At 74.0% G+C, this 57,671-nt stretch carries 50 protein-coding genes and 2 pseudogenes (1 of these 52 running past the window's edge); 29 read left to right on the forward strand and 23 right to left on the reverse strand.

The genetic code is table 11. The annotated features are described in order from the left end of the window. Positions 1-850: 4'-phosphopantetheinyl transferase superfamily protein (locus IF55_RS16360; RefSeq protein WP_048832051.1), on the forward strand; the 850-nt coding region annotated here is incomplete at its 5' end. A gap of 1 nt (position 851) precedes the next feature. Here the strand turns inward: IF55_RS16360 and IF55_RS37265 are convergent. Continuing rightward, on the reverse strand, positions 852-1,199 hold the full coding sequence (locus IF55_RS37265) for a DUF6193 family natural product biosynthesis protein (RefSeq protein WP_078644502.1): 348 nt from the start codon (positions 1,197-1,199) through the stop codon (positions 852-854). Between the two features lie 228 nt (positions 1,200-1,427). Here IF55_RS37265 and IF55_RS16365 point away from each other — a divergent pair, with 228 nt between their 5' ends. From IF55_RS16365 to IF55_RS40640, 5 genes are all read left to right on the forward strand, one after another. Next, on the forward strand, positions 1,428-1,718 hold the full coding sequence (locus IF55_RS16365) for an acyl carrier protein (RefSeq protein ID WP_030877461.1): 291 nt from the start codon (positions 1,428-1,430) through the stop codon (positions 1,716-1,718). A gap of 416 nt (positions 1,719-2,134) precedes the next feature. Beyond that, a complete protein-coding gene (locus IF55_RS41200; RefSeq protein ID WP_030877458.1) occupies positions 2,135-2,863 on the forward strand; it encodes a TetR/AcrR family transcriptional regulator in 729 nt (242 codons plus the stop codon). After that, positions 2,847-3,608, forward strand: coding sequence for a TetR family transcriptional regulator (locus tag IF55_RS16375; RefSeq protein ID WP_048832052.1), 762 nt, complete (start codon positions 2,847-2,849; stop codon positions 3,606-3,608). The genes IF55_RS41200 and IF55_RS16375 overlap by 17 nt, the downstream gene beginning before the upstream one ends. A gap of 432 nt (positions 3,609-4,040) precedes the next feature. Then, entirely contained in the window at positions 4,041-4,742 is a 702-nt protein-coding gene (locus IF55_RS16380) for a thioesterase II family protein (RefSeq protein WP_048832053.1), read from the forward strand. 34 nt (positions 4,743-4,776) lie between these two features. Beyond that, positions 4,777-5,373 carry a hypothetical protein gene (locus IF55_RS40640; protein WP_245661226.1) on the forward strand — a complete coding sequence of 199 codons (597 nt, stop codon included), beginning with the start codon at positions 4,777-4,779 and terminating at the stop codon, positions 5,371-5,373. 181 nt (positions 5,374-5,554) lie between these two features. On the opposite strand, the pseudogene IF55_RS41205 reads toward IF55_RS40640, so the two are convergent. After that, a pseudogene (locus IF55_RS41205) lies at positions 5,555-5,722 on the reverse strand (SDR family NAD(P)-dependent oxidoreductase); the annotation flags it as partial. A gap of 81 nt (positions 5,723-5,803) precedes the next feature. Next, the gene (locus IF55_RS16390; RefSeq protein ID WP_030877448.1) at positions 5,804-6,643 is read right to left on the reverse strand and encodes an SDR family oxidoreductase; all 840 of its coding nucleotides are present in this window, start codon (positions 6,641-6,643) and stop codon (positions 5,804-5,806) included. A gap of 176 nt (positions 6,644-6,819) precedes the next feature. Between IF55_RS16390 and IF55_RS16395 the strand changes: the two genes are divergently transcribed. Beyond that, positions 6,820-7,725 (forward strand): helix-turn-helix transcriptional regulator, encoded by a 906-nt coding sequence (locus tag IF55_RS16395; protein ID WP_030877445.1) that lies wholly within the window; start codon positions 6,820-6,822, stop codon positions 7,723-7,725. A 118-nt stretch (positions 7,726-7,843) separates the two neighbouring features. On the opposite strand, the pseudogene IF55_RS40650 reads toward IF55_RS16395, so the two are convergent. Together IF55_RS40650 and IF55_RS16405 are read right to left on the reverse strand one after the other, a co-directional pair. After that, positions 7,844-8,817 (reverse strand): annotated as a pseudogene (locus IF55_RS40650) (tyrosine-type recombinase/integrase). A 687-nt stretch (positions 8,818-9,504) separates the two neighbouring features. Beyond that, a complete protein-coding gene (locus IF55_RS16405) occupies positions 9,505-10,092 on the reverse strand; it encodes a D-glycero-alpha-D-manno-heptose-1,7-bisphosphate 7-phosphatase (RefSeq protein ID WP_048832054.1) in 588 nt (195 codons plus the stop codon). A 495-nt stretch (positions 10,093-10,587) separates the two neighbouring features. Between IF55_RS16405 and IF55_RS16410 the strand changes: the two genes are divergently transcribed. The 5 genes from IF55_RS16410 (at position 10,588) to IF55_RS16430 (ending at position 20,323) form a co-directional block, all read left to right on the forward strand. Further along, complete coding sequence (locus IF55_RS16410) at positions 10,588-12,387, forward strand: carbamoyltransferase family protein (protein ID WP_048832055.1); 1,800 nt, start codon at positions 10,588-10,590, stop codon at positions 12,385-12,387. 325 nt (positions 12,388-12,712) lie between these two features. Beyond that, positions 12,713-15,553, forward strand: a complete 2,841-nt coding sequence (locus IF55_RS16415; protein WP_030877437.1) for a M4 family metallopeptidase — start codon at positions 12,713-12,715, stop codon at positions 15,551-15,553. 215 nt (positions 15,554-15,768) lie between these two features. Then, complete coding sequence (locus tag IF55_RS16420) at positions 15,769-17,406, forward strand: hydantoinase/oxoprolinase N-terminal domain-containing protein (RefSeq protein WP_078644507.1); 1,638 nt, start codon at positions 15,769-15,771, stop codon at positions 17,404-17,406. Continuing rightward, the gene (locus tag IF55_RS16425) at positions 17,399-18,508 is read left to right on the forward strand and encodes an S-methyl thiohydantoin desulfurase family protein (protein ID WP_048832056.1); all 1,110 of its coding nucleotides are present in this window, start codon (positions 17,399-17,401) and stop codon (positions 18,506-18,508) included. Before IF55_RS16420 ends, IF55_RS16425 begins: the two co-directional genes overlap by 8 nt. A gap of 219 nt (positions 18,509-18,727) precedes the next feature. Beyond that, positions 18,728-20,323: a GMC family oxidoreductase gene (locus IF55_RS16430; protein WP_078644510.1), complete on the forward strand. Its 1,596-nt coding sequence runs from the start codon at positions 18,728-18,730 to the stop codon at positions 20,321-20,323. Here the strand turns inward: IF55_RS16430 and IF55_RS16435 are convergent. Next, positions 20,274-21,359 (reverse strand): winged helix-turn-helix domain-containing protein, encoded by a 1,086-nt coding sequence (locus IF55_RS16435; protein WP_048832057.1) that lies wholly within the window; start codon positions 21,357-21,359, stop codon positions 20,274-20,276. The genes IF55_RS16430 and IF55_RS16435 overlap by 50 nt on opposite strands. A gap of 183 nt (positions 21,360-21,542) precedes the next feature. Here IF55_RS16435 and IF55_RS16440 point away from each other — a divergent pair, with 183 nt between their 5' ends. Then, positions 21,543-21,953, forward strand: coding sequence for a hypothetical protein (locus IF55_RS16440; protein WP_030877422.1), 411 nt, complete (start codon positions 21,543-21,545; stop codon positions 21,951-21,953). Positions 21,954-22,162: 209 nt separating this feature from the next. Here IF55_RS16440 and IF55_RS16445 read toward each other — a convergent pair whose 3' ends face one another. Continuing rightward, complete coding sequence (locus IF55_RS16445; RefSeq protein ID WP_030877419.1) at positions 22,163-23,317, reverse strand: baeRF2 domain-containing protein; 1,155 nt, start codon at positions 23,315-23,317, stop codon at positions 22,163-22,165. Between the two features lie 304 nt (positions 23,318-23,621). Here IF55_RS16445 and IF55_RS16450 point away from each other — a divergent pair, with 304 nt between their 5' ends. Next, entirely contained in the window at positions 23,622-24,056 is a 435-nt protein-coding gene (locus IF55_RS16450; protein WP_030877416.1) for a DUF2795 domain-containing protein, read from the forward strand. A 41-nt stretch (positions 24,057-24,097) separates the two neighbouring features. Here IF55_RS16450 and IF55_RS16455 read toward each other — a convergent pair whose 3' ends face one another. Both IF55_RS16455 and IF55_RS16460 read right to left on the reverse strand, forming a co-directional pair. Next, on the reverse strand, positions 24,098-25,282 hold the full coding sequence (locus tag IF55_RS16455; RefSeq protein WP_030877412.1) for an alcohol dehydrogenase catalytic domain-containing protein: 1,185 nt from the start codon (positions 25,280-25,282) through the stop codon (positions 24,098-24,100). 179 nt (positions 25,283-25,461) lie between these two features. After that, positions 25,462-25,650 (reverse strand): hypothetical protein, encoded by a 189-nt coding sequence (locus IF55_RS16460; protein ID WP_030877409.1) that lies wholly within the window; start codon positions 25,648-25,650, stop codon positions 25,462-25,464. 422 nt (positions 25,651-26,072) lie between these two features. Here IF55_RS16460 and IF55_RS16465 point away from each other — a divergent pair, with 422 nt between their 5' ends. From IF55_RS16465 to IF55_RS41210, 3 genes are all read left to right on the forward strand, one after another. Continuing rightward, a complete protein-coding gene (locus tag IF55_RS16465) occupies positions 26,073-26,726 on the forward strand; it encodes a hypothetical protein (RefSeq protein ID WP_030877407.1) in 654 nt (217 codons plus the stop codon). Between the two features lie 111 nt (positions 26,727-26,837). Further along, positions 26,838-27,164: a hypothetical protein gene (locus IF55_RS16470; protein ID WP_030877405.1), complete on the forward strand. Its 327-nt coding sequence runs from the start codon at positions 26,838-26,840 to the stop codon at positions 27,162-27,164. Between the two features lie 66 nt (positions 27,165-27,230). Next, a complete protein-coding gene (locus tag IF55_RS41210; protein ID WP_281180978.1) occupies positions 27,231-27,359 on the forward strand; it encodes an LPFR motif small protein in 129 nt (42 codons plus the stop codon). Between the two features lie 160 nt (positions 27,360-27,519). On the opposite strand, the gene IF55_RS16475 is transcribed toward IF55_RS41210, so the two are convergent. From IF55_RS16475 to IF55_RS16510, 8 genes are all read right to left on the reverse strand, one after another. Further along, entirely contained in the window at positions 27,520-28,227 is a 708-nt protein-coding gene (locus IF55_RS16475; protein ID WP_030877401.1) for a glycosyltransferase family 2 protein, read from the reverse strand. Next, positions 28,224-28,859, reverse strand: coding sequence for an SAM-dependent methyltransferase (locus tag IF55_RS16480; protein ID WP_030877399.1), 636 nt, complete (start codon positions 28,857-28,859; stop codon positions 28,224-28,226). Before IF55_RS16480 ends, IF55_RS16475 begins: the two co-directional genes overlap by 4 nt. Beyond that, positions 28,856-29,623, reverse strand: coding sequence for a PIG-L deacetylase family protein (locus IF55_RS16485; protein WP_030877396.1), 768 nt, complete (start codon positions 29,621-29,623; stop codon positions 28,856-28,858). The genes IF55_RS16480 and IF55_RS16485 overlap by 4 nt, the downstream gene beginning before the upstream one ends. Next, on the reverse strand, positions 29,620-30,663 hold the full coding sequence (locus tag IF55_RS16490) for an acyl-CoA dehydrogenase family protein (RefSeq protein ID WP_048832058.1): 1,044 nt from the start codon (positions 30,661-30,663) through the stop codon (positions 29,620-29,622). Before IF55_RS16490 ends, IF55_RS16485 begins: the two co-directional genes overlap by 4 nt. A 213-nt stretch (positions 30,664-30,876) precedes the next feature. Continuing rightward, positions 30,877-31,353: a hypothetical protein gene (locus tag IF55_RS16495; RefSeq protein ID WP_030877392.1), complete on the reverse strand. Its 477-nt coding sequence runs from the start codon at positions 31,351-31,353 to the stop codon at positions 30,877-30,879. 91 nt (positions 31,354-31,444) lie between these two features. Beyond that, entirely contained in the window at positions 31,445-32,374 is a 930-nt protein-coding gene (locus tag IF55_RS16500) for a PhzF family phenazine biosynthesis protein (protein ID WP_030877391.1), read from the reverse strand. Positions 32,375-32,536: 162 nt separating this feature from the next. Then, the gene (locus tag IF55_RS16505) at positions 32,537-33,190 is read right to left on the reverse strand and encodes a response regulator (RefSeq protein ID WP_030877389.1); all 654 of its coding nucleotides are present in this window, start codon (positions 33,188-33,190) and stop codon (positions 32,537-32,539) included. Positions 33,191-33,298: 108 nt separating this feature from the next. Continuing rightward, complete coding sequence (locus tag IF55_RS16510) at positions 33,299-35,053, reverse strand: sensor histidine kinase (protein ID WP_342668312.1); 1,755 nt, start codon at positions 35,051-35,053, stop codon at positions 33,299-33,301. 256 nt (positions 35,054-35,309) lie between these two features. On the opposite strand from IF55_RS16510, the gene IF55_RS16515 reads away from it, so the two are divergent. The 3 genes from IF55_RS16515 (at position 35,310) to IF55_RS16525 (ending at position 39,627) form a co-directional block, all read left to right on the forward strand. After that, a complete protein-coding gene (locus IF55_RS16515; protein WP_030877384.1) occupies positions 35,310-36,143 on the forward strand; it encodes a M55 family metallopeptidase in 834 nt (277 codons plus the stop codon). Beyond that, the gene (locus tag IF55_RS16520; protein WP_048832059.1) at positions 36,136-37,530 is read left to right on the forward strand and encodes a M20/M25/M40 family metallo-hydrolase; all 1,395 of its coding nucleotides are present in this window, start codon (positions 36,136-36,138) and stop codon (positions 37,528-37,530) included. The genes IF55_RS16515 and IF55_RS16520 overlap by 8 nt, the downstream gene beginning before the upstream one ends. A gap of 105 nt (positions 37,531-37,635) precedes the next feature. Continuing rightward, positions 37,636-39,627: a prolyl oligopeptidase family serine peptidase gene (locus IF55_RS16525; protein ID WP_030877378.1), complete on the forward strand. Its 1,992-nt coding sequence runs from the start codon at positions 37,636-37,638 to the stop codon at positions 39,625-39,627. A 33-nt stretch (positions 39,628-39,660) separates the two neighbouring features. On the opposite strand, the gene IF55_RS16530 is transcribed toward IF55_RS16525, so the two are convergent. The 6 genes from IF55_RS16530 to IF55_RS16555 form a co-directional block, all read right to left on the reverse strand. Then, positions 39,661-40,956, reverse strand: a complete 1,296-nt coding sequence (locus IF55_RS16530; protein WP_398244711.1) for an FtsW/RodA/SpoVE family cell cycle protein — start codon at positions 40,954-40,956, stop codon at positions 39,661-39,663. Between the two features lie 301 nt (positions 40,957-41,257). Then, positions 41,258-42,733, reverse strand: coding sequence for a sensor histidine kinase (locus IF55_RS16535; protein ID WP_048832060.1), 1,476 nt, complete (start codon positions 42,731-42,733; stop codon positions 41,258-41,260). Next, on the reverse strand, positions 42,723-43,400 hold the full coding sequence (locus tag IF55_RS16540; protein WP_030877368.1) for a response regulator transcription factor: 678 nt from the start codon (positions 43,398-43,400) through the stop codon (positions 42,723-42,725). Before IF55_RS16540 ends, IF55_RS16535 begins: the two co-directional genes overlap by 11 nt. Positions 43,401-43,409: 9 nt before the next feature. Next, positions 43,410-44,261, reverse strand: a complete 852-nt coding sequence (locus tag IF55_RS16545) for an ABC transporter ATP-binding protein (protein ID WP_398244620.1) — start codon at positions 44,259-44,261, stop codon at positions 43,410-43,412. Positions 44,262-44,263: 2 nt separating this feature from the next. After that, on the reverse strand, positions 44,264-45,391 hold the full coding sequence (locus IF55_RS16550; protein WP_048832062.1) for a FecCD family ABC transporter permease: 1,128 nt from the start codon (positions 45,389-45,391) through the stop codon (positions 44,264-44,266). Next, positions 45,388-46,491 carry a FecCD family ABC transporter permease gene (locus IF55_RS16555; protein WP_078644516.1) on the reverse strand — a complete coding sequence of 368 codons (1,104 nt, stop codon included), beginning with the start codon at positions 46,489-46,491 and terminating at the stop codon, positions 45,388-45,390. The genes IF55_RS16550 and IF55_RS16555 overlap by 4 nt, the downstream gene beginning before the upstream one ends. A 150-nt stretch (positions 46,492-46,641) precedes the next feature. Here IF55_RS16555 and IF55_RS16560 point away from each other — a divergent pair, with 150 nt between their 5' ends. The 9 genes from IF55_RS16560 to IF55_RS16600 form a co-directional block, all read left to right on the forward strand. Beyond that, positions 46,642-47,625, forward strand: coding sequence for an ABC transporter substrate-binding protein (locus IF55_RS16560; protein ID WP_030877357.1), 984 nt, complete (start codon positions 46,642-46,644; stop codon positions 47,623-47,625). 141 nt (positions 47,626-47,766) lie between these two features. Then, the gene (locus tag IF55_RS16565) at positions 47,767-48,546 is read left to right on the forward strand and encodes a 2,3-dihydro-2,3-dihydroxybenzoate dehydrogenase (protein WP_030877354.1); all 780 of its coding nucleotides are present in this window, start codon (positions 47,767-47,769) and stop codon (positions 48,544-48,546) included. A gap of 411 nt (positions 48,547-48,957) precedes the next feature. Continuing rightward, a complete protein-coding gene (gene dhbC, locus IF55_RS16570) occupies positions 48,958-50,124 on the forward strand; it encodes an isochorismate synthase DhbC (protein WP_037963232.1) in 1,167 nt (388 codons plus the stop codon). Between the two features lie 62 nt (positions 50,125-50,186). After that, on the forward strand, positions 50,187-51,851 hold the full coding sequence (locus tag IF55_RS16575) for a (2,3-dihydroxybenzoyl)adenylate synthase (RefSeq protein ID WP_048832063.1): 1,665 nt from the start codon (positions 50,187-50,189) through the stop codon (positions 51,849-51,851). 88 nt (positions 51,852-51,939) lie between these two features. Further along, on the forward strand, positions 51,940-52,572 hold the full coding sequence (locus IF55_RS16580; protein ID WP_030877346.1) for an isochorismatase family protein: 633 nt from the start codon (positions 51,940-51,942) through the stop codon (positions 52,570-52,572). A 5-nt stretch (positions 52,573-52,577) separates the two neighbouring features. Continuing rightward, positions 52,578-52,808, forward strand: coding sequence for a phosphopantetheine-binding protein (locus tag IF55_RS16585; RefSeq protein WP_030877343.1), 231 nt, complete (start codon positions 52,578-52,580; stop codon positions 52,806-52,808). Beyond that, entirely contained in the window at positions 52,805-56,941 is a 4,137-nt protein-coding gene (locus IF55_RS16590) for a non-ribosomal peptide synthetase (RefSeq protein WP_030877339.1), read from the forward strand. Before IF55_RS16585 ends, IF55_RS16590 begins: the two co-directional genes overlap by 4 nt. 201 nt (positions 56,942-57,142) lie before the next feature. Beyond that, complete coding sequence (locus IF55_RS16595) at positions 57,143-57,394, forward strand: DUF1049 domain-containing protein (RefSeq protein WP_030877338.1); 252 nt, start codon at positions 57,143-57,145, stop codon at positions 57,392-57,394. Positions 57,395-57,551: 157 nt separating this feature from the next. Beyond that, positions 57,552-57,671 carry the start of a CoA transferase gene (locus IF55_RS16600; protein WP_030877336.1) on the forward strand. It continues 1,275 nt past the right edge of the window, so the window shows 120 of its 1,395 coding nt (coding positions 1-120); the start codon lies at positions 57,552-57,554; its stop codon lies beyond the right edge, outside the window.

Here is a 57,671-nt window from a genome sequence, read left to right on the forward strand (position 1 = left end):
CGAGCGGCTGGGGGCGGGCCGGGCGGAGTGCCGGGAGGAAGGCTGGGCCGAGGGCCGGGAGGGAGGCTGGGCGAAGGATCGGGAGGAAGGCTGGGCCGAGGGCCGGGAGAAAGGCTGGGCCGAGGACTGGAGGGAAGGCTGGGCGGAGGGTCGGGAGGAGGACTGGGCGGAGGACTGGAAGGAAGGCGGGGCGGGGGACTGGGCGGAGGGTCGCGAGGAAGGCCGGGCGGACGGCTGGGCGGTGCTCTCGCCGGAGGAACGGCGGCGGGCGCGGCGCTTCATGCGCCCCGCCGAGGCCAGTCATTACGTGCACGCCCACGCCGGGGTTCGGCAGATCATGGCGGGGCTGCTGGACTGCCCGCCCCGCGCGATCCGGTTCGGCCGCGAGCCCTGCCCCGGCTGCGGCGACGCCGCGCACGGCCGCCCGAGCGTCATCGAGCCGACCACCACGCTCCGTTTCAACCACTCGCGCAGCGAGGCGGCTTGGCTGCTGGCCGTCGCACTAGACGGCCGACGCGTGGGCGCCGACATCGAACAGATCCAGCCACTCAACGCGTTCACCGGACTCCTTGACGGCTGCCTCACCCCCGCCGAGCGCGCGTACGTCGTCGACACCGCCGACCCCGTACGCCGCAGGCGTCGCTTCTACCGCTGTTGGGTACGGAAAGAGGCCGTACTGAAGGCCGTCGGCACCGGACTCGCGGGCGGCCTCACCCGCCTCGACGTACGGCCGTACGAGCCCGGCACCGCCCTCGTACGGGCGGACGGGCCCGGCGCCGGGTCATTTCTCGTCCACGACATTCCGCTGGGGCGCGGACTTGCCGCGGCCGTCGCGGAAGAATCCACCTGACTCACTCATCCAAGGCCGGGCTGTCTCTGTCTCCCGGCAGATGGGCCACTACAAGAGCGGCGGCTTCCTCTGGCGTCGTCACTTCGCCTAGCAGGGTGGTGTAGCCGGATGTGTAAACCTTATAGGGCGGCCCGCCAGAGACGATGAACGGCAAGTCATCGTGGTTCCCGGCCGATGACGGGGCAGATCGCAGGAACTTCAACGTGCCGTGGCTCGGCCACGGGTAGAGGCCGCGGAGTTTCGGCTGGGCGTGCGTGGCTTCGATGACCAGCGGATCGCCTTGCCGGGTTCCCGGAGTGCGTTCCAGCAGGTGACGCCAGGCAGTCGGGATGTCGGGAGCTTCAGGCATAAGCCCATTCTTCGAGGTCGCGGGGGTTCGGGCAAGTGGCAGAGGGGAGTTCGCCACATGCCTCTCTCCTGTCGGCGACTCATCAGAAAGGACGGTTCCCGAATTCATCAACGGAGCCGATGAGATGGCCGGGCGCGCTGGCTAGGGTGAGAAGTGCGGGCATCGCGGTCCGCGTGGCACATCAGCCTTTCATGTTCCTCATGGATCGGATTCCCGGAGGTCATACGCATGCCGGAGAGCACCATCCCTTACGGATACGACGAGGTCATCGCCGAGCTGACGGGTTATGTGGAGGCGCGCTTCCTCCCCGAAGGGGAAACCGGGCTCCAGCCCGGTTCGCCGCTTCTGGAGTGGGGGATTCTCACCTCGCTCACCACAGCGGAACTGATCTCTTTCATTCTCGACCGATATGGGATCTCCATTCCGCCGGAGCGGGTAGTCGGCGCGCACTTCAAGAATCTCGACGCGATATCGCGGTTGGTGGTATCGCTCCAGGGCGAGCCCGCGGCGCGTACCTGAGCGGGATCGGCGGCGCCCGGGCCGGACGGCGGTTGACGGCGGTCGATGGCGACCGGGCCGGGCGCGGGTCCGCCGTGGGCCGGCCGCGGGTCCGCCGCAGCTCGGCCGCGGGGGAGTCGCGTACGCCCGCAGGCGAGGGCCCGCGCGTGCGGGAGCCCGCACGTGTGGGGGTTCGTACGCGCGGGAGCCCGTACGTGTGGGGGCCCGTACGCCCGTAGGCGGGGAGCGCGCTGGACGGAGAGCGGCTGGGAACGGTCGGGGAACGGCCGAGAAGAGCGCGGGACCCGAGGGCTTTGGCCAAGACTCGTCGGCCCCGTCACCGCATCCTCGTCCCGAGGGTGTCCCGGATTCGAAGGATCACCTACTGTATTAACTCACTGACAGATGAATTACATCTCCCAGGGGGTGGGCGCCATATGACCGGTCGTCCGACCAGAGACCGCATCCTGGACGCCGCGCGCGAAGAACTGGCGGCCCACGGCTACAACGGCACCTCGACCCGTAACGTGGCCAAACGCGCACAGGTCGACATCCGGCTGCTCCACCACTACTTCGGCTCCCGGAGCCGGCTGCTGCACACGGCCCTCCAGCCCGGCCGCCGGCCCGCCCTGCCCCCGGGAGAACCGGATGAACAGGGAGCACAGGGACCACAGGGGCCACAGGGGGCACAGGGGCCACAGGGGGCACAGGGGGAACCCGAACCGGACGCCTCGGCGACCGGCGTCGCGGCACCCGATGCCGGCTCGGACGCGGCCTGGCTCACGGAGCGGCTGACCGCCCTGTGGGGGACCGACCCCCTCGCCCGGCGGGCCCTGATCGCCTCGGCCATGACCGACGGCCCGACCGGGTACCGGCTCGTCTCCTTCGTCACCACGCTGCTGCACGACCTGGAACCGGCCGAGGGCCCGTCGGACGACGGGCCGCCGGCGCCCGGCCGGCCGGGCTACGACGAGCTGAGCCGCGCCGTGGCCGCGGCCCAACTGCTCGGGCTGGCGGTGCTGTGCGAGTCCGGGGCGCTGGAGCGGCTGGCCCTGGCGAGCGGCGCGGGGGGTTGCCGGCTCCAGGAGTTCAGCCTGGAGTCCCAGCTCGCGGCCGTGCTCGCCGCCGTGTCCGCCGAAGGGGGACTCGATGCCGTACGGGGGTGAGGCCGCCAAGTGGCCCCGGCGACCGGGCCCCCACGCCACCGCCAGCAGCAGGCTGATCCTGCGCGCCGCGCGCGACGAACTCGCGGAGCACGGCTACGGCGGCAGCACCGTACGCGGCATCGCCGACCGGGCGGGCGTCAACACCAGCCTGGTCCACTACTACTTCGGCTCCCGCGAAGGGGTGCTCACCGCCGCGTTGCGCGAGGCCGCGCACCTGCTGACCTCGGGGTGGAGCGGCGCCGGAACGAGCCGTGGGGGCGGGGCGCGAGACGGCCGGTCCTGCGAGGGCCGGTCCTGCGACGGCCGGGGTTGCGATGGCCGGATCTGTGACGGCCGGGCTTGCGGCGACCGGACTTGCGGCGGCCGGGCTTGCGGGGGCCCGGCCTGCGACGGCGATCGGGTCCGCGGTGGGGCCGAGCTGCTCCGCCGCGAGTTGCCGCTGTGGGAGTCGCCGGAGTGGCGCAGCGCGGTACTCGCCCTGATCCGCAGCTCCGTGACGCACGAGGCGGCGGGACGCTACCTGGCCGATGTCGTACGCCGCGTCTCCCCGGAGGTAGCCGGCCCCTGCCCGCATACCGTCATGCTCGGCGCCCAACTCATCGGCCTGATGGTCGTGCGCCACATCACCCCCGTGGAACCGCTGGCCTCCGCGGACCTGGAGGGCCTCATCGCCCTCCTCGCCCCTGTGGCCGAACGCCTTCTCGCCGGTCACGGCGAAGCCCCGGCCCAGCAGTTGGGCCCGTGACGAGCGCCGAGCGCGGCGCGTGCTGGGCCGGGCCTATCGGTTGGCCGACTGCGGCGCCCCGAGTGCGGCCCCGCCTCGGGGCCGCGTTTCCCCTCTGTACGTTGCCGACTCACGTGCCGGGGCCGTGACGGGCGCCGGGGTCGGCTCGCCCGCCGGCCCTCGACTCGCAACGGGCATCACGCACCGAGCACCGAGTAGGGGACGGGCTCGGCCCACCGCCTTGGTCCCGGACCGGCGGGTGGCACGGGTGGCGACCAGTACAGCCAAGCGGAAGAGGCCGGCCTGATGACCGACCGCGGAACAGCGGGAACAGCGGGAACAGCCGGAACAGCCGGAACAGCCGGAACAGCCGGAACAGCGGGGACCGATGTGAACGATGCGGCGGATGGGGACTCTATGACGGGGGTGCGGAGTCGGGGTGGGAGGGCGCAGGTGTTCTGTCTGCCGCACGCGGGCGGCAGTGCCGCCGGGTTCGGGGCGTGGCGGCGGCGCTTCGCCGCGCACGTGCGCGTGTGCCCGGTCGAGCTGCCCGGCCGCGGCACCCGCTGGGGCGAGCCGCCGCCCGCCCGGTTCGCCGCCCTCGTGGCCGACCTCGCCGCGCGGATCAGGAGGGAAGCCGACGGCCCGTACCTGCTCTACGGCCACAGCTTCGGCGCGCTGCTCGCCTACGAGCTGGCCCACGCCCTGCGCCCCGCGCTCGGCGAACCCGCCGCGCTGCTCGTCTCCGGCCGCAACGGCCCCGGCGTCCCGCACCCGGCGCTGCCGCTGCACGCGCTGCCCAAGGAGCGGCTGATCGAACGGTTGTGGGCGCTCGACGGAGTGCCGGCGGCCCTGGTCGACAAGCCGGAGCTGATCGACCCGTTCCTGCCCGTCCTGCGCGCCGACGCCAGGCTCGCCGAGCTCTACCGGCGCGGCCGTCACCCGGTCCTGGGCTGTCCGGTCCGCGTGTTCGCCGGGGACCACGACCCGCTGGTCGACCCGGCGGGGCTGCGGCGGTGGGCGGAGGAGACCACCGCCGACTGCGAGGTCCAAACGGCCCCGGCTGGACACATGCTGACGAGCCACCCGGTCTTTCTGGCGTGGCTGGCCCGCAACGTGAGCGGTCTCGCGGCGGGAGCCGCCGCACCTCGCTGAGTCCCCTTCGGGCCCCGCGGGGGAGAATCGGCGCATGACGATGAGCAGAGCGAGACCCGGATTCCTCCTGGTGGCCACGGCGACGGCGGCGGTGGCCGTGCTCGCGGCGGGGTGCGGGACGGAGCGGGCCGGGGAGCAGGCCGCGCCCGCGCGGGGGGCGGCGACGCCGACCCGGCCGGCCGAGCCGACGAATTTTCCCTGCCCCGGGGAGAGCCGGACACCGTCTCCGACGGCGACCGCGAACGCGACCGCGCCCGCCTCCGGCGGGGGTGGGCCCCTGGCCGACCACTACGCCGAGAACCACGGTTTCAGGGAGCCCTTTCCGCTCTACGGCCAGCACCGCTGCGACGGGCTCGCGGCCGTTCAGCGCATCAAGGCCGCGCTCGAACCGCTGCGCCGGCGTGGGGACTTCGCCCCGGAGAGCATCCAGTCCGCCCTCACCCGGCTCGGCTACCCCGCCGACAAAGTGCGCTCGTACGAGGACGGCCCCGAAGCTGCCGGCTTCCTCGTAGAAGCCGCCCCCGACACCCTCTGCGTAGAAGGCCGCCTGAGCCCCCGCCCCACCGAAGCCACCGCCTTCGGCGGCTACCCCGACCACTCAGGCTGCGAAGCCCCCAGCGGCGGCCACTGATCCCCCCGCCCCACCGAAAGCCCCCCGGGCCCAGCCCCCCCGCACGCCAGGCCGCCCGCGACCGCGCCCCCACCCCGCCACACGGCCACCCCCGTGCGACCGACGCACCCGCACGCTGAAACCGCCCCCGGCCGGCCCGGTCCACTGCGGCGGGCCTGGTTGTGGGACGGCCCTCGGTGACATCGACGGACAGGGGTATGGCCTTTCCGCCGGCCGCGGTGATGTCGGCGGCGAGGGAGGCGAGCTTTCCCTGGCGGCGTGCGATGACGGTGACAGAGGCTCCCAGTTCGGCGAGTCGGCGGGCGGTGGCCGCCCCCATGCCGCTGGAGGCTCCGGTGACCACGGCCACACAGCCGTCCAACGGCCGGCTGGTAAGCAGGTACGTCAGGGTGAGAGATATTTCCTGTTGCTCGGGGTCGGTTCGGCGTGGTCAGGCAGCGTCGTCGCAGGCCGTGGCGGCGGACTTGTCCTGCCAGGCCGCGAGGTCGTCCTGAAGGCTGCGGATCTTGACTAGCTGGCGTTCGATCGCGTCACGCCCCAGGGCCAGGTGCCCAGGCAGCTTGTCCTGGCAGGTCACCTCATAGATCAGGGCGGCGCCCTTGACGGGATCGCCGAGCTGGGTGTGGTTGGCGGTGTCGGCCCAGTCCAGGGTGGCGTGGGCCGGCGTACCGTCGTAGGCGGGGATACGCTCGGCCGCGGTCGACAAGGAGCTGGCGTCGAGGAAGTCGGTGCGGAAGACCCCGGGCTCCACGACCATGCTCTGGATCCCGAACGGCTCCAACTCCACCGCGAGCGCCTCACTGATACCGGCCACGGCGAACTTCGACGCGCTGTACATGCTCACCCCGGGCTCGCCCTCGAAGCCGGAACGGGAGCCGATGTTCACGACCTTTCCGCCTCCGGCCGCCCTCATTCCCGGCAGGACCGCGCGGGTGACGTTGATCAGCCCGAAGACGTTGAGATCGAACAAGGACCGCGCCTCGGCGTCCGTGATCTCCTCCAGCGCCCCGAGCAGAGCACGCCCCGCGTTGTTGACGAGGACGTCGATCCTGCCGAAGCGCTCCACAGCCGTCTCGACCGCGGCGGTGATGTCCTCGCCGCGGGTGACGTCGAGGGCGACACCGAGGACGCGGTCGTGCCGGTACAGCTCGTCCGGCAGCTTCCGCGGGTCACGGGCGGCGACCACGACGTTGTCGCCGCCGTTCAGTGCCGCCCGTGCGATCTCCAGCCCCAGCCCGCGGGAGCCGCCGGTGATGAACCACGTTGCCATGAAGGTATCTCCATCCGTTCACTTCGCCCGGACACCCCTTGCGGTGGCGGGCTCCGGCATCCACTGAACCAACTCTGAGCAGGCAAAAGAGGCCTCAAAAGGGCCCGCCTGATCGGGGGACGAAATGGGCCACCCTCCGGCCGCCGAATCCTCAGAGAAAGCGCGACCCTGGATGTATGGATCGTGAGCACCCCACCAGCGCACCCATGGCGGAATTCCTCCGCTCCGCCCGCACCCGCCTCACCCCGCGGGAAGCCGGGCTCGACGCCCCGGGCCTGGGCCGACGCCGGGTATCCGGACTGCGCCGGGAGGAACTCGCCCGGCTGGCCGGGGTGAGCGTGGACTACTACACCCGCCTCGAACAAGGCCGCAGCCGCAGCGCCTCCACAGAGGTCCTCGACGCGCTCGCCACCGCCCTGCACCTGGACGACGCCGAGCGCAGCCACCTGCACACCCTCGCCCGGCCACGGTCCCGGCCAGCCCGCCGGCGTCCCCGCCCCCAGCGCGTCCACCCCGCCACCTGGGACCTGCTGGACACCCTCCAGCAGACCGGCCGCCCCGGCTTCATCCTCGGACGACGCCTCGACGTGCTGGCCCACAACCCACTCGCCGGACGCCTGATCACCGACTTCCGCGCCCTCCCCGCGGCCGAGCGGAACCAGGCCCGCTTCGTCTTCCTCGACCCGCACGCGCGCGAGCTGTACCGGGACTGGCCCCGCGTCGCCGCCGACACCGCCGCCATGCTCCGCCTCGACGCGGGCCGCCACCCCGACGACCCGGCCCTCAGTGCCCTGGTCGGTGACCTGTCCATACACAGCGAGGAATTCCGCCGCTTCTGGTCCGACAACAAAGTCCACCAGCGCACGACCGGCACCAAGGACTACCACCACCCGCTCGTCGGCGACCTCACCGTCACCTACCAGGCCCTCACCCCCGCAGACGACCCCGACCAGATCCTCTTCGTCTACGGCACCGAACCCGGCAGCCCGTCCGAGACCTCCCTGCGCCTGCTGGCCCAATGGAGCAGGGCGGCAGCCGATACCGGCAGCGTCACAGCGCGAGCCCCAGGAGCTCACGACTGATACGAGCCCGCTCCGGTCGTCAAGAAGCGCGAGACAGATCCGACGCAGACCGCTCTTCCCCCCCCACGACAACCGCTATCGCTCGCCCCGGGGCTTTGCGCTTTGGGACAGCGAGAGATCAGCGGCTGCTGCCGCCCGGGACGAGCAGGCCGGTCAGTTCGGAGATCGCCTCCGGGGAGGGCTTGAAGTAGCGGCGGACATTCTCCGGCTTCTTGTGCCGGGACTTCGCCATCAGCATCAGCAGCGAGGCGCCTTGGACACCGAGCGCGGTCAGCCCCGAATGGCGGTACTCGTGCAGGTCCCAGCCGGTCCCCGTCCCGCGTACGGCGGTGTGCTCATCGAGGAGGGCGCGGGCCTGCCCGTAGGAGAGGCGGGCAAGGCCGGTGTCCGGGCACACGTCGCGCGGGCTGACCACCTTCCCCGGGCCGGGCCGCCGGTGGGTGACGAACACCGGGCCCCGGGTACGGCCCTTGATCAGGCGGGGCAGGAGCCGGGCGGTATCCGCGTCCCAGTAGACGGTCTCCAGCACGAAGTCCTCACGGGCCTGCCCGCGGCGGCGGGCCTTGCTCCGGGCCCCCTTGGCCTTCACCGGGCAGCGCCGGGCGGCGAGGTCCAGGTTCTCGATGTTGACCCCGAGGATTTCCTCCGCGCGGGCGCAGGTCTCGTAGAGCACCCGCCACAGCGTCTTCTCCCGCAGAGGGACCTCGCGCCGGGCGACAAGCCGGTCCACGGCCATCTTCGAGCGGGCCGGGTCTCGGAGTCCGGCACCACCAGCCGTTTCGTCCAGGCCGGAACCGCCGGGCCGTCGTACCCGTACTCCTCGCACCAGCCCAGCCACGACAGCACTGACGCCCGGCGGGCGTTCCAGGTGTTGACCGCCGCAGTGCCCCACAGCAGCTCCCGGGCCTCGCCGGGCTCATCGTCCGCGACCGACCCGAGCGGGCGGGCCTCGCCGATCCGCTCAGCGGTCTTGCCGACGCCGGTCGAGTAGCTGCGGACCGTGTCCGGGTTGCCGAGCGAGTCGAGGCAGGCGTCCGCTGCCGCGCGGACGGTCAACGTCTTCCCGGCCGGCAGTTCCACGGCAGTCGGCACCACTTCCCCCCTTGCTGCGGATAACAGGGCCGCTTCACGTACGACCCGGAGAGCGTCACCGCAGGTGACAAAGCAAGCTCCCACAGGTAAATGGGCGTTATCCGTGGGAAGACTTCAGACGGGTCCGGTCGCCGACGCCCCGTCAGCCGCCTACCTGGGTCGACTCGGCCTAGCGCACGATCTGACATGGATGTTCCTCAACCCCCCATGCGGCCGGACGGCGCAGCAGGGTCCGCGCGGTGGGAGCGTTCGTCGGACGGTCGGCCCTCGACGGCGGGTGTGCCCCGTGCGGCGGCCCCGCCTGTGCGGCGGGCCCGCGCACGTACGCAGGTGCCCCCGGCGGGTGTGGCGCAGCGGCGGCCGTACGGTGGTCGCCGTCCAGGTGGTGGTGGCGCCGCTACCTCGGTTACGACTGGGCGGTCGGCGGGTTCGTGTGCGGCGGCTCCTGGGCGGGGCGCGGCCGTCGGGACGGTGCGGGTGCGGCGGTGCCTGCGTCTGTGTGGCTGGTGTGCGCGTAGAGCCGGGGCCGCGCTCCAACAGCAGGCTGCATTTGCTGCCCGAGCGGCGACGCCGCCGTCCTCGGCGCAGCCGCCCGGCGGCGGCGCCGCCTCGGCTCTCACATGCGGCGGCGAGGCTGCCCCGGCCTCACGCGCGGGGGCGAGGCCGCCACGGCCTCCGCGCCGCCCCTCACCGGCGGGGAGCGGCGGTGTGGGGGGCGGTTGAGCCCGACAGGAGGAGGGCGGCGGCGTGGAGGTTGGGGACGCTGCCTAGGCAGCCGGGTGGGGGGTGGGCGGGCAGGGGGCCGCGGCCGGAGCGTACGTGGAGGGAGTGGCAGCCGGCTGCGGCGGCGGCGCGGAGGTCGGACTCGTGGTCGCCGATGAGCACCGCCTCGTGCGGGGCGGCCCCGGTGAGCGTGAGGGCGCGCAGCACCATGCCGGGGCGCGGCTTGCGGCAGGCGCAGGCGGCTTCCGGGGTGTGGGGGCAGTACAGGACATGCGGGGGAGCGGCGCCGTCCGCGGTGAGGTCGGCCGTCATGCGCGCGTGGATCGCGTCGAGGTGACTGGACGTCATGAGGCCACGGCCTATGGCGCTCTGATTGGTGATCACCGCCAGTGGGAGCCCGGCCGCAGCCAGCAGCCCGTAGCCGGTGCGGGCGCCGGGCAGCCACTCCCAGTCGTCGGGCGAGCGCACGTACCCGGGCCGGTTGATGTTGAGGACGCCGTCCCGGTCGAGCAGTACGGCCCTCAGCGCGGGCGGGCTCGCAGGGTGCGCCACTAGTGGTCCCTCCGTCCCGGCCGGGCGGCGGCGCCGGTCGGCCGGGACGGGCACCGGGCGGCCCCCACGGGAAAGCGGCGGCGCGCCTTCCGTAATCCGCTGCGGAAATAAGACACCGAATTCTTCCCCGTGTTCTTCCCGTGTTCCCCCCCGTGGCGATTCGCGGCGGGGTGTCCGGACGAGCGGGATCGCGGAAATTTCCGTCCTTGACGCGGACCGGTGAACGGCTATGATCCGACGGTTGATTGCCGCTGATTGCTGTTGTTTACCGGTTGATTGCCGGCTGATTGCCGTGATCTTGAAACGTCAGGATCTTGAAACACCAGGATCTTGAATCGCTAGGATCTTGTAAACACCACGATCTTGAAATGTCGCGATCTTGAATTTCCGTGATCTTGACCGACGGTCAAAATAACAGTGGGCGATGTACCTGTCAATGGCAGGCAGGCGAACCGGCCAACCGCTGCGGGGCGCAATGCGAGGGAGCGGGAAGCTATGTACATACTCGGCGTCAATACCGGACCCCACGACTCCTCGGCCTGCCTGCTGAAGGACGGGGAACTGATCGTGATGGTGGAGCAGGAGCGGCTGAGCCGAAGAAAGCGGGCGTTCGGCGAGGCCCCGCGCGCGGCCGTCGCCGCCTGTCTGCGGGCCGCGGACATTTCCCTCGGCGATGTCGCCGAAACCGCGGTGGGCTGGGACGTTCCGCTGCTCAGCGAGGTGGAGGGGGCGCCCTTCGACGCCGCGCGGTTCCACGAGTGGCTGCTGCCGGACGGCGGCGGGGAACGCCGCCCGCCCACCCGGTTCGTACCGCACCACATGGCACACGCCGCAAGCGCGCTGTGGACGAGCGGATTCGAGGACGCGGCGATTCTCGTGCTCGACGGCCGCGGCGAGTGCCGGTCCACCACCCTGGCCCGCGGGTCCGCCGGAAAGATCGAGGTCATCCGGGACTGGGACACCAGCCTGTCGCTCGGCAACTTCTATTCCATCGCCGCCCAATGGGCCGGATTCACCATGTGGGACGCCGGGAAATTGATGGGGCTCGCCTCCTACGGACGCCCCGACCAGGCCGTACCGCTGATCGCCGCGGAGGACGACTACACCTTTCCCGGCGCCCCCGCACCGCGCCGCCGCCCGGCCCAGCACTACCTCCAACTGCATGACTTCTTGTACGAATACTTCGGCAGGAACAATTACCCCTATGCGCAAGGCGACCGGAACGAGCCGATGGCGCACGCGTCCTTCGCCGCGTCCGTGCAGGCGGCGCTGGAGGACGTGCTGCTGGAACTGGCCCGGTTCGCGCGCCGCCGCACCGGGGCCGACCGGCTGGTACTGGCCGGCGGTGTGGCGCTGAACTGCGCGGCGAACGGGCGGCTGGCGCGGTCCGGAATCTTCTCCGACATCTACGTGCCGCCCGTGCCGCACGACGCCGGCGTCGGGCTCGGCGCGGCCCTCCTCGCGGACCGGGAGCTGAGCGGCCGGGGCGACGGCGGCCCGGCCCACCGTATGCGCCACGCCTACTGGGGGCCCGGCATCACGGCGGAGGACATCGCCTCCGCGCTCCACGGCGCGGGCCTCGCGACCATGCACCTGTCGACCGAGGACGTCATCGGCCGGACCGCCGCCCACCTCGCGGCGGGCCGCCTCGTCGCCTGGTGCGCGGGGCGCGGCGAGGTGGGGCAGCGGGCGCTCGGCGCGCGCAGCATCCTCTGCGACCCGCGCCACCGGAGCGCGGTCGCCCGCCTCAACTCCGTGAAGGGCAGGGAGATCTGGCGGCCTCTCGCCCCGAGCGTGCTGGAGGAGTACTGGAGTGCCGTGTTCGAGGCCGCGCCCCTGTCCCTCTGCGAATTCATGCTCGCCGCCGTCCCGGTCCGCGCGTCCGCCCGGCGGATGCTGGCCGCCGCCGTGCACGTGGACGGCACGGCCCGCCCACACGTCGTCCGCCGCTCGGTGAACGAGCGGTTCTGGACGCTCATCGACGCGTTCCGCCGGCTGACGGGCGTGCCCGCCGTGCTCAACACCTCCTTCAACCTGGCCGGCGAGCCCGTGGTGTTCGGCCCGGACGACGCCATCGCCACGTTCGTACGCAGCGACATCGAGGTCCTCGTGCTGGGGGACTGCCTCCTGGAGAAGCCCTCGGTGTCCGAGCCCGTACGCGACCAGGGCGGGCGCCGGGCGGCGCGGCCCGCACGCGGCACCGGGGTCGCGCGGGGCACGCTGGACTCGGGGATGCCGTTCCTGCCGTGGCAGTCGGCCGCACCGTCCGAAGAGGAACCGGACGTCCAGCGGTAGCCCAGCCGTAGTCCACGGTAGTCCAGCGGTAGTCCGGTGGCCGGGACCGGGATCGGGGCCGCGCCCGCGGTCGCGGGCGCGCGGGGCGCGGCGCGCGGCCGGAAAGCGTCGCTCAATTTTCCTTTCTCATTGCCCAGTTGGGCCCGTCACCGCTTGCATTGCTCTCCCTATGGCTGGTGCCGCAGTCAGTCATGTGACGGAGGGGGACGCCGTGCGCGAAGCCGGACTACGTACCAAGAGACCGAACAGACACGACCGACGGAGACACGACAGACGGAGACACGACAGGCGGAGCGGGGTGGGCGCCCCCGGAGTGCGGGGCGCCATGGCCGGTGCGGTGGCGCTGATCAGCGCCACCGCACTCGTCGTCTCGGCCGCGCCCGCCGGCGCCGCGCCGGGCGCCACCCCGCCCGCCGGCCCGGCGGACCTGGTCCCCGGCAAGCGCACCGCGACCCCCGCGCTGGTCAGCGGCCTCCGGGAGCCCGCCCAGGCCGCGGGGAACGCCGCCGACGCGGCGCTCGGCCACCTCGCCGCCCACGAGAACCGCTACCGCATCCCCGCCCCGGGGCGCGACCTGCGGCCCGTACGGACGGTGGAGGCCGGGGGCGAGGAGACCGTACGGTTCCAGCAGCGGCACCAGGGCGTGGCGGTCCTGGGCGGCCAGTACCTGGTCCGGATGGAGCACAGGGGCGGCGAACGCGTCGTCACCGGGGCCTCCGGCGCGTACTTCACCGGCCTGAAGACCGGCACCGTCCCCGAGGTCGACGAGGAACTGGCCGTCGAACGCGCCGTGGACGCCGCGACGGACCAGCTCAAGGCCGCCCGCGCGGGCGGCGCGGCGTGGGACGAGGCGCGCCCGCTGACCGGCGCCGCGCGCGGACTGGCCGTCCTGCCCACCAGCGCGGGTCTGCTCACCTGGCACGTGACCGTACGCGGCGTACACCCCGGCACGGGCGAACCGGTGCTGCGGGAGGTCTACGTCGACGCGCGGGCCGGGTACCCGGTGCTCCAGTACAGCGGAATCAAGACGTTCGCGGCGGCCTCCGGCGCCCCTGCCGCGTCCACACCCGCCGCACACAAGATCCTCTCGCCCGCTCCCGCCGCGTCGAAGCCCGCCGCGCCCCGCCCGGACCGCCGCAAGGCCGCGCCGCCCGCCGAGGAGCAGGGGCCCGCCGAGGAGCAGGGGCCCACGGTCGTGGGCTCCGGCGTCAAGTACGACGGCAAGGCCGTCGGGTTGCAGCTCACCCGGGACGAAGCGCGCCAGGAATACGTGATGCGCGATCAGATCCGGATGCGGGACGGCAGCAAGAACCCGATCTCCACCTGGGACGCGCGCGGCAAGTCCGTCGGCGAGGTGTCGGGTCAATGGCCCTCCGACATCAAGGAGTTCGGGTCGCCCACCCTGGCCTTCGGCGGCGAGGCGACCGAGGCGGGCGCGGTCGACGCGCACTGGGCGGCCGGCAAGGTCTACGACTACTACCGGCAGGTGCACGGCCGGGACAGCCTCGACGGTCAGGGCGGCACCATCAACTCCCTGGTGGGAGTGGACGACTTCGGGCGTCCGTACAACAACGCGTTCTGGGACGGCACCAAGATGGTGTACGGCGGCGGTGACGCCGAGTACCGCGCGTTCTCGGCGGGCCTGGACGTCGTCGGCCACGAGATGACGCACGGCGTCGTCGAGAACTCGGCGAACCTCGTCTACGCGGGGCAGTCCGGCGCCATGAACGAGGCGATCGCCGACTACTTCGGCAACGCCATCAAGACCGACGCCTACGGCATCCCCATGGACAGCCCCGACGCCGGCCTGCTCGGCGAGTCGCTGTGCCGGACCAAGCCGCCGCGCGAGTGCGCGGCCCGCGACCTCAACGACGGGCGGACCACGGCCAAGTCCTTCCTCGGCGTGTCCCTCGTCACCGACAACGGCGGCGTCCACCTCAACTCCACCATCTTCTCCGGCGCGCTGTGGGACATGCGCGAGGACATCGGCCGCACCCTCGCCGACCGGATCGTCTACCGGGCGCTCACCGCCTACCTGACCCCGCTGGACGGGTTCACCGAGGGCCGCGCCGCGGTGCTCGCCGCCGCCCGTGACCTCAAGGTGTCCGGCAAGGAACTCAAGGCCGTCGAGCGGTCCTTCAACGCCCATGGCATCGTGCCGGGTTGGGAACTCGCCACGGGCGTCGACTCCGACCCGCTGATGGGCGACGTCAACACGGAAGGCGTCCGGGTGGGCGCCGGCGGCGGCTGGTGGACCACCTCCAAGTCCAACGAGAACGGCAGTGAGCCGTACTCCGTGTGGGCCGGCCGCGCCGACGGCACCGGCGCGCCGCAGCGGATCAGCCCCAACGACGGCCGGTACCACGTGCACCCCGCCACCGACGGGAAGACCGTGGTGTGGCTGGCGTACAACCGCAGGACCGTGGACCTCCTTGCGCGGCCCCTCGCGGGCGGGCCCGTCAAGAAGCTGTGGTCGGGCCGGCGCGTCGGGCCCGAGCTCCAGATCGAGGGCGACGTGGTCGTCGTGGAGTCGCGGCCCCGCGGGGCCCGGTCGCTCGTGCAGTACCTGCGGCTCAGCGACCCGACCCCGGTGGACGTGACCGGCGACCGGAACGTGAACTCCAGCCACCCGTCGCTCCGCGACGGCCGCATCGCGTACGCCACCATGGAGCGCTCCGAGGGGACCGTCACGTACGGGACCGAGGTGCTCGACCTCAGGACGGGCGTACGGACCCGGATGGGGCAGCTCGGCACCCTCAAGGACACCGGGCCGACCGCGATCAACGGCAGCCATGTGTTCTGGTTGGCCAACGAGGCGGAGGGGAGTCGGCTGACCGCCGTGCGCCGGGCCGATCTGGACGGCACCGGAGTCGTCGACATCAGCCCCGCCGGCGGCCCGGGCGCGATCGAGGGCATCGACCTCATCGCCTCGGACGACGCGGTGACCGCCGCCACCTGGACGCCCGCCCCCGAGTACCGCAACGAGGCGCTGCCCAAGCTGTGGCAGTTCTCGGCGGACGGGAAGCGGAAGGACCGGGTGTCCTGCAACCGCGGCGAGCAGATGTGGGCCGGCATGCCGGGCGGCCGGCAGGTGGTGTGGACCGACTCCACCACCGGGCACAGCGACGTGGTGACGCGTACGCGTCCGGCCGGCACCTGCGGATGAGCGGTTCGACGTCATGACCTGGCGACAAGACAGCCCGTACGGGGCCCCGGGCCCGGAGCGGGCGGCGTGTGCGCGAATGTCGATATGTGTCCAATGTGCTGTGAGTGCGTCATGTGGGTTAAATATGGGGTCGTGGCCATAGGTATGCCGACCGTGGGCCCATCCCCATCCGGACGGTCGTGGGCCCCACCCATATCCGAACGAAAGACACCACCATGCGCATCGGTATCGACGTCGGAGGCACCAACACCGACGCCGCCCTGCTCGGGGACGACGACCGGGTGCTCGCGGCGGCCAAGTCGCCGACGACGGCGGACATCACGTCCGGCGTCATCGCGGCCGTCCGCGCCCTCGACGCGCCCGTCGAGTCCGTCACCGCCGTGATGATCGGCACCACCCACTTCCTCAACGCCCTCATCGAGGGCGCCCGGCTCGCGCCCGTCGCGGCCGTACGGCTCGGCCTGCCCGCCACGGCCGCGCTGCCGCCCATGACCGACTGGCCCGAACGGCAGCGCGCGGCCGTCGGCGGGCACGGCTACCTGTGCCACGGCGGCCGGGAGTACGACGGCCGGCCGCTGTCGCCGCTGGACCCGGAGGAGCTGAGGCGGACCGCCGCCGACATCGCCGCCCGGGGGATCGGCTCCGTCGCGATCTCGGGCGTGTTCTCGCCCGTCGCCGAGGAGGACGAACGGCGCGCCGCGGACATCCTGCGCGCCGAACTCGGCGACGGCGTGCACTTCTCGCTCTCCCACGAGCTGGGCCGCGTCGGGCTGCTCGCCCGCGAGAACGCCACCATCGTCAACGCCGCCCTGCGCGACCTCGCCACCGTCATCGTCCGGTCCTTCGGCGAGGCCCTGGACACCCTGTCGATCACCGCGCCGTTCTTCCTGTCGCAGAACGACGGGACGCTGATGGACGTGGACTTCGCCCGTACGTACCCGGTGGCGACCTTCGCGTCCGGGCCCACCAACTCCATGCGCGGCGCGGCCTTCCTGTCCGGGCTCGGGGACTGCGCCGTCGTCGACGTGGGCGGCACCACGGCCGACGTCGGCATCCTCGCGGGCGGCTTCCCGCGCGAGGCGGCGGGCGAGAGCGAGGCCGCCGGCATCCGCACCAACTTCCGCATCCCCGACGTGCTCTCCCTCGGCATCGGCGGCGGCTCCCACGTCTCCGACGCCGCCGAGACCGGCCCCCGCTCCGTCGGCTACCGGCTCACCGAGGACGCCCTGGTCTTCGGCGGCGACGTGCTGACCGCCACCGACCTCGCGGTCGCCGCGGGCCGCGCCGACATCGGCGACCGCGGCCGGGTCGCCCACCTGAGCCCGGAGTTCACCGACCGTGCCCTCGCGCGGATCGCCGAGCGGCTGGCGGAGAGCGTCGACCGGATGCGCACCTCGGCCGCGCCGCTGCCGGTCGTCGCCGTGGGCGGCGGCTCGATCCTCGTGCCCGGCGCCCTGCCCGGCTTCGACGACGTGCGCCGCCCCGGCCACTTCGACGTGGCCAACGCGGTCGGCGCCGCCATCGCGCAGGTCGGCGGCGAGGTCGACCGGGTCTTCCAGGTGCCCGAGGGCCGCCGCGAGGCGGTGCTCGCCGAGGCCCGCGAGGAGGCCGCCGGCCGGGCCGAGGAGGCGGGCGCCCGGCCCGGCAGCGTACGGATCGTGGACATCGAGGAGGTGCCGCTCGCGTACCTGCCGGGCGGCGCGACGCGCATCCGCGTCAAGGCCGTCGGCGACCTCGACCTGGGCCGGCTCGGCGGCGCCCGATCCGGCCCCGAGCGACCCGACCCCGACCAGCCCGCCGCCCAACGGCCCGGCGGCGCCCAGCAGCACGACGGAGCGACCCCCCATGCGTGAGATCACCCTCGACGTCCTCGACGACATCGCCCGCGGCGCCGGCATCCTCGGCACCGGGGGCGGCGGCGACCCGTACATCGGCCAACTGCTCGCCCGCGAGGCCATCCGCGAACACGGCCCAGTACCCGTCGTCGCCATCGAGGACGTGCCCGCCGACGCGACCGTCGTGCCGGTCGCCGGCATGGGCGCCCCCACCGTGCTCCTGGAACGCGTCCCCAACGGCGGCGAGGAACTCACCGCCCTGCGCGCCCTGGAGAAGCACCTCGGCCGCCCCGCCACCCACATCACGCCCATCGAGATCGGCGGCGTCAACTCGATGCTGCCCATCGCCTGCGCCGCCGCCGCGGGACTGCCCATCGTCGACGGCGATGCGATGGGGCGCGCCTTCCCCGAACTCCAGATGGTGCTCCCCGGCCTCATCGGCGTCTCCAACTCGCCGATGGCGCTCGCCGACGACAAGGGCAACACCATCGTCGTCGAGGCCGTCGACAACCACGCCGCCGAGCGCATCGCCCGCGCCGTGTGCGTGGAACTCGGCTGCCAGATCTCCTGCGCGGACACGGTGCTCCGCGGCGACCAGCTCGCCGACGGCCTCGTACCGGCGACGCTCACGCTGGCCGGACGGCTCGGCGCGGCGGTCCGCGAGGCGCGCGCCGCGCACACCGACCCGGTGGCCGCCGCCCGCGCCATGCTGTCCGGCATCCCCCTGCTCACCGGCAAGGTCGTCGACGTCGTCCGGCGCACCGAGGGCGGCTTCGCGCGCGGCCGGGCCCGGCTGGAGGGCATCGGCGACGACGCGGGCCGGGTGCTCGAACTCGACTTCCAGAACGAGCACCTGCTCGCCACGCGGGACGGGGTGACCGTCGCGACGACCCCGGACCTGATCTGCGTCCTGGACAGCGAGACGGGCTCGCCCGTCACCACCGAGGGGCTCCGCTACGGCCTGCGCGTCAGCGTCCTCGCCGCTCGCTGCGACCCGCGCTGGATCTCGCCGGGCGGCCTCGCCCTCACCGGGCCGCGCTACTTCGGCTACGACGTGGACTACCTGCCGTTCGGGGAGGAGGCCCGTACGAGCTTCGGGGAGGAGGCCCGCACGAGCTGAGGCCGCGAGCCGGGTCCGAGCGCCGAGCCTGCGTACCGAGCCGGCGTACTGGGGCCGAGCGCCGGAGCGTCGGGCCAGGGCCGCCCGTCTCCGGCGCACTTCCGGCCAATTCCGCCGACTTCGCGCATTCCGGCGGACGGTACGGCCGTACTCCGCCACAATCGACGCGCTCCGTGCTGCGGACCGGCAGCCACGAGCATCGTGGACGGGGGCGCGCCGATGTCCGAGGAATACAAGGGACGCGAGGAATACAAGGGACGCGAGGAATCCAAGGGTCACGCGGAATCCAAGGGTCACGCGGAGTACGACTACATCGTCGTCGGCGCGGGGTCGGCCGGCTGCGTGATCGCCGCGCGGCTGACGGAGGACCCGGACCGTACGGTGCTGCTGATCGAGGCGGGGCCGCCGGACACCAAGCCGGAGCTGCTGGCGCCCACCGCCTGGCCCGCCCTCGGCGGCACCGAGGTCGACCACGGCTACGTCACCGTGGCGCAGCGGGGCATGGGCGGCGCGGCGCACCCGTACCCGCGCGGCCGGACGCTGGGCGGCTCCAGCGCCATCAACGCGATGGTGTTCCTGCGCGGGCACCGCGCGGACTACGACCGCTGGGCGGCGGCCGGCTGCACGGGCTGGGGGTACGACGCGGTGCTGCCCAGCTTCCGGCGCATGGAGACCGTGGCGGGCAAGGACCCCGCGTACCGCGGCGACAGCGGACCCATGCGGCCCGCGCCGTCGGAGGACGTTCACCCGCTGTCCCAGGTCTTCGTCGAGGCGGCGGTGGCCGCCGGCCACCCGGAGACCGACGACTTCAACGGCGCCCGCCAGGAAGGCGCGGGCCGCCACGACCTGACCATCGTCGACGGCCGGCGGCAGAGCGCGGCGAGCGGCTACCTCCATCCGGTAAGCGCCCGCCGGCCCGGCCTGACCGTGACGACCGACTCGCGCGCGTACCGCCTGCTGCTCGACCACGACCGGTGCACGGGCGTGGAGTTCGAACGCCGCGGCGAGACCGTTCGGGCGTACGCCCGCGCCGAGGTGATCGTGAGCGCCGGGGCCGTCGACTCGCCGCGGCTGCTCCTGCTGTCCGGCATCGGCCCCGCCGACGAGCTGCGCGCCACGCGCGTCCCCGTCCGCCACGACCTGCCCGGCGTCGGCCGCAACCTGAACGACCACCTCATGTGCGGCGTCGTGTACGAGACGGCCCGGCCGGTACCGGTTCCCCGCGCCAACCTCGCGGAGACCTCCCTGCTGTGGCGCAGCGACCCGGCCCTGCCGGGCCCCGACATGCAGTTGATGTTCATGCACGTGCCGATGGCCCCGCCGGAGCGGCCCGCCCCCGCGCGCGGCTTCACCGTCGGCGTCTCCACCACCGTCCCCGCGAGCCGCGGCTCGGTCCGCCTCGCCTCCGCCGACCCCGCCGCCCCGCCGCTCATCGACCCCGCCTATCTGGCGGCCGAACCGGACGTACGGCGCATGCTGCACGGCATCGCCATGGCCCGGGACATCGTCGCCCGCGCCCCCTTCGCCCCCTGGCGCGAGCGCGAGGTTTATCCCGGAGCGGACATCACCGACGAGCCGTCCCTGCGCGCCTTCCTGGCCGAGGCCGCCGGCCCGTACTTCCACGCCTCGGGCACCTGCGCCATGGGCATCGGCGCCGACGCCGTGGTCACCCCGGACCTGCGGGTACGCGGCCTCGCCGGGCTCCGGGTCGCCGACGCCTCCGTGATGCCGACGATCGTCTCCGTCAACACCAACGCCGCCGCCATCATGATCGGCGAGAAGGCGGCCGAACTGCTCCGCCGGGACGCGGGGTAGCGCCGGGGGCCCACCCCGGCGAGCGCCCGGGCACCGCGGTGGAGGCGTCGAGGAGGGACCGGCCCGCGGGCGTGAGGGTGTGCAGGGCGGTGTTGTGGTGGCGGGCCACGGCGGTCAGGCCCGCCGTGCGCAGGACGGTGGCGTGTTCGCTGGCGCTGGCCGGGGCCACGCCGGTGCGGACGGCCAGCTCGGTGGTGGTACAGCCGGGGTGGTCCGCGATGGCGGCCAGGACGTTGGCGCGGGTGCGCCCGAGCAGGGCGCTCAGGGAGTGCGGCACGCCCGAGAGCGCCGCGGCCGTACGGGCCGGGGACAGCGCGGGCCGGTCCCCGTCGTGCAGCGGGAACGTCAGCCAGGGCTGGGGCTCGGCCCAGGCGTTGACGACCGAGTGGGAGGGCCGGAACAGGGACGGGATCAGCAGCAGCCCCCGGCCGTCGAGCCGGATGTCGCCGCTGTGTCCGAGGGCGGAGGTGGCCTCCAAGACCGGTGCGCGCCACCGGAGGTGACGGGGGCTCAGTCGGCTCAGCAGCCCCTCCACGCCATGGTCGGCGAGATGGCGCAGCCGCACACCGCGGTCGGCGTGGGCCAGTTGCTCGATGTGCGGCCAGTAGGGCGCGATGACCTCGGCGTGCACATCCGCCAGGGTGTCGACCAGGCCCTGGAACAGCGCCGGCTCTTCGGCGATGCGGCTGGTCCAGGAAGGCACCCGGCGCTGGAGCCGCGCCCACCCCGCCAAGTCCTCGCGCAGATAGCCGGCCGGGGCGGCGCGTACCGCCTCCAGCGCGTCCTGCGGGGAGGCGGGCTCGACGGAGATGAAGATGTCCGGCGACCAGCCCGCCGCCGGGTTCAGTTCGAGGAGCCGGCGCGCCCGGGGGCCGAGCCGCGTGCGGGCGTGCCGACGCCAGGCGTCGAACCGCACGGGGTGGCTGGCGTCCTGTAGCGCCCGGAGCGCCAGAGCCAGTTCCACCAGCGGAGACGGGCCGGTCGCCAGCCGTGTGCGGGCTATGTCCTCGGCCGTGAAGTGAATGCGGTAGACCACGCTCTTCCAACCCCCGTTTTTCGCACAAACCAGAGGCGATTCTTCCGGGATGCCGTTCTTCGGGCCAGAGCGAAACAGGTCGAGTAGCGCCGTGCGTGGGACGGAGGATGAGCGCGAGACGGCCGGCGCGGCGGCGGTACGTTCGCCGACGCCGGCGGAAGCAAGGGAAGAAGGGGTTGAACCATGCGCAACAGGCTCAAGGTCGTATCGCTGACGTCGGCCGGACTGCTGTTCGCGAGCGGCATGACCGCCGTGACGATGGGCTCGGCGGCTGCCTCCGACACCTCCGTAGCACGCAAGTGCACGGTGTCCGCGCCGCGCTTCACGAGTTCCCCGGGGACCAGCAGCAAGGACCCCGCGTTCTGGCCCGCCCGCGGCACGTACGCCAAGACCACCACACGGTGTGCGGACATCAACGTGAAGCTGGACAAGACCCGCAATGTGCGGACCTGCTTCAAGAAGACGGGCTGCAGCCGCTACCGGAAGCTGACCGCCGGCAAGTGGGGGCTCGCCGCCGAGAATGTGAAGGACAACGTCCCGTTCTACTTGCAGTTCGAGGGAACGAGCAAGGCCACCGGATTGATCGACTACTGAGGGTCTGAGGGTCCGAGGGCCCGAGGCGTAGGGGCGGGGCCGGGCTCCCGTCTGCCGGACGGATGACGTCCGGCAGACGGGACGTACCGGACCGGACCGGGTTTGGGCTGGTACGGGCCGGACCGGGCTGGGCCGGGGCGATCCCAGTCCGTGGAGCGCCGCCCCGGTCCGTGGAGCCCCGCCGCAGCTCTGGAGGTCAGCCCTGGAGGTCAGCCCTGGAGGGCGGGTTCCGTCCAGCGCAGGACCGCTCCGAGGCCGCCCGCCGGGACGTCGGCGGGGTCGTTGACCACGACGGCGTCCGCGCCGCTCGCCACCGCCGCGCGTACCAGCGCGTCGTCGGCGCGCGCCGAGGCCGGGCTCACCTCGCCGAGGTACTGGAGGTCCGAGGAGCGCACACCCACCTGGTGGGGGTCCGGGCCGACCCAGACCTCGCGGGGCGCGTCCGAGCCGTGCGGGCCCAGGATCAGCGTCGCTATCCGGTGCTCCCGCGCGGCCTCGACCAGCGCCGGGACGCCCGCCGCCGCGTACGGGGCGGTGCCGCCCACGGGCTCCGCGCCCGCGTGGAAGCGGTCCATGGCCGCGGCGGCCCGCTCGGCCTCGAAACCGGCCAGGACCTGGGCGAGGTCCCGCTCCAGCAGCGCGTTGTGCGCGGACTCCGGCCCCCGGCCGCCGTGTTCGCTCTCGTAGGTCACCGCCCGCACCTGCTCGGGGAGCTTGTCGTGTACGGCCCTGCGCTCTCGGACGTCACCGGTCAGCAGCAGCACATCGGCGCCGCTCTCCTCGAACGCCTCGGCCGCCGCGTCGGCGATCTCGCCGGCGTTGTGCTCCCAGGTGTTCTCCACCCTGTTCTGGAAGTGGCGTTCGGACCAGTCGGCCGAGGCGGTGCGGTGGATCGGCCAGTCGGCGCCGCTGACCCCGCCGGCCTCGGCGCGCTCCCCGCCGCCGCTCCCGGCCGCGCGCAGCACGAAGTCCGCCCCCGTACGGTCCACCGAGACGACGAGGCAGACCGGCGCCTCGCCGACCGTCTCGACCAGCGGGGTGAGCCGGGGGAGCGGCCCCCACTCCGCGAACGGCGCGGACGGCGCGCCGGGGAGCGGCACATCGAGCACGACATCGCCGTCCGCCGCGAACAGGGCCCGGCCGGCCGATGCCGTCGTGCCCTCCTCGCCCGCCTCCGTCAGCCGGTCCTGGACCGCCCGCACCGTCGCGTCGTCCGCCCCCTGCTCCCGCAGTTCGGCGGCGGTGGCGCGGGCCGCCAGCTCCTGGCGCTTCTCCGCGTCCTCGGTGTTGTGCGTGGTGTCGACATAGACCGACGCCCAGGGGCCCGGCCGGTCGCCGAGCGGCTTGAGGAATGAGAGTTGCATGGCACTTCCTCCTCGATATTTCCGGATGCGTCTTCCAGCTCCCTCGACGCCTGTTCCAGCGCCGTCACGAGTTCCCTTTCTCGATCCACTGCAACACATGTGTGTGGGAATGCCCACAGATCCCGCCCCGCGCCCGCCGCCGCCCCGCGCGCACCGCCAGATGTTGAAAGTCTCCGGCGCGCCTGTTAAGCCGGAAGGGTGAGAAGCGGGGCCCCGGTTCCGTAACACGATGGGCCGGCGCCCCGGCGGAAGCCGAAGCCGACCGGTGTATCGGGCATATGCGCCCGCACCCCAGGAGGCGAGAATGGCCATGCAGCATGGCTCGGACAAGACCGGTCCCGTGCGGGACGACATGATGAAGAAGCAATTGCGCGGCGAATTGAACGCCGACAGGTGGCTGCGCACCGACGAGGAGCACGAACTCCAGCCCTCCGGCGAGGACCAGCCGGCCGTCGCCCGCGACCCCGCCGACGAATTCGAGGGCGGCGTCTCCGCCGATACGGGCGTACCCGACGGCATGACCGAACGCGATGTCGCGATCCGCTCCGACCTCGCCCGCCACCTCGGCCGCGGCATCTACCCGGCCGACCGCTCCGCCGTCCTGGCCTCCCTGCGCGAACACCACGCCCCGGACCGGCTGGTCGACCTCGCCGAACGGCTCCCCGAAAACGGGCGCTACGAGAATGTCCAGGCCATCGCCGCCTCCCTCGGCCTCGCCACCGAACACGGCCGCCCCTGACAAACGGCTGCGCCGGGCGGTGCACCCAAGAGGCGGCCGGCTCAGGGCCGCAGGATGGTTTTGATCATGCCGTCCTGTTTGGCCTGGAAGGTCTTGTACGCGGCGGGGGCGTCTTCCAGCGGCAGGGTGTGGGTGGCGAAGTCCTCGACGCCCAGGACGTCATCGTCGTCCAGGAGCGGGAGGATGGCGTCGACCCAGTGTTTGACGTTGGCCTGGCCCATGCGGAGCTGGAGCTGCTTGTCGAACATGGTCAGCATGGGGACGGGGTCGATGGCGCCGCCGTAGACGCCGATCAGCGAGACGGTGCCGCCGCGCCGCACGGCGTCGACGGCCGTGTTGAAGGCCGTCATGCTGTCCACGCCGAGCCGGCCCAGCACCTTCTCGCCCACCTTCTCCGGGAGCAGCCCGGCCACCTGCTGGGCCGCTTTGACGGCGGGCGCGCCGTGCGCCTCCATGCCGACGGCCTCGATGACGGCGTCCGTGCCGCGCCCGCCCGTCAGCGCGCGCACCTCGTCGCCGACGCCCTTGCGGTGCTCGGTGAGGTCGATGGTCCGTACGCCCCGGGAGCGCGCCCGGGCCAGCCGCTCGGGGACGAGGTCGACGCCGATCACCAGGCTCGCGCCCTGATGCAGGGCGATCCGGGCGGCCATTTCGCCGATGGGCCCGAGGCCCACGACCGTGACGGTGCCGCCCTTGGGGATATCGGCGTACGCGACGGACTGCCAGGCGGTGGGCAGCACGTCGGAGAGGTAGACGTACCGCTGGTCGGGCGGCCCGTGCTCCACCTTGATCGGCAGCGTGTCGCCGAACGGCACGCGCATCAGCTCCGCCTGCCCGCCGGGCACCTGACCGTAGAGCTTGGAGAAGCCGAACAGGGACGCGCCCGTGCCGCGCTCCGTCACCTGGGTGGTCTCGCACTGGGAGTGCAGGCCCTGCCCGCACATCCAGCACGTGCCGCAGGAGACGTTGAAGGGGATGACGACCCGGTCGCCCACGGACAGCGTGGTTACCTCCGGTCCGACCTCCTCGACCATCCCCATCGGCTCGTGGCCGAGGATGTCGCCGGGGTCCAGATACGGCCCGAGCACCTCGTAGAGGTGGAGGTCCGAGCCGCAGATGCCCGTCGAGGTGATGCGCACGACGATGTCGGTCGGGTCGATGATCCTCGGGTCGGGGACCGTCTCCACGCGTACGTCCCGCTTGCCCTGCCAGGTCACAGCCCTCATGCCGAACTCCTTGTGGGGTCTTCGCCGCGGCGGCCGGGCGCCCCGCGGGCCGTCCCGCCGAGAGCCGTCCGGCAGGCGGCGGGTTTCCCCCGTGCTCTTCGTGCTCCCCGTGCGGCCGGGGCGGCCGTTCCGCCGACGCGGGGCCCGGAGGCCGTCCGGTCGGCGCCGCTCAGCGCACGTCAGTTCACGCTGCGGATGATGTTCCAGTCCGGATCCGTACGGTCGTCCTGATGCGGATACGCGTCATGCGCCGCCGCGACCGCTTCCGAGGCCGCCGGCCCGCCGTCCTCGCGAGCCGCCGCGGTGGGCGCCTGGTGAGGTCGGTCGGGCGAGGCGCGGTGGTCACCGTTGGACTCTGAGGCGGACACTGCTGCTCCTCTCGTCTGCCGTGACGTCGTATGTCATGAAGTCGTGTGTCATGAAGACGTATGCCGTGACGTCGTGTGTCATGAAGACGTATGCCGTGACGTCGCGTGTCGCGACGTCGTAGGCCGAGTGCCCGCTCGGCTCACGGCGAAGCCTACGTACGCCCGGTCGGCCTCGCATGCGGAGCGTCGCGGCCTGGTCACCGCCGAGTGACCGGCGCGCCCGGCGCCGAGCCCGTGGCCCTCGCGGACCGCCTCGACATGCCGAGTCCCCCGCGGCCTGGTTGGCTGGAAACGCGGCCTGGTTGGCCGGGAAGAGGTGTCACGCCCGGTGTCCGGGGCACCCGGCACCCCGCGACGGTCCCGGCCCCGCCAGGCCGGCGCCCGGCGGGCCCGGCAGCACAGGCAGCGATCCCGGAGGTGTCATGGATCTTCGTCACAGCCCAGTGGTCCGAGCCTGGCGGCGCTGGCGGCGCCCGCCCGACCTGCCCGTACCACCGCACTCGCTGGACGTGGAGGACGTCAACCGCCGGTTTCTGATGTACGGAGTGGTGCCGCTCTGGTTCGTGCCCGCCGTGGCGGACTGGATCATGCACCGGCGCACCCGCATCGAGCACACCAGCGGCGTACGGGAATCCGCCCTGCACGCGCTGATGATGACGGAGGCGGGCATCCCGGTCGCCATGGGCCTGCTCGCCAAGATCAACCCGCTGGTCCTGTCGGCCATGGGCGGCGCGGCCGTGGTGCACGGCGCCACCGCCCTGTGGGACGTGAGCCTGGCGACGGGCGAGCGGGAAGTACGCCCGGTGGAGCAGCACATCCACAGCTTCCTGGAGGTACTGCCGCTGGCGGCGCTGGCGTTCACCTGCTGCCTCCACGCCGATCAGGTGCGCGCCACGCTGCGCGGCGGCCCGTACCGCGACGACTGGAAGTTGCTCCCCAAGGAACGCCCCCTTCCGGCCCGCTACCTCGGCGGCCTCGCCGTCGCCATCGGCGCCTGCATCGCGCTGCCGTACGGGGAGGAGATGCGCCGGTGCGTCAGGGCGGCCAGGGTGGAGAGGGCGGCCAGGAACATGTGAAAGCCCCCCGGAACCATTTCCCACAGTCCTTTCCCGTAGCCCGTCTTCCGTAGTTTCCCGAAGGCATTTCCCAGACCCCCGATACCAGCCCCCAGAGCTAGGAGCGACATCATGCCCGCAGGTGCGAACAAGAAGCGCGAGCGGCAGTACGAGCACATCAAGGAACAGGCCGAGGAGCGCGGCCGCTCCGAAGGGCGCGCGAAGGAAATCGCCTCGCGCACCGTGAACAAGGAACGCGCCCGTACCGGCGAGGCGAAAACGGCCAGCAAAACCTCGACGCGCGATCCGAAATCCGCCTCGGAGCGGGGCGGCGAACGCTCCCACAAGGGCCCCGTGAGCCCGACCAAGGACCAGCTCTACGCGGAAGCGAAAAAGAAGAACGTCGAAGGCCGCTCCACCATGAACAAGGAACAGCTCCGCAAAGCCGTCGGACGCTGAGCCGGCGGCCGAAGAAGCACTGGTACGACGCGGGGCACCACCGGTCGACCTACGAGAGGAACAGTCATGTTGAGGGCCATCGCGGACGTTCTGCGTGCCATCGGCGGGGCCATCGCCACCGTCGTCATCCTGCCCTTCCGCGCCCTCGCCCGCCTCTTCGGCGGCGCCTCCTCCAGCGCCCGCGGCCGCCACTGACAACGGGCCGCCGGCACTGACAATCGGCCGCCGGGACTGACAACGGGCCGTCGGGCCTGACAGCCGACCGCCGGCACGAACAGCCGGCCGCCGACGCGCCGCCGTACATCCGAAGCTCCGGCCGCCCCCGGCCGTACGGGGGCCGGCCGGAGCGCGCGGTTCAGGGGCGCGGCGCGAGGGCGGCGATGGCGTCGCCGAAGCCGCCGTGGGCGCGCGGCCGCAGCCGGCCCGAGGTGGCGACGGGGCAGTCGGAGGTCCGCAGGACGCGGTGGCCCCGGCGGTCGAGCGCGGCGACGAGAGCGTGGTCCTCGCCGAGCGGCAGCGGCGGGAAGCCCTCGGCGCGTACGTACGCCTCCGCGCTCACCCCCAGGTTGGCGCCGTGCACATGCGGGTGGTGCCACGGCCCGTACGGCGGCCTGGTGGCGTAGTACTGCCGCTGGTGGCGGTCCGCCGCGCCGCGCGCCGCCGGCGGCCAGGCGTCGACGGTCACGGTCCCGACCACCGCCTCCCACCCCTCCCGCCCGCGCGCCGTGTAGAAGGCCAGCCAGTCGGCGGGGACGGCGCTGTCGGCGTCGGTGGACGCCACCCAGACGCCCGCCGGCCCGCCCAAGACGTCCAGCGCGTACGCGACGGCGGCCGCGCGGGCCAGGCCGACGTTGCGGTAGTCCACGGGCAGGACGTGCGCCCCGGCGCGGCGCGCGAGCGCCGCGGTGGCGTCCCGGCACCGGTCGGCGGCCACCACGGTCAGCACCCGCACCCCGGCGAGGGAGGCGTGCCGGCGGGCGGCGCCGAGGGCGGCCAGGGCGCGCGGCAGCAGCGCCTCCTCGTCGTGCGCCGGTACGACGACGGCGATGGCGCGCGGTCTCACACCAGGCCCTCGCGGGCGGCGGGGGAGGGCGGGGCGGAGCCGTCCGGGAGCCGCCGGTTGAGCGTCTGGAGGACGAAGTCCTCCTCGAAGTGCTCGCCCGTCACGGCCAGGCTCGGTACGGACGCGAGGACGCTCGCCAGCTCGGCGCCGGTGCGTACGTGCTCGGGCACCCGGTGGTTCCAGTGGACGGCGACGACGGTGCCGCCCGGCTCCAGGGCATCGACGGTCCGGGTCAGCAGCCGGTCCAGGGTCTCGGTGTCGAAGTAGTAGAGCAGTTCGGACAGCACGATGAGGTCGAAGGCGCCCTCGGGCCACTCGTCGGGCACGGCGAGCCGGCGCACCTCCACCTGGGGGAGGTCCCGTGTGCGCCGGGACGCGCTCTCCACGGCCGATTCGATCCGGTCGCAGGCCAGCAGCGAGTCGCACCGCTGGGCCAGCCGCGAGGTCAACTCGCCGACGGAGCAGGCGGGTTCGAAGGCGCGGCGGTAGCGGCGCTGCGGCAGGGAGGCGACGGTCAGCTCGTACTTGCGGTGTTCGTACCAGCGCTCCGCCAGGTGCCAGGGGTCGGCCGCCTCCCGGTACAGGTCCTCGAAGTACGAGGCCGGGGTGGAGGGGGTGGACGGTGTGCTCACGGGAAAACGACCTCCACGTCACGCAGATGGTGTGCGATCTCCTCCGGCGGAAGGATCGCCGCCTCCTCCGGCGCGGGCCCGAGGGGCTCGGTCTGGCTGACGAACCGGGCGACCGCCGCCGCCTTGCGCCCGCGGGCCTCGGGCGGCAGGTCGATGCGGGCCGCCTCCTCCCACGGGACCCGTGGATCGCCGGGCCGCGCCCAGTGCCACAGCCACACGGGGTAGAGCAGGCAGCGCACGCCGGCGCGGGCCGCCGCCGCGCGGGCCGCGCGGCCCGTCGCCTCGTGGTCGCTGTGCACGTCGCCGGTCCACGGGGCGGCGAGCAGCGCGGCGCCCGGCAGCAGCGGCGCGAGCGCCCGGGCCACGGCCCGCTCGTGCCGGGCGACGCGGGTGTCGGGGACGCCGAGCCGGACGATCCCGGCGTCCGGCGCGCCGAGTTCGCGCAGCGCCGCCCGCCGCTCCTCGGCGCGGCGCCGGGCCATGGCGGCCGGGGTCACCGCGCGGGCGGCCGGGTGCGAGCCCTCGCCGTCGGTGACGGCGACGACCGTGAGGTCCGAGCCGGCCCCGGCCAGCAGGGAGATCGCCCCGCCGAAGCCGAGCACCTCGTCGTCCGGGTGGGCCGCCGCCACCACGACGCGGCCCCCGCGCGGCAGCCGCGCCTCGGGCAGCGCCGTCCAGCCCCGCCAGGCCCGCCACAGGCGCTCCTCGGTGCCGGGGGCCTGGAGCGGGTCGGCGTACCGGGTGCGGGTGTGCGGCGCGTTCACCGCTCCGCCTCCGGCCGGGCCAGCAGCGCGCCGAGCGCGGCGAGATCGCGTTCGCCGTGGTGCTGGCGGAGGTAGACGGCCAGGTCGGCCGCGGTACGGGCGTGCCTGGGGTCGTGGCACAGCGGCCCCGCGCCGGTGGCCCGCCCCACCCGGGTGAGGACATCGGCGCAGACCGACTCGACGAAGGCCCGGACCCGCATGCCGCGCGTACGGGCGCCGCCCCGCGTGTCCAGCGGGTCGCCGTCGATCTCCACGGCGGCCTGCCGCAGGACCGTGCCCGCCGCCTGCAACTGGGCGTCGACCGCGCCGAGGTGGGCGTCGGTGTGCGGGTCGGCGTGGCGCTCGGCGGCGCGGCGCAGGGCCCCCGCCACGGCCAGGGCCCCGCCGTACCAGCAGGCCGCCACGCCGATGCCGCCGTGCTGGAAGCCGGGCCGGCGCACGTAGGACTCGACGCCGCCCACGGCGGCGGCCGGCACCTCCGAGAACGTCACGTCGGGCGTGTCGCTGCCGGCCATGCCGATCGCCTGCCAGGTGCCGGGGACCGGCTCGCAGCCGGTGTCCGTGCGGACGGCGAAGAGCCGCCGCCCGTCCGCCGCCCGCGCCGTGACCAGGGCGTGGGTACAACTGTGCGCGCCGGAGCAGTACTGCTTGACCCCGGACAGCAGCCAGCCCTCGGCCGTACGGACGGCCGTCAGCCCCGCACCGGGCGGCTCCGCGGCCCACACGCCCCACCGCTGTCCGGGCGCGGGCGCCGGCCCGCCCAGCTCCGCGAGGATCGCGACGGCGTCCACATGCCCCTCGACCAGCCGGGCCAGGGACAGGTCCTCCTCCGCGACGGCGCGCAGCGCGGCGAAGCGCCGTCCGGTCCGGCCGGAGCCGGGCAGCGGGAACTCCATGCTTCCCGCGGCGATGAGGTCGGCGACGGCGGCGAACCGCCCGGCCGTCGCCCGCCGCACGGCCTCGGGAGCGCTGCCGTCCGCCCCTCGGTGGGCGGGCCCGTTCTCCCGGTGGGACGGCGGAGAGACGGTGACATCGGCCATGCGCACACTCCCGGTCGGCTGCCTGGACCCTCCACTCTGGTGCCTGTCCGCCCCGCCCGCCTCCCGGCCTCCGCCGTTCGACCGGCCCGGCCCCCCGCTCCGGGGACCGCACGAAGGGGCGGCGGCGTAGGGAGGCACGGAGGCGTACGGAGCCGTACGGGCGGCGGCGTACGGAGGTCCGGCGGCGTACGGGCGTACGGGCCGGGCCGCCGGTCAGGCGAGGGCCGCGGCCCGGCGCCGTACCAGCAGGCTCTGCACGGCGAGGGTCACCGCCAGATAGAGGTAGAGCGTCGAGGCGCCGAGCAGCCCGACCCCCGTGGTGTGGTCGATCCACCGGTCCATGCCGATGTGGACGGCCAGCGAGACGAGCCAGAGCGCGGTGGTGACCGCCGTGCCCCGGCGCAGCGCCTGGCCCTCGGGCCCCTGCCAGACCCGCATCGTGCGGGCCCGTGCCGCTCCGAACCCCGCGGCGATGGCGAGGCTCGCCGCCGTGAGGGCGATCGTCGCGGCGCCCAGCGGGTGGTACTTCACGACGGACGCCACGCCGAAGACGAACGCGAGCAGCCCGAGCAGGCCCAGGAACCCCAGGAGGAGCAGCGGGCCGTTCCCGTGCACCGGCCGGGTCCGCAACTGACCGCGGATCAGTAACGCGACGATGACGAGCCCTATGACGATGGCGCCGTTGTTCATGGCCGAAGCCGCCCCCCTTTGGTGCCGACCCATGACACCTCGCCGACCCGCGGCAGATCATGATGATGCGACAAGTAGACCGATATACGTATCAGATCGCGTTGTCGGGGATGACGGTGGCCGTGCCGGAGACGTGGGAGCGGGGGTCTCCCGGTCGCAGTTCGACGGTGAGCAGGCCCGGACGGCCGAGGTCGTGCCCCTGGTGGAGGGTGAGCGTCGCCGGCGGCGAGACCAGGCCCAGCGCGCGGACGTACGCGCCGAACGCGGCCGCCGCCGCACCGGTCGCCGGGTCCTCCACCACGCCGCCGACCGGGAACGGGTCGCGGACGTGGAAGACGTGACCGCCGTCGCCCTCGCCCTCGCCGGGCTCGCGCCAGACCAGGTGCAGCGTCGTCAGGTCGAGGCGGCGCATCAGCGCGGCCAGCCGGTCGAAGTCGTAGTCCAGATCGGCCAGGCGCTCGCGGGTGGCGGCGGCCAGCACCAGGTGGTGGGCGCCCGCGAACGCGATCCGCGGCGGAAGGGCCGGATCGAGGTCGGCGCGGTCCCAGCGGAGGGCGGCCAGCGCCTCGTCGAGGTCGGCCGGCGCCGCCTCCCGCACCACCGGCTCCACGCTCGTCAGCGTGGCCCGCAGGACGCCGTCCGCCGACTCCACGGCGACCGGCACCACCCCGGCCGGGGTGGCGAAGACCAGCTCTCCGGGGCCGATCCGCTCCGCGAGCGCCACGGCCGTGGCGATGGTCGCGTGCCCGCAGAAGGAGACCTCGGCGAGCGGGCTGAAGTAGCGGATCGTGAACGAGCGGCCGGACCCGTCCGCCAGCCGCTTCGGCGGCGGTGTGAGGAACGCGGTCTCGGAGTAGCCCAGTTCGGCGGCGATGCCCAGCATCGCGGCGTCGTCGAGGCCGGCCGCGTCCGGCACCACCCCGGCCGGGTTGCCCCCGGCCGGGTCGTCGGAGAAGGCGGCGTAGCGCAGAACCCGCGGATCGCTCGTGACGGCGCTTCTACCAGCGCGTGTGACTGACATGACCGCGCAACCGGCGCGCGGCTCGGAGGTATTCCCGCCGCCCCGCGCCGACCGGGCGTTTCCGGCCGGACCCCGGGCCGTACGCCCCGAGCCGCCGTACGCCCCGAGATGCCGGACGGGCGTACGCATCAGGGCCGCGTACGCCCGTGGAGGCACCCCGCCTCAGCCCTCCAGCCCCGCGTCCCTGGCCAGCAGCGCCGCCTGCACCCGGTTCTCGCACTCCAGCTTGGTCAGGATGCGGCTCACGTACGTCTTGATGGTGGCCTCGCTCATATGGATGCGCCGGGCCGCGGCGGCGTTGGAGAGTCCCTGGGCCAGGAGCGCCAGGACCTCCCGCTCGCGCTCGGTCAGGGTGGCGAGCCGGCCGCGGGCCGCCTCGGCGCGGCGCGCGGTGTCGCCCGCGGCCAGGGAGTCCACGACGTGCCGGGTGGCCGCGGGGGAGAGGTAGGCGTCGCCGGCCGCGGCGGCCCGCACCGCGCCGATCAGCTCGGCCGGCGCGGAGTCCTTGAGCAGGAAGCCGGCGCTGCCCTCCGACAGGGCTCGCAGCACGTTCCGCTGCTCCCCGAAGGTCGTCAGGATCAGCACCCGCGCCTCGGGCCGGGCCCGGCGCAGCTCGGCGAGGGCCGTGAGCCCGTCCATGACCGGCATCTGGATGTCGAGCAGCACGACGTCCGCGCGGTGCGCCCGGGCCAGTTCCACCGCGTCGCGGCCGTCGCCCGCCTCCGCGACGACGTCGATGTCGTCGGCGGAGTCGAGGATCATCCGGATACCGGCTCGGATGAGCGGTTCGTCGTCGGTGATGAGGACCCTGATCACTACTCTCCTGCGGGCCTGAGCGGTCGGTCGGGTGTGCGGCTGCCCGGACATCATCCCCGACCGGGCCGCCCGCCCACCGGCCCGGGGCCGCGGGCGGCCCGGCCGGGCCTACGACTTGACCTCGAACGTCTTCTTCTCGACCAGACGGCCGCCCTTGAAGCAGAACCGGTAGACGATGTCGTGGGCCGAATCCTTCGCGTCCGCCGTGGACATCAGGCTCAGGCAGTCGGTCCCGGCCGGCTTCGGCGGCGCGCCCTTGTCCAGCCCCTGGGTCAGGAAGGACTTGCCGTCGGGCAGCCGGTCGCGTACAGCCCGCTCGGACTGGCCCACCGTCACCTCGTCGTACTCCTTCGGGTCGATCATGCTCCGTTCCGCGTGCTGGAAGAGCTTGATCCCGCCGAAGACGAGCCCTCCCACGACGATCAGCGCCGTCAGGCCGCAGCCCAGGGCCCAGCCCCCGCGTCGTCCGTTCCTGTTCACTGCTTCCGCCAGCTCCTTGTGCAGGGCGTGTCCCTCGATGACCGGATCACTGTCACCGTGGGAGCCCGTGCGGCGCTGTCGCCGAAGGTCGTCCGCCCGATCGACGAACGTCGTCGGCTCCGGCGCGGGCGCGCCCGCCGGGGCGTCCGCGCCCGCCGGGGCGTACGGCAGCACGCCCGCCAGCCGGAAGCCGCCCTCCGCCGTCGGACCGGCGTGCACCATCCCGCCGATCAGCCGGGTCCGCTCGCCGAGCCCGGTCAGCCCCTGGCCGCCGCTGACCGCGGCCCGCCCGGCCCCGGCCGGCGGCGGACCGTTGACGACCTCCACGACCAGCGAGTCCGCGTCGTAGTGCAGGGCGAGTTCGATCGGCGCGCCGGGCGCGTGCTTGTGCGCGTTGGTCAGCCCCTCCTGCGCGACGCGGTACGCGGCGTGGTCGGCGGCCGGGCTGAGCGGCCGCGGCTCGCCGGCGCGCCGCAGCTCCACGCGCGTACCGGCGGCGCGGGAGGAGCGCGCCAGGTCCTCGATGCCGTCCACGACGCCGGCGGCGGGCCCGGCCTCCTCGGGCGGGCCCGGGTCCTGGGTGCCGTCCCGCAGCAGCCCGACCACCTCGCGCAGTTCGCGCATCGCGGTCACGGACGCCTCCCGCAGGACGCCGACGGCCTCCCGCTGCCGCCCCGTCAGCTCGCTGTCGACCTCCAGCGCGCCGGTGTGCACGGAGATCAGCGCGAGCTGGTGGCCGAGGCTGTCGTGCATGTCCTGCGCGATGCGCTGGCGCTCGCGCAGCCGGGCCTGCCCGGCGACCATCTCCCGCTCGCGCAGCAACTGGGCGCTGTAGTCGCGCAGCGCCTCCACGAGCGCCCGCCGCTGCGACGAGTAGCGGCTGATCAGGCCGGGCACCACGATCAGGGACAGCATCAGCAGCGCGCTGAAGATCAGCGAGGAGATCAGGAGGTGGGGGAGGTCCTGGATCACGGACGCGGCGACGCTCAGCACATAGGCGGCGGCGAAGGCGAGGGTGGCCCGGCCGTGCCGCGCGATCCGCCGCCCCGCCGACCAGGCGGCGACGGGGACCAGCGCCAGCAGCCCCGGCAGCACGATCCCGCCGACGGCGGTGAGCAGCAGTACGGGCGTGGGCAGCACCCGGCGCAGCGGGCAGAGCAGCGCGACGGCGACCGCCACCGCGATGGTCCGCGGGGCGTCGGCCCCCGTGTCCTCCAGCGTCAGGGCCAGCAGCCCCAGCACCAGGCTCAGCAGCGCCTCGCCGATGATGCGGCCGATGGACCACATGCCGGGCGCGAAGAGCCGGCGGAACGCCTCGGACAGCCGCCGCGGCGCGCGGAGCAGCTCGTCCGCGAGGCTTCCCCCGTGTTTCACAAGTCTCACGCGACCACGTTAGACAGCTCTTTTCCCGGCCGCAGTCATCGTTCGTCGCGACCGGCGGCGACGAAGGAACGACGAAAGAACGCGGTGAGACCGCTGTAAGACGGTGAAAGGCAGGGAAAGTACAGAGAAAGACGGTGAAAGCCGATCAAAGACACCGGAAGGCGCCGGAAGGCACCGAAAGAACGCCGGAACACCGGCAAAATCGGCGCCAGGACTACTGCGCACAGCCTCCCACCTGCGATAGGACTGGTGCATGGTGAAGATCCTCATCTCCGCGGACATGGAGGGCGCCACCGGGGTCACCTGGCCGGCCGATGTGCTGCCGGGCGCCTCGCAGTGGGAGCGCTGCCGGCATCTGTTCACCTCGGACGTGAGCGCGGCCGTCGCCGGGTTCTTCGCCGGCGGCGCGGACGAGGTGCTGGTCAACGAGGCGCACTGGTCCATGCGCAATCTGCTGGTCGAGGAGTTGGACGAGCGGGCCCAACTGCTCGTCGGCAAGCACAAGACCCTGAGCATGGTCGAGGGCGTGCAGCACGGCGACGTGGACGGCATCGCGTTCGTCGGCTACCACACCGGGGCGGGCACCGAGGGCGTGCTCGCCCACACCTACCTCGCCAACTCCATCACCGGCGTCTGGGTGGACGGCGCGCGGGCCGGCGAGGGGTTGCTGAACTCCTTGGTCGTCGCCGAATACGGTGTGCCCGTGGTGCTGGTGACGGGCGACGACATGACCTGCGAGGACGCCAAGGGCTATGCGCCGCGCGCCCGTTCGGTCGCGGTGAAGGACTATGTGTCGCGGTACGCGGCGGTCTGCCGCACCCCGGCGCGTACCGCCGCCGACATCGAGGCCGCGGCGCGCGAGGCCGTGGCCCTGGCCGGGCGGTACGAACCGGTGCGGTCCGGGCCCCACACCGTGGAGCTCGAATTCGACGCCGAACACCTGGCGGGCGCCGCGACCGTGGTGCCGGGCGTGGAGCACACCGGGGAGCGCCGCGTCGCCTACACCACAACGACCATGTACGAGGGCATCCGCGCCTTCAAGGCGGTCACCACCGTCGTGTCGGCCGCGGTGGAGGAGCAGTATGGCTGAGGAGTCCCTGAACGACGGCGGCGCGGGCCGCGGCGAGGGCGACCGGGTGGACGGCGCGGCGCTCGCCGAGGTGGTGCGGTTCACCAGTGAGCTGATCCGCGTCGACACGACCAACCGCGGCGGCGGCGACTGCCGGGAGCGGCCCGCCGCCGAGTACGTCGCCGAGCGCCTCGCCGACGCGGGCATCGAACCGACGCTGCTGGAGCGCGAGCCCGGCCGCACGAACGTCGTCGCCCGCGTCCCCGGCGCCGACCCCGGCGCGGACGCGCTGCTCGTCCACGGCCACCTCGACGTGGTCCCCGCCGAGCCCGCCGACTGGAGCGTGCACCCCTTCTCCGGGGAGGTCCGCGACGGCGTGGTGTGGGGGCGCGGCGCGATCGACATGAAGAACATGGACGCGATGGTCCTCGCGACCGTACGGGCCTGGGCGCGGGCCGGGGTGCGGCCGCCGCGCGACATCGTGCTGGCCTTCACCGCCGACGAGGAGGACAGCGCCGCCGCCGGCGCCGGCTTCCTGGTGGAGGAGCACGCCCATCTCTTCGAGGGCTGCACGGAGGGCATCAGCGAGTCCGGGGCGTTCACCTTCCACGCCGGCGGCGGGCTGCGGATCTATCCGGTGGGGGCGGGGGAGCGCGGAACGGGCTGGCTGCGGCTCACCGCGCGCGGCACCGCGGGCCACGGCTCCAAGGTGAACTCGGACAACGCTGTCAGCAACCTCGCCGCGGCCATCGCCCGGATCGCCGACCACCAGTGGCCCGTCCGCCTCACCCCGACCGTACGGGCCGCGCTCGGCGAACTGGCCGCGCTGCACGGCATCGAGGCGAGGCTGGACGCCGCCGACTTCGACGTCGACGAACTGCTCGGCAAGCTGGGCCCGGCCGCCGCGCTCGTCGCCCCGACGGTCCGCAACAGCGCCAACCCGACCATGCTCGACGCCGGGTACAAGATCAACGTCATTCCGGGGACCGCCGTCGGCCACGTCGACGGGCGGATGGTGCCCGGCGGCGAGGAGGAGTTCCGCGCCACCCTCGACCGGCTCACCGGGCCGGACGTGACATGGGAGTTCCAGCACGAGGAGATCCCGCTCCAGGCGCCCGTGGACTCCCCGGCGTTCGCCGCGATGCGGGCCGCGATCGAGAAGTTCGACCCGACCGCGCACGCGGTCCCGTACTGCATGTCCGGCGGCACGGACGCCAAGCAGTTCTCCCGGCTGGGCGTCGTCGGCTACGGCTTCTCGCCGCTCAAACTGCCCGCCGGATTCGACTACCAGGCCCTCTTCCACGGCGTGGACGAGCGGGTCCCCGTCGAGGCGCTGCACTTCGGCGTCCGCGTGCTCGACGACTTCATGATGCGCGCGGGCCGCCCGAGCCGGACCACGGCTCCGTGAATCCCTCTTGAAGCCGCGCCGCACTCTCTGCTGAAGTCCTTCCCGCGGGCCCAGTCCGGCTCGGGCCCATCCGCACCGTCCCCCGCCACAGGAGGCGTAGCCATCATGACGACCACGGCGCCCTACGGAGCCTGGCCCTCCCCGATCGACGCCCAGCTCGCCGCCGCGCGGGACGGCCGGCCCGGCTTCCTCGGCACGGTCGGCGACGAGGTGTGGTGGGTCGCGCCCCGCCCCGAGGAGGGCGGCCGGCGCGCGCTGATGCGGCTGCGCGACGGCGTCGAGGAGTCGCCGCTGGCCGCGCCGTGGAACATCCGCACCCGGGTGATCGAGTACGGCGGGCAGCCGTGGGCGGGGGCGCCCCGCGAGCACGGCGGCCCGCTGATCGTCTTCAGCGACTTCGCCGACCAGCGGCTCTACGCCTACGAGCCGGACCACCCGGACGGCGCGGCCCCGCGTCCGCTCACCCCCGTGTCGGACATCGGCGGCGGGCTGCGCTGGGTCGACGCGAGCGTCCACCTGGACCGGGGCGAAGTCTGGTGCGTCCTGGAGGAGTTCACCGGCGAGGGCCCCACCGACGTGCGCCGCGTCATCGCGGCCGTACCGCTGGACGGCTCCGCCGCCGAGGACCGGGGCCGCGTCCGCGAACTGACCGACGACCGGCACCGGTTCCTCACCGGGCCCCGGCTCTCGCCCGACGGGCGGCGGGCGGCCTGGCTCGCCTGGGACCACCCGCGGATGCCGTGGGACGGCACGGAGCTGCGCGTCGCGGAGACCGCCGACGCCGCGACGGCCGGGTTCACGGGCGCGCGCACCGTGCTCGGCGGCCCCGGCGAGGCCGTCGCCCAGGCCGAATGGACCGCCTACGGCACGCTCCTCGCCGCCACCGACCGCACCGGCTGGTGGAACGTGCACCGCGTCGACCCGGACACCGGCGAGACCGCCCCCGTCTGCCCGCGCGAGGAGGAGTTCGCCGGTCCGCTGTGGACGATCGGCCAGCGCTGGTTCGCGCCGCTGGACAACGGCACCGTCGCCGTCGTGCACGGCCGCGGCACTACCGCGCTGGGCATACTCGACCCGCTCAGCGGCGAACTCGTCGACGCGGCGGGCCCCTGGACGGACTGGGCCGCGTCGCTGGCCGTCAGCGGCACCCGCGTCTTCGGCATCGCCGCCAGCCCGCGCACCGGCTACGAGGTGGTGGAGCTCGACGCCTGTACGGGCCGCAGCCGGGTCGCCGCCGCCGGCCACACCGACCCCGTGGACCGCGCCTACTACCCCGAGCCGCAGCTCCGCGTCTTCACCGGCCCCGACGGACGGGACATCCACGCCCACGTCCACCCGCCGCACAGCCCCGACCACACGGGCCCCTCCGACGAGCTGCCGCCCTACGTCGTGTGGGCCCACGGCGGCCCCACCAGCCGCGTCCCGCTCGTCCTCGACCTGGAGATCGCCTACTTCACCTCCCGCGGCATCGGCGTCGTGGAGGTCAACTACGGAGGCTCGACGGGGTACGGGCGCGAGTACCGCGACCGGCTGCGCGGGAACTGGGGCGTGGTCGACGTCGAGGACTGTGCCGCCGTCGCCCGGGCCCTCGCCGACGAGGGCACCGCCGACCGGGCGCGGCTCGCCATCCGCGGCGGCAGCGCCGGCGGCTGGACCACGGCCGCCTCGCTCACCTCGACCGACGTCTACGCCTGCGGCACCATCAGCTACCCGGTCCTGGACCTCGTCGGCTGGGCGGCCGACGGCACCCACGACTTCGAGTCCCAGTACCTGCACTCCCTGATCGGCCCGCTCGCCGAGGCGCCCGACCGCTACCGGGACCGCTCACCGCTGCACCGCGCCGCCCGCCTCTCCGTGCCCTTCGTGCTCCTCCAGGGCCTGGAGGACCCGATCTGCCCGCCCGTGCAGTGCGAGCGGTTCCTCGAAGCGCTCAAGGGGCGCGGCATCCCGCACGCGTACCTCTCCTTCGAGGGCGAGGGCCACGGCTTCCGCCGCGCCGACACCATGGTCCGGGCGCTGGAGGCCGAGCTCTCCCTGTACGCGCAGGTCTTCGGCTTCGCCGCCCCGGACATCCCCGAGCTGCCGCTCGCCGAGTGAGGACGCGCCCCCGGCCGCGGCCGGGGGCGCCGCTCAGAGGTCCTGCTGCCGCCGCGCCCCGTCGCTGACCTTGATCATGACGGCGATGAGCAGCCAGTTCGCGACCATGGACGAGCCGCCCTGGGCCAGGAACGGGAGCGCCTTGCCGGTCAGCGGCATCAGCCCGGTGACGCCGCCCGCCACCACGAAGACCTGGAGGGCGAGGACGACGGCGAGGCCGAGGGAGAGCAGCTTGCCGAAGGGGTCGTTGGCGAGCAGGGCGGTGCGCAGCCCGCGCTGGATCAGCAGCGCGTACAGCACGATCACCGCCATGGTGCCGGCCAGCCCCAGCTCCTCGCCGACGCTGGTCAGGATGAAGTCGGAGCGGCCCGCGAACTGGATCAGGTCCGGGTGGCCGAGCCCCAGGCCCGTACCGCCGACGCCGCCGGAGCCGAAGCTGAACAGCGCCTGCGCGGCCTGGTCGGAGACGAGCCCCGGCGGCCGCTGATCCGGCGGCAGATAGATGTCGAAGGGATGCAGCCACGCGACGATACGGCCCTTGACGTGCGGCTCCGTCGAGCCGACCGCGAACGCGCCGACCGCGGCCATCAGCACGCCGCACACCACCCAACTGGTGCGCTCGGTGGCGGCGTAGAGCATCACCACGAACAGGCCGAAGAAGATCAGCGAGGTGCCCAGGTCGCGCTCGAAGACCAGGACGAGCAGGCTGATGATCCAGATCGTGACGATCGGGCCGAGCTGCCGGCCCGGCGGCAGCCGCATGCCCAGGAAGCGGCGGCCCGTCAGGGTGAGCGCGTCCCGGTGCGTGACGAGGTACCCGGCGAAGAAGATCGCGATCATGACCTTCACGAACTCGCCCGGCTGGAAGGTGAGCGGCCCCACGTGGACCCACCGCTTCGCGCCGTAGGAGTCGCCCGGGAACATCGCCGGGGCGATGAGCAGCACGAGCGCCGCGGCCATGGTCACGTAGATATAGCGCTGGAGCCGCCGGTAGTCCTTGAGGAAGGCGATCACCGCGATGGCCACGCCGACGCCCGCGACGGTCCAGATGAGCTGGCCCGGCGCCATCGCGCCGGAGTGCCAGCGTTCCTTGTAGGAGTGGTCCAGCCGGTGGATGAGGACCAGTCCGAGACCGGTCAGCAGCATCGCCAGCGGCAGGATCAGCGGATCGGCCCGCGCCGCGAAGCGGCGCACCGCGATGTGCGCCACCAGCGAGCAGCACGCCTGCGAGGCCACGAAGCCGGCCAGCCCGTCGGGCACCTGACCGGTCAGGCCGAGCCCCGCGTCGGTGTAGCCGAAGGTGACGATGAACAGGACGAAGAGCAGCAGCAGCGCCTCGGTGCGGCGGGGGCTCGGCGACCCCGACGCGGCGCGCCACCGGCGGCCGCGGGCCCCGTCGGCGGGTCCGGCGAGGGTGGTCGCGTCGCCGGAGACGCCCGGGTCCGCCCCGGCGGCGGTCACCGCCAATGGCTCGGTGATCCGTCCACGCACGGTGTCCTCCCGGTTCGAACGGTGGTACGGCCCGTGGGCACGAGGCCGCACGGGCATGATCCGATCATCATCTGATCATCGCTGACCGCCGCTGAAGAGAACCTGAGGTTCCTGAAGACCCTTTAAGGAAGCGGTCCCTTCAGGAAGCCCTTCCTTCAGAGGGGGAGCGGTCCGCGTCCGGGCCGGGTCTTCGGCGGGCGGCCGCGCCGGTCGGGAAGCGGGCCGCCAGCCGCGCCCCGGCGGCGCCGTCCGGCGCGGGCTCCACGCGCAGCGACCCGCCGTGCGCCTGGGCGATCTCCCGGGCGATGGCGAGCCCGAGGCCGGTACCGCCGCTGCCCCGGTCGCGGGCCGGGTGCAGCCGGGTGAAGCGCTCGAAGACCCGCTCCGCGGCGTCGGGCGGGATGCCGGGCCCGTCGTCGGTCACCGTCAGCGACGCCTCGCCGGTCACCGGGTCCAGGGCGGCGCGGATACGTACGGCCGACCGCGCGTACCGCTGGGCGTTGTCGACGAGGTTGGCCAGCAGCCGCTCCAACTGCGCGTGGTCGCCCCGGACGGGCACCGGCTCGTCGGCGGCGAGGGTGAGGGGCACCCGCGGCGAGCGGCGCCGCGCGATCTCCTCGGCGGCCAGCAGCGCCAGGTCCACCGCCTGGTCCGGGCGGTGCACCCGGGCGTCGAGCCGGGCGAGCAGCAGCAGGTCCGTGATGATCCGCTGGAGCCGGTCGGCGTCGCCGAGCGCCTGCCGTACGGACGCGGCGAGCCGCGGGTCGCTGGAGCCGACGAGCCCCACCTCCAGCTCGGCGCGGAGCGCCGCGACCGGGTTGCGCAGCTCGTGCGAGGCGTCGGCGACGAACTGCCGCTGCCGGTCCACGGCCTGCTCCAGCCGGTCGAGGGTGGCGTTGACGGTCCGGGCGAGCCGGGCGACCTCGTCGCCGCTGTCCGGGTCCGGCACCCTGCGGTCCAGTTCGCTGGCGGTGACGGCGGCCAGCTCGCCGCGGATCGCGGCGACGGGCCGCAGCGCGAGCCCGGTCACCGCCCAGGCGATGCCGACGGTCAGGGCCATCAGCAGGGGCGCGCCGATCAGCAGGGTCAGGGCGAGGGCGCTGGTGGCGTTGGAGACGTCGTTGAGGACGGTGAGGCCGTAGACGTAGCGGTCGCCCCGCGGGTCGGGGGCGCGTACGACGACGGCGACGCTGCGCTGCCCGCCGGCGGCCTTCGCGCAGCACAGGACGCGGGTCGCGGAGTCCTGCCCGGCGGGCGGGCGGAACCCGGCGAGCCCGGCGGCGCGGGTCGCCGGGTCCGGGCCGGTGCCCGCGAGCACCTGCCCGCGCGGCCCCAGGACGAAGACGGAGTCGACGCCGCCGTCGGGTTCGGGCAGCCCCGCCGAGAGGCGCCCGCGGCCGGGCTCGGGGCCGAGCCCGGCCGCGGTCTTGCGGGCGGCCAGCTCGGTGCGCTCGGCGGCGTTGTCGAGGAGGTTGTGGCGCAGCACGAGATAGAGCCAGCCGCCGCCGGCCGCCAGGATGACGGCCATGGTCAGGGCCGCGGCGGCGGTGGCCCGGGCCCGTACCGTACGGGGCAGGAGGCGGCGCAGCCGGCGGTGCGGGCGGTCAGCCGTCATCGGGTGTCACCCGGTAGCCGACGCCCCGCACGGTGCGGATGGAGCGGCGCCCGAAGGGGGCGTCCACCTTCTTGCGGAGCGAGCTGATGTAGACCTCGACGATATTGGGGTCGATGTCGCCGGGGGCGTCCCAGACCTCGTGCAGGATGTCCGATTTGGCGACCGCCTGGCCGCCGCCGCCCATCAGGCAGGACAGGACGGCGAGTTCGCGGGTGGTCAGCTCGATCTCCCGGGCGCCGCGGCGGCAGGCGCGCGCGGCGACGTCCAGGACGAGGTCCCCGGCCTGCAGGGTGGTGGGCCGCTCGCGCCCGGCCCGGCGGCCCAGCGCCCGCAGCCGGGCGAGCAGGACCACGAAGGAGAAGGGCTTGGCGAGGTAGTCGTCGGCGCCCGCGTCGAGCCCCTCGGCCTCGTCGTACTCGCCGTCCTTCGCGGTGAGCATGAGGATCGGCGTACGGTCCTTGAGCCGCCGCAGCCGCCCGCAGACCTCGTAGCCGTCGAGGCCGGGCAGCATCACGTCGAGGACGAGCGCGTCGTACCCCTGGGCCAGGGCGAGCTCCAGGCCGCGCCGCCCGTCGTGCGCCACGTCCACCCAGTGGCCCGCGGCGGCCAGCCCCCGCCGGAGGGTGTCGGCCAGCCGCTCTTCGTCCTCGACCACCAGAATGCGCACGTGGGAAGCCTACATTCGGGCCTTTCCGGGGCCGGCCGCCGCGGGGGCGGGAGCGGCGGCGGGGGCCCGCGGCGTACGGGCGGCGGGCACCACGACGGGGGAGCCGTCGCCGGGGGCCGCGAGCACGTCGGCGTCGATGCCGTACAGGGTGCGTACCAGCGCGGCGTCGACGACCTCCCGCGAGGGGCCGTCGGCGACGATCTCGCCGTCGCGCATGGCGACGATGACGTCGGCGTAGCGGGCGGCGCTCATCAGGTCGTGCAGGACCATCACGACGGTGCGGCCCGCGGCGGCCACCGAGCGGGCCAGTTCCAGCACCTCGACGGCGTGGCCGAGGTCGAGGGCGCTGGTCGGCTCGTCGAGGAGGACGAGGGGCGTCTCCTGGGCGAGGACCATGGCGAGCCAGCAGCGCTGGCGCTGGCCGCCGGAGAGCCGGTCGAGCCGGCGGCCGGCCAGCTCGGTGGTGCCGGTGGCGTCCAGGGCGGCGCGCACCGCCCGTTCGTCGTCGCGCGACCACTGGCGGAACAGCCCCTGGTGGGGGTGGCGCCCGTACCGTACGAGCCCGGCGACGGTGACGGCCTCGGGGGCCTGCGGGGCCTGCGGCAGCAGCGAGACGAGGTGGGCGGCGCGGCGCTGGCCGAGCTGCCAGATGTCGGCGCCGCCGACCGTCACGGTGCCGGACCGGGGCTGGTGGAGGCGGGCGATGGTGCGCAGCAGGGTGGACTTGCCGCAGCCGTTGGGGCCGACGATGGCGACGACGCGGCCGGCCGGCACGGTGAGGTCGACGCCGCGGACGGCGAGGTGTCCGGGGTAGCCGGCCTCGACCCGTTCGACGACGAGGTCGTGGGTGCTGTTGGCCACGGTCATCCCTTTCTGGAGGAGCGGCGGGAGGGGCTGCCGGTCCGTGCGCGGCCGTCGCCGCTGATCAGGACCCACAGCAGGAACGGACCGCCGAGGACGCTGGTGACCACGCCGACTGGGATCTCGACGGGGGCGATGACGCGGCCGAGCGCGTCGGCGGCGGCGATGAGGCCCGCGCCCACCAGCGCGGAGCCCACGATGGGCACCCGGGTGGGCCCGTACAGGCGGCCCGCGAGGATGGGGGAGGCGAGCGCCACGAAGGCGATCGGGCCGCCGATGCCCACCGCGACGCCGGCCAGCGCGACGGCCAGCGCCAGGGTCAGGCCGCGGACGAGCCGGATGTTGACGCCGAGGGCGGCGGCCATGTCGTCGTCGAACCGCATGACGTCCAGGCGGCGGCCGGCGATCAGGGCGAGCGGGAGGAGCACGACGAGGCAGAGCAGCAGCGGCCGGCCGACGCCGTAGTCGCGGCCGTTGAGGCTGCCGACGCTCCACAGGAAGACGCCGCCGGCGGTGTTCTCGTTCTGCCGGGACATCACGAGGTCGGTGACGGCGCCGACGAGGGTGGAGACGCCGATGCCGACGACCAGGACGCGGTAGCCGCGGGTGCCCGCGCCGCCCGCGCAGGCGACGACGACGATCGCGGCGCCGACCGCGCCGAGCGGGCCGAGCCACCAGTCGCCGACCATCGCGGTGGAGCTGCCGACGACGGAGGCGACGACGGCGGCGGTCGCGCCCTCGTTGACGCCGATGATGTCGGGGGTGGCGAGCCGGTTGCCGGCCAGCGTCTGGGTGAGGCAGCCGGAGACGCCGAGGGCCGCGCCGACCATCAGGCCGACGAGGATGCGCGGCAGCCGGAAGTCCTGGATCAGCATCACGGTCATCCGGTCGCCGGTGCCCAGCAGCCCGCCGAGGGTGTCGGCGGCGCTCAGCCCGGTGGAGCTGGCGAAGGTGGCCAGCGCGACGACGACGGCGATGACGAGGGCGAGGCCGACGGAGACGAGCGCGGTGCGGCGCGGGAAGAGCCAGGAGAGGGCGCCGGTGCGCAGCACGACGCTGTCCGGCGGGGTGATCGCGGTGTCGCTCGTCGCAGGCACGTCGGTACGCGGCTCGGTCGGGCGCTCGGTCATGCGGACGCCCCCGACGCGCCGAGGCCGCTCATCCGGTTCGACCGGGCGATCCAGATCAGCAGCGGCCCGCCGAGGAGCGCGAGGAGCACGCTGACGGGGGTCTCCCAGGGGCGGATGACGACGCGCGACAGGATGTCCGCGCCGATCATCACGTCGGCCCCGATGAGGGCGGACAGCAGCAGTTGGGGCGCCATGCGGGGGCCGGTGACGGTCCGCGCCGCGTACGGGGCGAGGAGCCCGAGGAAGGCGATGGGCCCGGCGAGCGCCACGGCGGCGCCCGCGAGGAGGGTGACCGCGCCGGCCACCACCAGGCGGATGCGGCCCGGGTGGTGGCCGAGCGCGCGGGCGGAGTCGTCGCCGAGGGCGAGCGCTCCGAGCGGCCGGGCCGCGCCGAGCGCGACGAGGAGGCCGACGGCGACGAGCGGGGCCATGGCCAGGGCGGTGGACGTCTCGATGCCGGCGAGCGAGCCGATGGTCCAGTAGCGGTACTCGTCGAAGGTGGACTTGGTGCCCAGGAGCACGTACGAGGTCGCGCCGTGGAAGGTGGCGCCGAGCGCCGAGCCGGCCAGGACGAGCCGCAGCGGCGAGGCGCCGGCGCCGCGGCCGGAGGCGGCGAGCAGCAGGACGACGGCGCTGGCGGCGAGCCCGCCGGCGAGGGCCCAGAGGAGCATCGCGTACGAGGAGCCGGCGCCGAAGTAGGTGAGGCCGATGACGACGCCGAGCGCGGCCCCCGAGTTGACGCCCAGCAGCCCGGTCTCGGCGAGCGGGTTGCGGGTGACGGCCTGGAGGAGGGCGCCGGCGGTGCCGAGGGCGACGCCGACGAGCACGGCGGCGATGGTGCGCGGCACGCGTACGTCCACGACGGCCAGGCGCAGTTGGGCGTCGGCGCGGGCGGCGTGGTCGCCGAGCAGGAAGTCGAGCGCGCGGCCGGCTGATTGGCTGCCGGTGCCGATGAGCAGCGAGAGCAGGGCGAGTACGAGGAGCGCCAGGGTGAGCGCGAGGGCCGTCCAGCGGACCCGGCCGCGCGAGCCGTCGGATATCGGGGGCTCGGCCTCGGGTGGCGCGGGGATCTGGGCCCCGCCCTCTTGCGCAACCAGCATGAGGTTAGCCTAACCTAATGCCTGGTGGGGTCTCGGGCGGGTCGCGCCGACGCGTCCGACACTCTGCCATGCCTTCGTGCCGCACGGCGCGTTGGTCCCGCCTTGTCCACCCGTCCCCGGATGTCATCCCCAGAGCTCGGAGATCCACACATGTCCTCCCCCCGTTCCTCGCGTACCCGGCTGACCGCCGCCACCGCGATCGCCGTCGCCGCCGCGCTCTCCCTCACCGCCTGCGGTTCGGACGACAAGGGCACGTCGGACAGTGCGAAGTCGGACGGCGGCAAGAGCGACGCCCGCCGGATCACCGACGCGACCGGCGCGCAGGTGGAGGTGCCCGCCGCCCCCAAGAAGGTCGTCGTGCTCAGCGAGATGGACCTCGACAGCTCCCTCGCGCTCGGCGTCAAGCCGGTGGGCCTGACGGCCGGTCGCGGCCAGCAGGGCGCCCCGGAGTACCTGAAGGACAAGGCACAGGACATCCCCGTGGTCGGCGCGGTCACCGGCCCGGACGTCGAGAAGGTCCTCGCGGCCAAGCCGGACGTCATCCTCGCGGGCCAGATCAGCGACCGTCAGGTGCTCACGCAGATGCGGAGCATCGCGCCGACGGTCGTGACGATCGGCAAAGACAAGGACTGGAAGTCCGCGCTCTCCCTCACCGGGAAGATCCTCAACAAGGAGGCCGACGCGAAGAAGTTCCTCGCGGACTACGACGCGAAGGCCGGCGAGGTGAAGAAGGCCGTCGGCGCGAACGCAGGCAAGACGGTGAGTGTCGCCCGCTACTCCGCCAAGGGCACCGCCGTCATGCAGCAGGGCGTCTTCATCAGCGATGTGCTCAAGGACCTCGGCTTCAAGCGCCCCGGCATCCAGAACCAGAAGGGCGCCGGCCACTCCACGCCGATCAGCGACGAGGACATCAAGCAGATCGACGCGGACTGGCTGTTCATCGGCACCCTCGCGGCCAAGGGCAAGGACGCGGACCTCTTCGCGGCGCTGAAGAAGAAGCCGGCGTACCAGCAGCTCGGCGCGGTCAAGGACGGCCACCTCACCGAGATCGACGGCTCGAAGTGGACGAGCCTGGGCGGCCCGCTGGCCGCGATGTCGGTGCTGGAGGACATCCAGAAGGCCATGGCCAAGTGAGCTGAGGGCGCAGTGATGTGACGGGGGCGGAGGGCGGCGGGGGAGCAGTCGGGCGGCGGCCTGTGCGGCGCTCGCCGCTCCTCACCAGGCTCAAGCGCATGTTAGGTTAGCCTTACCTAACTTCCAGGAGGGGATTCCGTCGTGCAGCAGCCAGAACTCGCCGGACGCGTCGCGCTGGTCACCGGTGCCGGACAGGGCATAGGCGAGGCGGTCGTCCGCGCGCTCATCGAACGCGGCGCCAAGGTCGCGGCCCTCGACGCCACCCCCGACGGCATCAAGGCGCTCGAAACCGAGTTCGGCGCCGCCCGCGTCACCGCCCACCTCGCCGACGTTACCGACAGCGCCGCCGTCGAACGCGTCATGGACGACGTGGAGCGCACCGCCGGCCCCCTCGACATCCTCGTCAACGTCGCCGGCGTGCTGCACACCGCGCCCGTCGTCGACCTCACCGACGAGGACTGGAACGCCACCTTCGCCGTCAACACCACCGGCGTCTTCAACACCTGCCGCGCCGCCGCCCGCCGCATGGGCGAGCGCCGCGCCGGCTGCGTGGTGACCGTCGGCTCCAACGCCGCCGGCGTCCCCCGCACCAGCATGGCCGCGTACGCCGCCTCCAAGGCCGCCGCCACCATGTTCACCAAGTGCCTCGGCCTGGAACTCGCCCGCAGCGGCATCCGCTGCAACGTCGTCTCGCCCGGCTCCACGGACACCGCCATGCAGCGCGGCATGTGGACCGACGCGCAGGCGCCGCTGCGCGTCATCGACGGCGACCCCGCCACGTACCGCGTCGGCATCCCGCTCGGCCGCATCGCCGAGCCCTCCGACATCGCCGAGGCCGTGGCCTTCCTGGTCTCCGACCGGGCCCGCCACATCACCATGCACGACCTCTACGTCGACGGCGGCGCGACCCTGCGGGCCTGACCCACCGTGATACCCGCCCGGCCGCTCCCGGCGGCCCCCGCGCACGACCGGCGCCCGCCCCGGCCGGCACCCGACCGGGCCCGCGCCCACCCCGCCCCGACGCCCCCGGAGCCCACCGGCCACGCGGCGGCGAGCACTTCCCCCACCCCAGCCGGCGCCACGAGCGCCGGAGAGACGGAGCACCAGGTGACCAGGGCGCATGACGTCGCCGAGCGTTGGATACCCGGCACCGCCGGCGGCACCACCACCGCCCCGGCGGACCAGCAGACCGCGGGCCACGCCCCCGAGAGCGCGACCCGCCCGGCCACCGCGGCGGCCCCGCCCGCCGCGACCGCCACCGCGGCGGCTCCCGCCCGGCCGGCCGCCCAGGAGACCCGTGCGGGCGTCTCCGGCGCCCCCCGCGCCGCCACCGTGGGCCTGGCCACCGGCCTCCTCGACGCCTACGCCCCCGGCGACGCCCGCTTCTTCGCCTCGCCCACCCGGACCCTCCTCGCCCACGGCGTACGCGCCGAAGTCCCGCACGACGAACGGCCGCTGCCCCGCCGCGTCGCCGAGACCCTCGAAGCCCGGCGCGCCGCGGGCGACCCCGCGCCCCTCGTCGTCGGCGCCGTCCCCTTCGACCAGGACGCGCCCGCCGCCCTCGCCGTGCCCGAGACCGCCCGCTGGGCCCCGCCGCTCGCCGAGGACCCGCTGATCGCGCTCCCCGCCGCCGCCCCCGAGGCCACCCGCTGGCAGATCCGGCCCGTGCCCGAGCCGGCCGTCTACGGCGACGCCGTCGCCGAGGCCGTACGCCGCATGAAGCGCGGCGACTTCAGCAAGGTCGTGCTCGCCCGCACCCTCGAACTCACCGCGCCCGCCGGTACGGACGCCACCGCCGCGCCGGACCTGCCCGGCCTCCTCCAGCGCCTCGCCCGCCGCGACCCCACCGGCTACACCTTCGCCGTGCCCACCGGCCCCGGCCGCACCCTGCTCGGCGCCAGCCCCGAACTCCTCGTCTCCCGGCGCGGCGACCGCGTGGTCGCCAACCCGCTGGCCGGCTCCGTGCCGCGCAGCCCCGACCTCGCCGAGGACGTCCGCCGCGCCGCGGCCCTCCTGGAGTCCGCCAAGGACCTGCACGAGCACGCCGTCGTCGTCGACGCCGTACGCGACGCCCTCGCCCCGTACTGCGCGGACCTCGCCGTGCCCGCCCAGCCCACGCTCGTACGCACCGCCGCGATGTGGCACCTGTCCACCACCGTCACCGGCCGGCTCGCCGAACCCCGCGCCTCCGCGCTGGAGCTGGCCTGCGCCCTGCACCCCACCCCCGCCGTCTGCGGCACCCCCACCGGCACCGCCCGCCACGTCATCCGCGAACTCGAACCCTTCGACCGCGGCATGTACAGCGGCGTCGTCGGCTGGGGCGACGCCGACGGCGACGGCGAATGGGTCGTCACCATCCGCTGCGCCGAGGCCGACCGGGGCTCGCTGCGGCTCTACGCGGGTGCGGGTATCGTCGCAGCGTCCACGCCGGAAGCGGAGACCGCCGAGACCGGCGCCAAGTTCCGTACCTTCCTGCACGCCGTGGGGGCAGACCAGTGACCCTCGAACCACCCGTCACGCACGAAACGCCCGAGACGCACGCGACACCCGAATCGCGCACGATGCCTGAAACACACGACCAGCCCGCCATACCCGACGCGCCGACCTGGCCCGCCGAGTACGCCGAGCGCTACCGCGCCGCCGGCTACTGGCGCGGCGAGACCTTCGGCGCCATGCTGCGCGAGCGCGCGCTGAACCACCCCGACCGCGTCGCGATCGTCGACCCCGCCGGGGCCGGCCGCCGCTGGACGTACGGGCAGCTCGACGAGCGCGCCGACCGGCTCGCCGCCGGATTCCTCGCCCGCGGCATCGCCAAGGGCGACCGCGTCGTCGTCCAGCTCCCCAACGTTGCCGAGTTCTTCGAGACGGTCTTCGCGCTCTTCCGCATCGGCGCGCTGCCCGTCTTCGCGCTCCCCGCCCACCGCGAGAGCGAGATCCGCTACTTCTGCGAGTTCACCGAGGCCGTCGCCTACGTCATCCCCGACGTCAACGGCGGCTTCGACCACCGGGAACTGGCCGCGAAGGTACGCGCCGAAGTCCCCACCCTGCGCGACGTGTTCGTCGTAGGAGACCCCGGCGAGCACACTGCGCTCGCCGACGTGGCGCGCGAGCCCGTCGCCGTCGAGGACGGCCCCCGCCCCGACGACCTCGCCTTCCTCCAGCTCTCCGGCGGCTCCACCGGCGTGCCCAAGCTCATCCCGCGCACCCACGACGACTACATCTACTCGCTCTGGGGCTCCAACGAGATCTGCGCGGTCGACGAGCACAGCGTCTACCTCTGCGCGCTGCCCGCCGCCCACAACTTCCCGCTCAGCTCGCCCGGCACGCTCGGCGCCCTCTACGCCGGCGCCCGCGTCGTCCTCGCCCCGCAGCCCAGCCCCGACGTGGCCTTCCCGCTCATCGAGCGCGAACGCGTCACCATCACCGGCCTCGTGCCGCCGCTCGCCCTCGTGTGGACCGAGGCCGCCGCCACCACCTCCTGCGACCTCAGCAGCCTCGACGTGCTGCTGGTGGGCGGCGCGAAGTTCAGCGAGGAGGCCGCCCGCCGCGTCGGCCCCGCCATCGGCTGCACCCTCCAGCAGGTCTTCGGCATGGCGGAGGGGCTGGTCAACTACACCCGCCTGGACGACCCGTACGAGACCATCGTCACCACCCAGGGCCGCCCCATCTCCCCCGACGACGAGATCCGCGTCGTCGACGACGAGGACAACGACCTGCCCGTCGGCGCGACCGGCCACCTGCTGACCCGCGGCCCGTACACCATCCGCGGCTACTGGCGGGCCCCCGCGCACAACGCCAAGTCCTTCACCCGCGACGGCTTCTACCGCACCGGCGATGTCGTGCGCCTGACCGAGGACGGCTACCTCGTCGTCGAGGGCCGCGCCAAGGACCAGATCAACCGGGGCGGCGAGAAGGTCGCCGCCGAGGAGATCGAGAACCACATCCTCGCCCACCCCGCCGTCCACGACGTGGCCATCGTCTCCATGCCCGACGACTACCTCGGCGAGCGGACCTGCGCGTACGTCGTCCTCCGGGACGGCGCCGAGCCGATCCGGCCGGTCGCCGTGAAGAAGTTCGTCCGGGAGCGCGGGCTCGCCGCCTACAAGGTCCCCGACCGCGTCGAGTTCGTCGACGCGTTCCCGCAGACCGGCATCGGCAAGATCTCCAAGAAGGACCTGCGCGCCGCCATCGCCGAGCAGCTCAGAGCGCAGACCACCCCGCGCTGAGCCCGGCCGGGCCCGCCCGCCCCGCGCACGGCGGCCGGGCGGCCCGGCAGCACCCGCAGCGCACGACCCAGCACCCGAAAGGCACCCCATGGCACTGCCGGCCATCGCCCCCTACCCGATGCCCACCGCGGCCGACCTCCCGGCCAACCGCGTCCAGTGGACCGTCGACCCCGATCGCGCCGTCCTGCTCGTCCACGACCTGCAGAACTACTTCCTCGACGCCTTCACCGCCGACGAGTCCCCGGTCACCGAACTCCTCGCGGGCGTCGAACGGCTGACCAAGGAGTGCCGCGAGCGCGGCGTCCCCGTCGTCTACAGCGCCCAGCCCGGCGGCCAGACCCCCGCCGAGCGCGGCCTCCAGCAGGACTTCTGGGGCCCCGGCCTGCCCGACGACGAGCGGCTGAAGGCCGTCGCCGACCGCGTCGCGCCGCAGGACGGCGACACCGTGCTCACCAAGTGGAAGTACAGCGCGTTCGTCCGCACCGACCTCGCCGAGCGGATGGCCGCACAGGGCCGCGACCAGCTCATCGTCGTCGGCGTGTACGCGCACATCGGCGTGCTGATGAGCGCCTGCGACGCGTGGATGCGCGACATCCAGGCGTTCCTCGTCGCCGACGCCGTGGCCGACTTCTCCGCGGCCGACCACCACATGGCGCTGCGCTGGGCCGCCGCCAAGTGCGCCGTCGTCACCACCGCCGACCGCATCTTCGAAGGACGCTGACCCCCATGGCGCTCACCATCCAGCAGATCCGGGACGACGTGGCCGACGTGCTCGGCGAGGACCCCGCCGACATCCCCGACGACGAGAACCTCGTCGACTACGGCCTCGACTCCGTCCGCATCATGACCCTCATCGAGCGCTGGCGCCGCGACCACGGCGCCGAGGTCACCTTCGCCGACCTCGCCGAGGCGCCCGGGATCGAACGCTGGTGGGCGCTGCTGGGGGAGCCGGCATGACCGTACGCACCGCCGAGCGCGCCCCGGCCACGCCCGCCGCCCCCGAGCCGGAGGGGCTTCCCCTCACCGCCGCCCAGGCCGGCATGTGGTTCGCCCAGGCCCTCGACCCCGACAGCCCCGCCCAGAACACCGCCGAGTGCATCGAGATCCACGGCCCCGTCGACCCGGCGCTGTTCGCCCGGGCCCTGCGCCGCACCGCCGACGAGGCCGAGGCGCTGTGCGTACGGCTGGTGGAGACCGCCGACGGCCCCCGCCAACTGCCGCTGGCCTTCGGGCCGGTGCCCCGGGCCGTCACGGTCGCCCCGCTCGCCCCGTACGCCCCGGCCGTCGCCGGGACCTCCGCGCCCGGCGCCTCCGACGCGTTCCTCGGCCTGCCCGCCGGCGCGTCGAGCACCCGGCACGACGGCGAACTCCCCTTCCCGCTGCGGGTCTTCGACGCCCGCGACGAGGCCGACCCCGACGCCGCCGCGCGCGCCTGGATGCGCGCCGACCTCGACGTCCCCTTCGACCTCGCCGCGGGCCCGCTCTTCGCGCACGCCCTGTTCCGCGTGGCCGACGACCGCTGGCTCTGGTACCAGCGTGTCCACCACGCCGTCATGGACGGCTACGGCTACTCGCTCCTCGCCCGCCGCGTCGCCGAGACCTTCACCGCCCTCGCGGCCGGCGAGGACCCCGGCCCCAGCCCCTTCGGGCGTCTCGCCGACCTCGTCGCCGACGACGCCGAATACCGCGGCTCCGACGCGTACGAGAAGGACCGCGCCCACTGGTCCGAGGCGTTCGCGGACCGCCCCGAGGCCCCCTCGCCCGCCGGCCGCACCGCGCTGCCCTCGCGCACCTTCCTGCGCCGCACCGCCCACCTCGCCCCCGACGCCACCGAACGGCTCCGCGCCTTCGCCACCGCCGCGCGGGCCACCTGGCCGGACGTCCTGATCGCCGCGCAGGCCCTGTGCACCGCCCGCACCACCGGTGCCGGCGAGGTCGTCCTCGGCCTGCCGATGATGGGCCGCATGGGCTCCGTCGCCCTGCGCATCCCCGGCATGGTCATGAACGTGCTGCCGCTGCGGCTGACCGTCGGCCCCGACGCGACCCTGGCCGAACTGACCCGCCAGGTCGTCCTCGCCATCCGCGCCGCCCGCCGCCACCAGCGCTTCCGCTACGAGGACATCCGCCGCGACCTCGGCCTCCTCGGCGAGGGCCGGGCGCTGGTCGGGCCGCTCGTCAACGTCATGCCCTTCGACTACGCGCTGACCTTCGCGGGCGCCCGCTCGGACGCCCACAACCTCTCCGCCGGCCCCGTCGACGACCTCACCGTCAACGTCTACGACCGCACCGACGGCCGCGGCCTGCGCATCGACTACGACGGCAACCCCGCCCTCTACACCGAGGACGAACTCGCCACCCACCAGGGCCGCTTCCTCGACCTGCTGACCCGGATCGCGGACAGCGACCCGCACACCCCGCTCGCCGCGTTCCCGCTCGCCACCGCCGAGGAGCGCGAGCGAATCCTCGGCGAGTTCAACGACACCGCCGTGGCCGTGCCGCCGACCACCCTCATCGGGCCCATCGAGTCCCGCGCGGCCCGCACCCCCGGCGCCACCGCCCTCGTTCTCGGCGAGGAGTCGCTGACCTACGCCGAGCTGAACGCCCGCGCCAACCGGCTCGCCCGCCGCCTCGCGGCCCTCGGCGTCGGCCCCGGCAGCCTCGCCGCCGTCGCCGTACCCCGCTCCGTGGACCTGGTCGTCGCGCTCCTCGCCGTCCTCAAGGTCGGCGGCGCCTACCTGCCGCTCGACCCGGACTACCCGGCCGACCGGCTCGCCTACACCCTCGACGACGCCGCGCCGGTCTGCGTCCTGACCGACGCCGCCACCCGCCCCGCGCTGCCCCCCACCGAGCTGCCGGTCCTCGTCCTCGACGACCCGGCCCTCCGCGCGGAGCTCGCCGAGTACGCCGCCACCGACCCCGGCCGCGCGCTGACCCCGCAGCATCCCGCGTACGTCATCTACACCTCCGGCTCCACCGGCCGCCCCAAGGGCGTCGTCGTCCCGCACTCCGCGATCGACAACCGGCTGCGCTGGATGCAGGCCGAGTACCGGCTCGCCCCCGACGACCGGGTGCTCCAGAAGACCCCGTCCGGATTCGACGTGTCCGTCTGGGAGTTCTTCTGGCCGCTGCGCGTCGGCGCGACCCTCGTCCTCGCCGCGCCCGGCGGCCACCAGGACCCCGCCTACCTGGCCCGTACCATCCGCGAACAGCGCATCACCACCGCGCACTTCGTGCCCTCCATGCTCCAGGTCTTCCTGACCGAGCCCGCAGCCGGCGCCGGTACGAGCCTGCGCCGCGTCTTCTGCAGCGGCGAGGCCCTGCCCCGCGAGACCGCCGACCAGTTCCACCGCGTGCTGCCCGGCGTACCGCTGCACAATCTGTACGGGCCGACCGAGGCCGCCGTCGACGTCACGTACCACGCCTGCGCGCCCGGCGAGGAAGGGCCCGTGCCCATCGGCCGGCCCGTCTGGAACACCCGGCTCTACATCCTCGACGCCGCCCGCGGCCTCTGCCCGCCCGGCGTCCCCGGCGAACTGCACCTCGCGGGCGCCCAGCTCGCCACCGGCTACCTCGGCCGCCCCGACCTGACCGCCGAGCGGTTCACCGCCGACCCCTTCGGCGCGCCCGGCGAGCTGATGTACGCGACCGGCGACCTCGCCCGCTGGCGCGCCGACGGCAGCGTCGAATACCTCGGCCGCACCGACCACCAGGTCAAACTGCGCGGCCTGCGCATCGAACTCGGCGAGATCGAGGCGGTGCTGAGCGCCGACGAGTCCGTCGCCGCGGCGTGCGTCCTGGTCCGCGAGGACACCCCCGGCGACCAGCGCCTGGTGGGCTATGTGACTCCGGCCTCGGCGGATGCCGCCGCCGAGGCCGGCACGCCGGACCCGGCCGCCGCACTCGACGCGGCCGCACTGCGCGACCGGCTCGCCGCCGTGCTGCCCGACTACATGGTGCCCAGCGCCCTCGTCGTCCTCGACGGCTTCCCGCTCAGCGCCAACGGCAAGCTGGACCGGGGAGCGCTGCCCGCCCCCGAGATCGCCGCCACCGAGGGGCGCGCGCCCCGCGACCACCGCGAGGAGACCCTGGCCCGGCTCTTCGCCGAAGCGCTCGCGCTGCCCCGCGTCGGCGTCGACGACAGCTTCTTCGACCTCGGCGGCAACTCGCTGCTCGCCGCCCGCCTCGTCGCCCGGGTCCGCGACACCCTCGGCGCGAAGCTCGCCATCGGCGCGCTCTTCCAGGCCCCCACCCCCGCCGCGCTCGCCGAGCGGCTGCACCGGGCGGGCGACGCCGAACAGGCCCTCGACGTCGTGCTGCCGCTGCGCGTGAGCGGCGGGCAGGCCCCGCTGTTCGTCGTGCACCCGGCGGGCGGCATCAGTTGGTGCTACTCCGGGCTCCTCGCCCACCTCGGCCCCGACCAGCCGGTGTACGGGATCCAGGCGCGCGGCCTCACCCCCGCCACGGCCGTCGAACCGCTCCCCGCCACCATGGACGAGATGGCCGAGGACTACCTCGCCCACATCCGCGAGGTGCGGCCGCACGGCCCGTACCGCCTGCTGGGCTGGTCGGTGGGCGGCGTCATCGCGCACACCGTCGCCGTGCGGCTCCAGGACGAGGGCGAGGAGGTCGAACTGCTCGCCCTGCTCGACGCCTACCCGTCCGACCAGTGGCGCGGCCGGGCCGGGCCCAAGGAGGCCGACGCGCTCGGCGCGCTGCTGCGCATGGCCGGCTTCGAGTTCGACGCGAGCGGGACGCTCACCCGCGAGCAGGTCACGCGGACCCTGCGCACCGAGGGCAGCGCGCTGGCCAGCCTCTCCGACCACACCCTGACGGCCGTCGTCGACATCGTCGTCAACAACGCCACCCTGATGCGCCGGCACGACCACCGCGTCTTCGACGGCGACGTGCTCTTCTTCACCGCCACGGCGCCCCGCGCCGAGGACTGGCTGACGAGGGACGCGTGGCGGCCGTACGTCACCGGTGACCTGCTCAACCGCGACATCGACTGCCTGCATCCGCAGATGACGCAGCCGGGCCCGATCGCCGAGGTCGCCGAGGCGGTGGCCGCGTACCTGGGGGAGCGGGGCTGACCCGCGGGGCGCGCCCGAGGGGCGGGGCCGGCCCGCGGGTGCGCCCGGGTGAACGGTGCCGGCCCGCCGTTCACCCGTACGGCCCACCGCGCCGCCCCTCCCCACCAGGCGGAACGGCCGCCTCCGTCCCATCCTGGAACCGGAGGCGGCCGTCTCGCCGGCCCCGGCGACCCGCCCGCACCACGACGGAAGGGTCACGCCATGAGCCCCAAGACCTCGACGAAGCCGAGCGGCGGCCCCTCGGGCGGCCGGGCCCGCGAACTGGTGACGCCGAGCCGCCTGCTGCTGCTGGTCATCGCCATCCTCGCGCTCGTCTTCGTCTTCGAGAACACCCGCCAGGTCAAGGTCCGCCTCCTCCTCCCGGAGGTCACGGTCCCGCTGTGGATCGCGCTCGCCGTGATGCTGGTGATCGGCTGGCTGGTGGGCCGCTTCGTCACCTTCCGCCGCAAGTGACGGCCCCGGGCCGCGCGGTCACGCCGGTACGTTCGAGAATCCCGCGCGTACGGCCTGACCGCCGGAGACCGTGGTGGCGGGGCCGCCGGGCCGGCGGCCCCGCCACCCGGACCGGCCCGGCGGCGCGTCCGGCGGCACTGAGTGCCACACTGGGTGTGTGCTGAAACGATCTATCGACGGAACGGCTCACGCCTGGGCGGCCCTCGGCGGCGACCCCGCACACCTGGCCGCCATCGGCTACCAAGGCCCCGACGACGTACTCCCCGCACGACTGCCC

Origin of the sequence: Streptomyces varsoviensis, from assembly GCF_000718635.1 — a bacterium.
Taxonomy (GTDB): Bacteria; Actinomycetota; Actinomycetes; order Streptomycetales; family Streptomycetaceae; genus Streptomyces; species Streptomyces varsoviensis.

Bases quoted from the DNA above. Each gene is read 5' to 3' on its own strand.
- IF55_RS37265 (WP_078644502.1), bottom strand. From the start codon at position 1,199: ATGCCTGAAGCTCCCGACATCCCGACTGCCTGGCGTCACCTGCTGGAA.
- IF55_RS16365 (WP_030877461.1), top strand. From the start codon at position 1,428: ATGCCGGAGAGCACCATCCCTTACGGATACGACGAGGTCATCGCCGAG.
- IF55_RS41200 (WP_030877458.1), top strand. From the start codon at position 2,135: ATGACCGGTCGTCCGACCAGAGACCGCATCCTGGACGCCGCGCGCGAA.
- IF55_RS16375 (WP_048832052.1), top strand. From the start codon at position 2,847: ATGCCGTACGGGGGTGAGGCCGCCAAGTGGCCCCGGCGACCGGGCCCC.
- IF55_RS40640 (WP_245661226.1), top strand. From the start codon at position 4,777: ATGACGATGAGCAGAGCGAGACCCGGATTCCTCCTGGTGGCCACGGCG.
- IF55_RS16390 (WP_030877448.1), bottom strand. From the start codon at position 6,643: ATGGCAACGTGGTTCATCACCGGCGGCTCCCGCGGGCTGGGGCTGGAG.
- IF55_RS16395 (WP_030877445.1), top strand. From the start codon at position 6,820: ATGGATCGTGAGCACCCCACCAGCGCACCCATGGCGGAATTCCTCCGC.
- IF55_RS16410 (WP_048832055.1), top strand. From the start codon at position 10,588: ATGTACATACTCGGCGTCAATACCGGACCCCACGACTCCTCGGCCTGC.
- IF55_RS16415 (WP_030877437.1), top strand. From the start codon at position 12,713: ATGGCCGGTGCGGTGGCGCTGATCAGCGCCACCGCACTCGTCGTCTCG.
- IF55_RS16420 (WP_078644507.1), top strand. From the start codon at position 15,769: ATGCGCATCGGTATCGACGTCGGAGGCACCAACACCGACGCCGCCCTG.
- IF55_RS16425 (WP_048832056.1), top strand. From the start codon at position 17,399: ATGCGTGAGATCACCCTCGACGTCCTCGACGACATCGCCCGCGGCGCC.
- IF55_RS16430 (WP_078644510.1), top strand. From the start codon at position 18,728: ATGTCCGAGGAATACAAGGGACGCGAGGAATACAAGGGACGCGAGGAA.
- IF55_RS16440 (WP_030877422.1), top strand. From the start codon at position 21,543: ATGCGCAACAGGCTCAAGGTCGTATCGCTGACGTCGGCCGGACTGCTG.
- IF55_RS16445 (WP_030877419.1), bottom strand. From the start codon at position 23,317: ATGCAACTCTCATTCCTCAAGCCGCTCGGCGACCGGCCGGGCCCCTGG.
- IF55_RS16450 (WP_030877416.1), top strand. From the start codon at position 23,622: ATGGCCATGCAGCATGGCTCGGACAAGACCGGTCCCGTGCGGGACGAC.
- IF55_RS16455 (WP_030877412.1), bottom strand. From the start codon at position 25,282: ATGAGGGCTGTGACCTGGCAGGGCAAGCGGGACGTACGCGTGGAGACG.
- IF55_RS16465 (WP_030877407.1), top strand. From the start codon at position 26,073: ATGGATCTTCGTCACAGCCCAGTGGTCCGAGCCTGGCGGCGCTGGCGG.
- IF55_RS16470 (WP_030877405.1), top strand. From the start codon at position 26,838: ATGCCCGCAGGTGCGAACAAGAAGCGCGAGCGGCAGTACGAGCACATC.
- IF55_RS41210 (WP_281180978.1), top strand. From the start codon at position 27,231: ATGTTGAGGGCCATCGCGGACGTTCTGCGTGCCATCGGCGGGGCCATC.
- IF55_RS16490 (WP_048832058.1), bottom strand. From the start codon at position 30,663: ATGGCCGATGTCACCGTCTCTCCGCCGTCCCACCGGGAGAACGGGCCC.
- IF55_RS16495 (WP_030877392.1), bottom strand. From the start codon at position 31,353: ATGAACAACGGCGCCATCGTCATAGGGCTCGTCATCGTCGCGTTACTG.
- IF55_RS16500 (WP_030877391.1), bottom strand. From the start codon at position 32,374: ATGTCAGTCACACGCGCTGGTAGAAGCGCCGTCACGAGCGATCCGCGG.
- IF55_RS16520 (WP_048832059.1), top strand. From the start codon at position 36,136: ATGGCTGAGGAGTCCCTGAACGACGGCGGCGCGGGCCGCGGCGAGGGC.
- IF55_RS16525 (WP_030877378.1), top strand. From the start codon at position 37,636: ATGACGACCACGGCGCCCTACGGAGCCTGGCCCTCCCCGATCGACGCC.
- IF55_RS16535 (WP_048832060.1), bottom strand. From the start codon at position 42,733: ATGACGGCTGACCGCCCGCACCGCCGGCTGCGCCGCCTCCTGCCCCGT.
- IF55_RS16550 (WP_048832062.1), bottom strand. From the start codon at position 45,391: ATGACCGAGCGCCCGACCGAGCCGCGTACCGACGTGCCTGCGACGAGC.
- IF55_RS16555 (WP_078644516.1), bottom strand. From the start codon at position 46,491: ATGCTGGTTGCGCAAGAGGGCGGGGCCCAGATCCCCGCGCCACCCGAG.
- IF55_RS16560 (WP_030877357.1), top strand. From the start codon at position 46,642: ATGTCCTCCCCCCGTTCCTCGCGTACCCGGCTGACCGCCGCCACCGCG.
- IF55_RS16575 (WP_048832063.1), top strand. From the start codon at position 50,187: ATGCCTGAAACACACGACCAGCCCGCCATACCCGACGCGCCGACCTGG.
- IF55_RS16580 (WP_030877346.1), top strand. From the start codon at position 51,940: ATGGCACTGCCGGCCATCGCCCCCTACCCGATGCCCACCGCGGCCGAC.
- IF55_RS16585 (WP_030877343.1), top strand. From the start codon at position 52,578: ATGGCGCTCACCATCCAGCAGATCCGGGACGACGTGGCCGACGTGCTC.
- IF55_RS16590 (WP_030877339.1), top strand. From the start codon at position 52,805: ATGACCGTACGCACCGCCGAGCGCGCCCCGGCCACGCCCGCCGCCCCC.
- IF55_RS16595 (WP_030877338.1), top strand. From the start codon at position 57,143: ATGAGCCCCAAGACCTCGACGAAGCCGAGCGGCGGCCCCTCGGGCGGC.